The organism is Nonomuraea sp. NPDC050153, from assembly GCF_044460125.1.
Taxonomy (GTDB): domain Bacteria; phylum Actinomycetota; class Actinomycetes; order Streptosporangiales; family Streptosporangiaceae; genus Nonomuraea.
Genome location: NZ_JBITJQ010000034.1, coordinates 1 through 57,229, shown reverse-complemented (window position 1 = coordinate 57,229; position 57,229 = coordinate 1). Strand labels below are relative to the sequence as shown.

Here is a 57,229-nt window from a genome sequence, read left to right as displayed (position 1 = left end):
TGACCAGCGCGCGGAGGTAGGGCGAGCACCACACCACCTCGGGGGTCTCGGCGGCGGGCAGGCCCGCCAGCGACCGCCCGAACGCGGCGGCCTGCGCCCGGCCCAGGTCCGTCAGCGTGACCTCGTCGTCCCCGCGCTCGTAGACCAGCGGCGCGGACCCGGCCTCCCGGTGGGCGCGGTTGGCCTCGCTCTCTCCGTGCCGCACCGCCATGATCCGCGCCGGTCCCATCCCGCCATCTTGCCACGGAGCCGTTCGGCGAATTACGGTCAAGCCCGTTATATAGATCTGGGAGGTCGTACGTGCGCACCATCCTCGCAACGCTCCTCGTTGCCTTATCCCTCTCCGCTCCGGCCCAGGCCGAATCCGCCGCGGCCCCACCCACCGGGTGCGGTTTCCAGAGCCTCGGCACGCTCCCGCTGACCGGCGCCACCACCGCGGGCACGGCGCTGGACGCCCGCCACCCGCAGGGCCCGCGCGTCTACTCGGTCACCTCCAGCGCCTCCGGCCCGGCGCTGCTCGGGATCAGGGACGCCCGCGACGGCCGCCTGATCGGCGAGCGCCCGCTCCCGCTCGCGCTCGGCTCCTGGGCCGTCACCGTCGCCCCCGACCACTCGGTGTACGTCGGCAGCTACAACGCCACCGCCGGGGCGATGGGCCGCCTCTTCCGCTACACCCCGTCCACCGACCAGGTGAGCGAGCTCGGCATCCCGATCGCGACCGAGACGTTCGTCTGGACCGTGGCCGCGAGCCCGGACGGCTCGGCCGTCTACGGCGGCACCTCGCCCACGGGCAAGCTCTTCCGCTACGACACCGCGACCGGCGCCTACACCGACCTGGGCAGCCCCGTCCCGGGCGACCAGTACGTCAGGGACCTGGCCGTCGCCGGGGACGGCACCGTGTACGCCGGCGTCGGCGCGCGCAGCATGAAGGTCGCCGTGCTCACCCCCGGCGGCACGGTCGAGCGGGTCATCGACCCGCCCGTCGAGGGCAGCGGCTACGCCTACGACGTCGACGTGGCCGGCCGCTACCTGCTGGTCCGCTTCGTCACCTCCACGGGCGCCAACCCCATGGGCGTGTACGACCTGCGCAAGCGCGCGTGGAAGGACGTCGTGGAGGACGTCGACAGCCTCACCGTCGGCGGCGGCAGGCGCGGCCACGACCTCTACCTGTTCCAGCACGACGAGCTCGTGAAGTACGACCTCAGGACCCGAAGGATCACCAGGCTGGACTTCACCGGGTACGGCGAGGGCGCGGCCCGCCCGCTCGGCTGGCTCGGCCACACCCTCGTCGGCACCAGCTCCACCGGCCGCATCTGGCAGTTCGACCGCAGGACCGGCCAGGGCCGGCTGCTCGACGGCACGCTGACCGGCCAGCCCGTCTCCATCCGCTCCCTCGGCACGGGCCCCGACGGCCGCGTCTACGCGGGCGGCTTCTTCACCGGTGGCCTGGCCGCCTACGACCCCGCCACGGGCGAGGCGCAGAACTGGCCGGACGTCGGCCAGAGCGAGGGCATCGTCACCCACAAGGGCAAGCTCTACCTCGGCGTCTACCCCGGCGCCCGGATCTACGAGTTCGACGGGACCGCGCCCAGGCTCCTGCTCGACCTCGGCGGCCAGGAGCAAGACCGGCCCTTCGCGATGATCTCGGCGGGCGACCGGCTGGCGTTCGGCACGGTGCCCAAGGCCGGCACCCACGGCGGGGCGCTCGGCCTGCTCGACCCCGCCACCGGGCACACCGTGATCAGGAGGGACATCATCCCCGGTCACAGCATCATCGGCCTGGCCTATCGCGACGGGGTCGTGTACGGCGCCACCTCGGCCTTCGGCGGCACCAGCACTCCGCAGGGCGATGCCGTGGCGTTCGCGTACGACATCGCCACGGACTCGCTCAAGTGGCAGTCCACCCCCGTCCCCGGTGACCTGGCACTCGGCTCGATCGCCTTCGACGGCGCCGGGCGGCTGTGGGGGCTGACCCCGGACACCCTGTTCGAGCTGGACCCGGCCACCGGGCAGACCGTCAGGAGCGTGCGGCACCAGACCTACCCCTGGTCCAGCGCCACGCAGGTCTGGCTGGACACCAACCTCGTCTTCCACAAGGGCTTCCTGTGGGGCAAGGTGCAGGGCAAGGCGTACCGGATCGATCCGGGGACGATGGCGCTCGCGCTCATCGCCCGCCCGATCTCCAACCTGATCCTCGGCCCCGACGGCCACCTCTACCTGTCACGCTTCGAGAACTTCTCCACCTACCGCGTCTGCTGACGGGTCAGCCGGAACAGACGCGGCCCCTCGGCGAAGTAGACGTCCCCGGACCCGTGCACCGCGAGCTGGTGCACGGGTCCCTGCCGCAGCACGGTGTGCCGCCCGGTCCGCGGGTCGAGGGAGAAGACCTCCTTGCCGGCGTGCGCGCCGTACAGGACGTGGCCGCGCCGGTCGAACGCGAGCTGCCCGCTCGCGCTCGCGCTGTCCGACAGCGTGACGCGCCTGATCACCTTGCGCGCGGCCGGGCTGACCGCGAACACCTCGCCGCCCGCGATCCCCCACAGTCTGCCCCGGTCGTCGAACGTCAGCGCCGGGACGGCCGGCTTGCCCGGCGCTGGGACGATCTCCCACAGCAGCCGGTTCTGCTTCACCGACCACGCGAACAGCTTGGCCTCCGGCTGCGTCGGCGGCGTGGCCGACTGGCCGCTGTAGATGGACGTCCCGCCGTAGAGCACGCCGTCGCGGTAGGCGAGCGAGACGATGCTCTGGTCCTGGACGACGTTGCGCTGGGCGTGCTTGAGCGTCCCGGTCCGCGGATCCCACACGGCGAGCACGCCGCCGAGCTGGCCGAGGTCGGGCATGGTGCCCGCGGCGAGGTAGCGGCCGGCCGGCACCAGCGCCCGCGGCCTGATCTGCTTGTCGGCGGCGAAGTCGAACAGCCGCGCCGGGTTCGGCGCCGGGCCGGGTTCGGGGCTGGGCGAGTATTCGGTGCTGTTCCACGGCAGCGCCGGGTCGTAGGCGTAGACCCTGGCCTCGGGATAGGCGCCGATGTAGAGCTTGCCGTCGTAGGCGATCATGTCCTCGCTCTGGGAGAACGTGTGGAACTCGGTTCTCTTACCGGTCTTCGGGTCCAGGGCGGCGAAGCCGCCGTTGAGGAAGCCGCCGGCGTACATGCGACCGTCGGGGCCCTCAGCGAGCGCGGTCACGTCGATGGGCTCGCCCTTGACCGCCGTCTGCACGAACGACTTCGCGCCGGTCTGCGGGTTGTAGCGGAACATCAGCCCGCGCCACAGCAGGCCGACGACGCTCTTGCCCGGATAGTCCGGCAGGCCCAGCTCGGCCCAGCCGATCCCGCGCGTGTTGGCCACCCGGCCGGTGAAGGGCAGCCCGGTCGGCGTCGTGGCCTGGGTACGGGGGTCGTAGCGGACCAGCTCGCCGCTCTTGACCAGGTAGACCGTGCCGTCATCGGCCGGGGGCGAGACGTCCAGCCCGTGTACGGCGTCGAGCGCGCCGGTCCACTTGCCGGCGGCGATGTCCCAGACGTGCAGCGGGCCCGGGCTCGCGCCGCCGTAGCGGACGTAGAGGAAGCCGCCCGCCGCGTTGACGTCGTAGGCCCACTTGCCCGCCGGGTCGAGGCCGTCGGGCGTGGGGAGCTGCCTGGTCGCGCCCGAGGCGGCGTCGATCTCGAAGACCGCGGCCGGGGCCTCGGTGCCCGCGTAGATCTTGCCCGCGGCGTAGGTGACGCTGCGCACGTAGGCGTGGGCGGGCGAGAGCTTGCCGTAGTCGCGCACGCCGGTCGCGGGGTCGTAGGCGAACAGGCGGCCGCCCGGGGAGGTGCCGCCGTAGACGGTGGCGCCCTGGCCCGCGGCCACGGACCAGATGAAGTTCTCCGAGGGCAGGGGCCGGCCGAGGTCCCGCACGCCGCCCTGGTCCGTCCAGCGGTAGAGGCGGCCGTCGCCGTACGTGCCCGCGTACACGCTGCCGTCCCCGGTCGCCTCCACGGCCCAGGAGCCGCCCGCGCCCGGCAGGTCGTACCTGGCCACCTCGGCGCCGGTGGCGGGGTCGACGGCGTTGAGGTGGGCGGGGGTGCCCGAGGAGGCGCCCCACAGCACGGTCCGCCCGCCGGGGCCCGGCGCCACCGTGCCGCCGATCAGCAGCACGTCCTCCAGGGGGACGCCGAGATCCTCCAGGCGGGGCGCCGCCGCGGTCGCGGGGGCGGCGGCGCCGAGCACGGCGAGGGTGGCCGCCATGCCGCATGCCAGCATGCGCTTAATTAAGGTCATGGCCGAAACCTAAGATGAGCATGGTTTCGCCGTCAATGACCAATTACGGCCAAGGAACTAATGCGGCCCCTTGCGGGAGAGTCCTCCCGCGAGGGGCCGGTGCGACTAGATCCCGGACAGTTCGCGTTCGAGGCGCGAGCTCCACGGGCACCACACGTAGCCGGGCAGGAAGGCCCCCCCGGCCTCGCCCAGATGGTCTTCGACGTAGGGGATGGTCGCGTCGCAGACCTCGATCGCGTAGTCGAAGAAGTCGATCGTCTCGGACCGCAGGTGGTAGCTCCACCTCGGGTTGTAGTAGGCCGTGCGCGGCAGGATGCGCCCGAGAACGTGCGGCCTGTCCGCGGTGGTGCCGTTGATCAGGTCGCGGGCGTGCTGGATCTTGTCGGGGTCGGTGAGCTGGATGACGAACCGCTCTCCCGTGATGTCGGTGAACTCGAAGTAGGCCGCCGGAGCCGCCTGGACGGGCGCGGGGGCGGTCACGACGAGCATCGCGACTGCCGCGAGGACGGCTGCGATCTTGGCGGGGATGCTGCGCATTCGGGGGATGCACCTCCAGTACCGATGGGCCGTTTTCCACGGCCATGCATCACATACTGTAGTTGCTCCACCACTGAACGTAATGGCGACAGTTCAGTGGCCCTCACCTGCTGTGAGCACCTTCGCGAGGGCCTCGGCGATGTCGCCGGCCGCCTCCGGCGCGTCCATGAGCATGGCCTGGCGCACCCACACCACGGTCCTGGCGGCCTCCTCCGCGGCCGGGCAGGGCTCGGCGCGGGCGCCCTCGGCGGTGAGGGCGGCCATCGTGCCGAGCGGCGGGTAGCCGGCGTCGAGCGGCACCCCCTCCGCGGCCATGGCGGCCGGCACGAACTCCCGGTCCACGCCGGCGTCGAGGCGCAACATGACCAGGTGGCGCGAGTCCCGCGTGGTGCCCTCCGGCCGCGGCACCACGCTCACCCCGGGGACGTGGGCCAGCTCGCGCTCCAGGGCGGCGCAGAAGGCGTTCCTGCGGTCGATCTCCTCGTCGAGGCGGTCCAGCCAGGGCAGCAGGAGCGCCGCCTGGATCTCGGTCAGGCGCAGGTTCCAGCCGACGGACGGGTGGCCGTACCAGCGCCCGCCGGGCGCGCGGCCGACGTTGCAGGCCGACCAGACGCGGTCGTGCACGGCCTGGTCGCGGCAGACGATCAGGCCGCCCTCACCGGCGGTCATCGCCTTGCTCGCCTGGAAGCTGTAGACCCCCGCGTCGCCCAGGCCGCCCACGGGGCGGTCCCGGTACGTGGCGCCGTGCGCCTGGGCGGCGTCCTCGACGACCGCGAGGCCGTGGCGGGCTGCCAGATCGTTGAGCGGGTCCATGGCGGCGGGGCTGCCCGCCAGGTGCACGGGCATGATCGCCGCGGTCCGGCCGGTCACGGCGTCCTGCACGGCCCGCGGGGACAGGTGCAGATCCGCCGGGTCCACGTCGGCGATGACGGGGACGGCGCCGGCCAGCAGCACGGCGGTGGCCGAGGCCACGAACGTGTACGCCGGGACGATCACCTCGTCCCCCTTGCCCACGCCCAGGCCGCGGAGCGCGGCGAACAGGCCGAGCGTGGCGTTGCCCACCGCGACGCCGTACGGGACGCCGGAGCGGCGAGCGAACGCGCCGGTCAGGTCCGCCACCACGGAACCGCCCTGCGTGGCTCCCCACAGGCCGCTCTCGAGCACCTTGGTGACGAGCTCGCGCTGGGCGGGGTCGAGGGGCGGCGGCCAGGCGGGCCAGGGGGCCGAGCGGACCGGCGTGCCGCCGTGGATGGCGAGCGTCACGGGGAGACGTCCCTTCACGAGAGGCCGAGCAGGCGGGCCAGGTTGGCGCCCTGGACGAGGGCGCGGTCGGTGTCGGTGAGCGGGGCCAGGGCGACGCGGCCGTAGCCGGTGCGCAGGTCGAGGAAGCAGGCGTCCGACCCGAACAGCACCCGCTCGGCCCCCGCCAGGGCGGCCAGCCGGGCGATCCAGCGGCCGGTCATCCTCGAACCGCACGTCTCCAGGTACACGTTCGGGCGGTCGGCCACGAGCCGGGCCGCGCGGCCGAACCCGTACGACCAGAGCCCGGTGTGCCCCATGATCAGCGGCACGTGCGGATGCCGGGCGGCGACGGCGGCGAACTGGGCGGGGTCGCTCCAGGGCGAGTCCGTCTGGCCGTGCGCGAGGACCGGCAGCCCGAGCCGCCAGACCGGCTCGTACAGGGGGTCGTCCAGGCGGCACTGGTGCACGTCGGGGTGGAGCTTGACCCCCCACACGCCGTCGCGGGCGAGCGGGGTGCGGTGGTGCGGGTTGTAGACCTGCCAGACCCCGAACCTGCCGGGGAACCGTTCGGCGATCTCCATGGCCAGCTCGTTGCCGCGCACCGCGTCCGGGCCGACGGCGAGCAGGTGGCTGATGCCCATCGCGGTGACGCCGATCCGGTCCATCGCGACCAGGAGGTGTTCGGCGGTGGGGTGGGGGATGAGGAAGTCGGGCCAGGTGCCGACGTGGCCGTGCGCGTCGAGGATCACAGCAGCGCCTCCAGCGTCCCGGCGGCGATGCGCTCGACGTCCTCCGGGGGCAGGTCGAGGTGGTCGAGCAGGAAGCGGGGGCCGCAGTCGTCGGACACCGGCGCGCCCGTGCCGAACGCCAGCCGCCCCGCCCCGAACCGCGCCGCCAGCCACTCGACGCCGCCCTGGGTGTTGACGGTGCCGATCTCGGCCCGCACGTTCGGCGCCTCGGCCATCAGCTCGGCCAGCGCGCGCAGGCGGCGGTAGCCGGAGTTGAGCACGAGCACCGGCAGGCCGGGCAGGCGTTCGGCGAGGTGGTGGAGCTGGGCGGGCGAGGTCTCGTCGAGGTCGATCGCGACGGGGAGCCCGATCTCGGCCAGCCACCGCAGGGCCCACGGTCCCGTGAGGTCGAAACGGTGGCGTTCCGGGCAGAGCCTGATCATCCGTACGCCCCACGCCGCCACCTCCTCCGGCCCGTCCGGCTCCCCGGCCCCCGGAACAACAACGGGCACCACGACGGGCACGGGGATGAGCCGGGGGTCGTCGAGCGCGAGCAGCGCCTCGTTGCCCGCCTTCGGGTCGGAGTGGAGGCTGAGCGTGTGGGTGACGCAGGCCCGGTCGATGCCCAGCCGGCTCATCTCGTCCCGCGGGTCCGTCGGCAGGTCGTCGAACGGCACCGGGCCGATGAGCCGGTGGGCATCGATCACATATTTCGGCACAGACCGAAACCTAGCTAGATTACGGAGTGACGGTCAAGGCCGGGCAGCGCGGGTCGAGCCGGATCCTGGCCAGGTCCCGGCCCACGAGCGCCCACGCCCGCCAGGAGCCGGGCTCGAAGCGCAGCTGCGGGTTGGTGTACCACTCGTCGCCGAGCCCGGTGGCCAGCGGCTTGGCCTCGGCGCCCAGCTCGTAGGCGTTCCCGCCGCCGAAGAACGTGGACGCGAACACCTTGCCCCGGTGCACGGTCAGCTCGCCGTACCCGGAGAGCTTGCCCTGCCGCACCACCGTCCTGGTGGCCAGGTCCATGGCGATCCAGGTGCCCGAGTCGCGCTTGTAGACGCCGTACAGCAGCCCGCCGTGCGCCTTGACGTCCTGGAACGTACGGTGTCCCGGCACCGGGTCCACCTGCCAGAGCACCTTGCGGGCGCGCAGGTCGAAGGCGGCCACCGAGGCGGACGTCCGGACCGGCGGGGTGCCGCCCCCGCCGAGCACGTCGCCGCCCAGGTAGACGACGCCGCCGCGGGGGTCGACCGACAGGCTCATGAGGCTCTGGTCGGGGATGACGCCCTCGTAGACGTCGATGCGGCCGGTGCGGGGGTCGATCACGGACAGGGCGCCGTTCAGCTTGGCGCCGAGCGGGGCGCTGGCGACCACGAGCTTGCCGGTGGCGGGGTCGTACTCGATGTCCCAGGGGCGCTGCTGGCCGTGTCCCAGGTAGGCGACGCCGCGCACCCGGTCCGTACGCAGGTCGACGGAGACGATCTGCCCGCTCGGGTACATCGCGGCGTAGATCTTGTCGCCCTTCCGCACGAGGTCCTTCGGCTCGCCGGGCATCCGGAACCTGCGCTTCTCGCCCGTGCGCAGGTCACGCACCTCCATGGAGAAGTGGCCGCCGATGTAGACGGCGCGGTTCGGCACCAGGAGCATGCTCTGGGGGCGCTCCGGGCCGCTGGGCAGACCGGCGTCGATCAGGTCGACGAACTCGGACTCGCCCGTGCGCAGGTCCAGCCACCACATGCCGCCGCTGCCGGAGAAGCCGAGCATCGTGTCGTCGTCGAGCTGCTGCAGCCGCCTGGTCTCGTCGCCGGGCGACGGCGGTTCGGCGACCTTGGTGAAGGCGGTCTCGCCCGCGCGGTAGCGGTGGACGGCGCCGTCGGGCCGGGAGGTGGCGTAGACGGTGTCGTCCCCGCCCGTGGAGCCGGCCACGGTCAGCATGTCGATCGTGCCACCGGCCAGGGTCGCCCGGCGCTCGTCCGTGCCGTCCGAGCGGATGTCGATCAGCGTGTCACCGGCGGCGGCCAGCACCCGGTCGCCGTGCAGGGCGATGGCGCCGACGCCGGCCGGGGCGGCGGCCAGCTCCTTCACCGTGCCGTCCGCCCGGGTGATCCGGACGAGCCTGGCCTTGTCGAGCAGGCCCGCGTAGACGTAGGTGGCGTCCGCGGCGACCGCGCGCACGTACCGCTCGCCCTGGGCCAGCACGCCGAAGTCGCGCACCGCGCCCGTGGCCGGCACGTACTCCCGGACCCGGCCGTCCGGGTAGGTGCCCGCGTAGAGGGTGCCGTCGGGCGCGGCGGCCAGGCTCCAGACGAAGCCGCCGTTCTTCCCGAACGACGCCAGGCGCTCCACCGCGCCCGTGGCCGGGTCGAAGCTGTAGAGGTCGGGCACCGGGTAGGTGCCGACGTAGATCTTGCCGCCGGACACGGCCGTGGCCCACGCGCCCTCCGGCTCGCCGGCGGCCGGGCCGTCGGGCAGGGTCACGCTCCTGACGACCTTCCGGGTGGCCAGGTCGATGTCGGCGAGCACGGGCGGCTTCAGGCCGCGGGTCACCACGTAGGCGTGCCCGTCGAGCACGGTGGCGCCCACGATGGCGCCGGTGACCGACGCGGGGCCGAACCGCTCCACCGCCGGAGCGTCGCAGGACGCCGCCGCCCGGGCGAGCGGGCCGGTGAGGAGCGCGGGTAAGAGCGCCGACAGAATGACCAGGAGGGATCGGAGCATGGGCGCACCTCACGTTCATTGCTGAGCAATTATGGGCCAGACCGTAACTTTATAAGCACAGTTCGTCAATGGCATGATGTGCGGCATGGCGATTGAGGATGGGTCCGGAACTCCGTTCGACGCGTGGCGGCCGGTGGGCGGGCTGGAGGTGGCGCTGGATGTGGACGTGCTGTTCGGGGCCTACCCGGACCGCGACGGCCCGCCCGGCGCCCCGGAGCCGGTGCTGCGGCTGCTGGGCGAGCACCGGATCAGGGCGGCGGCGGTGGCGAGCCTGCGGTCCGCGCTGTTCGACGTGCGCTCGGGCAACGACGAGCTGATCGCGCAGGCGGGCCCGGAGGTCGTCCCCGTCGGGGCCGTGGACCTGCGCGACCCGATCGGCGCCTCGCGCGAGCTGGAGCGGCTGGCGGGCGAGGGCGTCGGGGCGGTCCGGCTGTTCCCCGACGAGCAGGGGGTCGAGGCGGGCTTCCCGTCCGTCAGGCACGTCGCGCGCCAGGCGGCGCGGCTCGGCCTGGTGGTGCTCACCGGCGGTGACGTGCGCAGGTTCTGGCAGCCCTTCGCGGGGCTCGGGGCCGGCGTGGTCTTCCTCGACACGCACTTCTACCACCTGGGCGACTTCCTGGTGGCGGCCGCGGACGAGCCCGGCTTCCACACCTCCACCCGCCTGCTCAACTCCCCCGACGCGCTGGAGCTCGCCGCCGCCGAACTCGGCGCCGACCGCCTCCTGTACGGCTCCCGCGCCCCCCACTACGAACCGCTCGTCCCCCTCCTGCGCCTGGCCACCAGCGGCCTGAAGCCGGAGGAGATCGCCGCCGTGGCGGGCGGCAACGCGCAGAGGCTCCTGAGGAGGCCGCAGTCATGATCATCGACGTGCACGCCCACTGGGGCCCGTGGTTCTTCACCATGGACGTGGCCGAGGCCAACCTCGCCACCATGGACCGCTACGGCATCGACCGGGCGATCGTGTCGGCCACCGAGGCCGTCATCTACGACGCCGCCGCCGGCAACCGCGCCCTGGCCGCCTACCTGGAGACGCAGGACCGCCTGCTCGGCTACGTCACGGTCAACCCGCGCCGGCTGCGCGAGGCGGAGGCGGACCTGGCGGCGTACCTGCCGGGCGGCCGGTTCGTCGGCGTGAAGATCCACACCGATTACACGGGTTCGCCGGTCGGCTCCGCGCGGCTGCGCGACGCGCTCACGCTGGTGGCCGCGACCGGACGGCCCGCGCTCGTGCACACCTGGGGCACCTCCGTGCTCGCCCTGGCGGAGGTCTGCCGGGACATCCCGGACCTGCGGGTGATCGCCGGGCACATGGGCGCCGACGGGTTCCGGTACGCCATCGAGGCCGCGAACGCCTGCGACCGCCTCTACCTGGAGCCCTGCTGGTCGCACTTCCCCGCCGGGCGCATCGCGGAGGTGGTCGCGGCCGTGGACCCGGCGCAGCTCCTGTTCGGCACGGACGCGACGCTGATCGACCCGTCGTCGGCGTTCGGGGCGGTCGCGGCGGCGGGTCTCACCGGCGCGACGGCCGAGCGGATCGCCTGGCGCAACGCCGCGGCGCTCTTCGCTCTGGACATTACGGCCTAGCCCGTTATAGCGTGCGGCCCAAACTTCACCAAGGGAGCCCGCGCATGATCCCCCGCCGTCGTTTCCTCCAGGCGGCCGCCGCGACCACGGCGGCCGCCACGTTCACGGCCACGCCAGCCCGCGCCTCCACTCACGGGAAAGCCCAGCCCGAGGGCACGGTCACCGACATGGGGCCGGCGAGCGTGGCCAGCCCGCTGGGCAACGGGGAGTTCGTCGGCGGGGTGCTCTACGCCGGCTCACGCGGCCTGTCACCCAACGTCGTCGGCGCGTTCGACCTCGCCCAGGATTCGGTCACGACCCATTTCGACATTCCCACCGGCGTGGGCATCTGGGCGATGTGCAAGGTCGGCACCGACATCTACGTCGGCACCCACGCGAGATCCGACCTGTACAAGATCGACACCATCGCCGGCCAGGTCACCAAGGTCGCCGAATACCCCGACCACTACATCTGGACCATGGCCTCCTCCCCCGACGGCAAGGTCTACCTGGGCACGTCGGAGCCCGGCCGCGTCTGGGAGTACGACCCGGCCACCGGCACGAGCCGCGACCTGGGCCAGCCCGCCCCCGGCGAGGCGTACGTCCGCAGCATCCAGGCCGACGACGCCTACGTCTACGCCGGGATCGGCGCCAACGCCCACCTGATCGCGATCGACCGCAGGACCGGCGAGAAGCGCGACCTCCTGCCCTCCGCCGTGGCCGACCGCGACTGGGTCTCCAGCATGGGGATGTCGGAGACCCACCTGGCCGGCGGCATGAACTCGCTGGCCGAGCTGGTCGTGCTGGAGAAGGCCGCGCCGCAGAATTACAAGGTCGTCAAGGCCACCGCCGCCGGCGAGAAGTACATCGTCGCGGTCCTGATCCACGACGGGTACGTCTACTTCGCCGGCCGCCCCTCCGGCACGTTCTACCGCTACCACCTGGCCACGGAGAAGCTGGAGGTGCTCGGCGTCCCCTACTTCGAGGCCCTGACCCACCGCATCCTGGCCCACAAGGGCCGGATCTACGGCATCCAGGACAGCGCGGTCTTCGTCTACGACCCGGCGACCGGGTCGCTCGACTACGTCAACCTCGTGCAGCGCGGCTTCAAGGCGGCTCCCGAGGAACCGATGTCCGTGCACTCCGACGGGCGGCGCGTCTACGTCGGCGGCAAGGGCGGCGCGGACGTCCACGACCTCGCGACCGGCAAGGTGACCCGGCTGGGCATCTCGGGCGAGCCGAAGACGCTGCTCACCGTCGGCGACACCACGTACCTGGGCGTCTACACCCAGGCGGCCCTGTACGCGCACCGTCGCGGGAAGGCCGAGGCCGAGCTGATCGCCCGCACGGGCAACCAGCAGGACCGCCCGCGCGACCTCGCCTACGACGTCACGACGGGCCTGATCGTCATGCCGACCCAGCCGGAGCCCGGCCACATGAACGGCGCGCTCTCCCTGTACTCGCCCAGGACCGGCACGTACGAGACGTACCGGCCGGCGGTGGAGCGCCAGACCGTCTACTCGGTCGTCGCCCGGCAGGGCGTCGCCTACCTGGGCACCCTGATCCAGGAGGGCCTCGGCCTGCCGCCGGTCACGACGACCGCCCGCCTGGCCGCGTTCGACCTGCGCACGCGCAAGCTGCTCTGGCAGCTGGAGCCGGTCCCCGGCGCCCGCATGATCTCCTCGCTCGCCCTCGGCGCGAACGGCACCCTGTACGGCATGGCGAGCGGGGGCGAGGTGTTCGAGTTCGACCCGCGGCACAGGAAGGTCACCAGGACGATCAAGGTCGGGGCGAAGGGCGGCGAGCTGTTCGTCACCGGCCGGGTGGCGTACTGCACGGACGGCGGCTCGATCTACAAGATCGACCTGGTCGCGTTCACCGCGAAGCCCATCGTGGAGGGGCTGGCCGGGCAGTGGTTCGGCGGGGAGCCCAAGCTGGCGCTCGACCCCTCCCGCCGGGCCCTGTACGCGGTGCGCGCCCGCAACCTCGTCCGGGTGGCCATCGCGGGCCGCTGATCAACCGAACGCGGCGAGCACCACGGCCCGCTCCTCCTCCGGGAGGGACGGGCCGTACGGGTCGTGGGCGTGCGTCCCGGGCACGCGGCCCTCGGCGGCGGCCAGCCAGAGCATGCGCTGCACGTAGCCCTCCATGGGCTCGGTGAACGTGGCCCGCGCCAGCCGGTCCAGCCGCCCGGACGCCTCCTCGAACACGCGCAGCTCCTTGCCCGCGAACGCCTCCAGGACGGCGGCGGTCACCCCGACGCCCGCCGCGGCGATGCCGACCAGGGCCGCCTCGGCGCCCCACAGCAGGGACGGGCCGAACATGCGGTCCTCCCCCGTGATCGCCAGCCTGCCGGCCTCCCTGGTCAGCGCGATGGCCCGCTGGCAGCCCATCGCGTCCGACAGCAAGGCCGTCTTCAGCCCCGCGACGCCGGGATGCGCCAGGAGCTCGCGCAGCGTGCCGGCGGGGCACGGGCGGGTGTAGAGGTCGAAGGCGATCATCGGCAGCCGGGCCGCCCGCCACACCTGCTCGTGCAGCGCCACCCGGTCGCCGTCGGACGGGAAGACGAGCACGCCGTCGGCGCCCAGCTCGGCCGCCACCCGCGCCTGCGCCGCCGGATCCTCCGCTCCGCCGCCCACGCCGACCAGCACCGGAACGCCCAGAGCGACCGCGCGCTCGATGACGCCGGCGCGGACGTCCGGGTCGAGGTACGGGCCGCGACCCGTGTGGGCGAGCACGGCCAGGCCGGTGACGCCGTCGAGCACCAGGCCGGAGAGGTAGCGGGAGACCACGTCGAGGTCCACCTCGCCGGACGCGGTCATGGGGGTGGCCGCGGCGGCGATCAGCGCGCCGCCGAGACGGTCTCGAAGGTTTCGTGCAGCGATGTCCACCCGCACGACCCTATTTCAGGCCGGTCATCGCGATGCTGTTGACCAGGTACCGCTGCAGCAGGAAGAACACCAGCAGGCACGGCAGCACCGACACGGCCGCCGAGGACATGAGCATCGACAACTGCAGCTCCTCGGTCCGCAGCGTGGTCAGCCCGACGGTCAGCGTGCGGGTGGCGTCGCTCTGGCCGACGACCAGCGGCCACAGGAAGTCGTTCCAGTGCCACAGGAACACGAACACGCCGAGCGTCGCCAGGATCGGCTTGGTCAGCGGCACCACGATCGTCCAGTAGACCCGCCACTCGGAGGCCCCGTCGACCTTGGCCGCGTCGAACAGCTCGTCCGGCAGCCCCAGGATGAACTGCCGCATCAGGAAGACGGCCTGCGAGTTCGCCAGCGTGGGCACGATCAGGCCCCAGAACGTGTCCACCCCGCCCAGGCTGTTGACCAGCACGAACGTGGGGATGAGCGTGGCCTGGAACGGCACCATCATGGTGGCGAGGAACGTCCAGAACATGGCCTCGCGGCCGGGGAAGCGCTTCTTGGCGAACGCGTACCCGGCCATGGACGAGGTGAGCAGGATGATCACCACGGAGACCAGGGCGTAGACCAGCGAGTTGATCGTCCACGTGACGAACCCGGACGACTCCAGCACGCGCGTGATGTTGTCGAGCGTGAGCGAGTCCGGCCACCGCACCGGCACGGTCGGCCGGCCCGCCGGCGACAGCGCCACGATGAACATCGCCACGAACGGGCTGACGGTCAGCACCGACAGCACCGCGAGCAGCGCGGCCAGCGGCCACTTGCCCCGCCACCACCGGCGGCGGGCGGAGCGGGCCGCCCGCACCTCGGTGATGGGCCGGGACGCGGTGATCGTCAAGAGTTCCCCCGATCCAGGAACCGGCGCTGGACCAGCGACACGATCAGCACGATCGCGAACAGCACCATGCCCCACGTGGCGGCGTAGCCGAAGTCGAACGACCGGAAGCCGTGGTCGTAGATGCCGAAGATGAGCGTGTAGGTGGCCCTGGCCGGGCCGCCGCCCGTCATCACGTACACGGTGTCGAAGGTCTGGAACGCGCTGATCGTCTCGATCACCACGACGAAGAAGATCGTGGGCTTGAGCAGCGGCAGCGTGATCCTGCGGAACCGCTGCCACGTGCTCGCCCCGTCCACCCTGGCCGCCTCAAGATAGGAGGACGGGATCGACTTCAGCCCGGCCAGCAGGATCAGCATCGAGTAGCCGAAGCCCTTCCACACCGACACCACGGCCAGCGCGGGCAGGACCACGGCCGTCTGCTCCAGGAACGCCACCGGGCCGAGGTCCGCCTTGGCCAGCAGGCCGTTGATCAGCCCGTCAAACTCGTAGATCCAGCGCCAGATGATGCCCGCCAGCACGAAGCTGGTGACGTACGGCAGGAACAGCATGCCGCGGAACAGCCCGCGCATGAAGACCACCTGATTGAGCAGCAGCGCCGTGCCGAGCGCCACGAGCAGCGTGAGCGGCACGTAGATCGCCACGTACACGAGCGTGACCCGCAGGCTCAACCAGAAGTTCACGTCGTCGAGCAGCCGGGCGTAGTTGTCCGCGCCGATGAACTCCCAGTCGCCGCCGATGTTCCAGTTCGTCAGGCTCATCCCCGCCGCGCCCAGCGACGGGAAGATCCGGAAGATCAGGAAGAGCACGAGCACGGGCAGCACGAACAGCAGGCCGGTGACCGGGTCACGCAGGCGTTGACGCACCAGGTGTTTCCTTTCTGGCGGGTGTGCGGGCTCAGCCGGTGCCGAGCAGCTGGTCGGCCTCCTTGGCGGCCGCGTCGAGCGCGGTCTTGGCGTCCTCCTTGCCGAGCAGCGCCGCCTGGATGTGCGGCGCCAGCACGCCCATCACCTGACGGGCCTTGGGGTGGGTGTCGCCGGGGAAGGCGAACTGCAGGGACTTGGCGAACTCCTTGGCCGTCGCCGACTGGTCGGGCACGGTCACGTCCGTGCGGGCGGGGAAGAAGCCCGACTCCTTGGCCAGCCCGGCGGACACCTCGGGCGAGGCCAGGTAGGTGGCGAGCTTCTTGGCGGCGTCCTTGTTCTCGGTGTGCTTGGCCAGCACAAGGGCGCCGGGGATGCCGAACGCGACCCGCTTGGTCCCTTCGAGCGGCAGGCCGATGCCGACGTTGTCGGCGCCGATGGCCGTGCCGAGCTGGTCGGCCATGCCGGCGGTGGCCGCGTGGTACATGGCGGTCTTGCCGGCGGCCAGCGGGCCGCCCTCGACGTCGTTTGTCTTGCTCGCGGTGTTCTCCGGCAGGCCGCCCGCGGCCTTCAGGTCGAGCAGGAACTGCAGGCTGGCCACGCCCTCCTGGCCGTTGAAGGCGACGCTCTTGCCGTCGGCGGCGAAGACCGAGCCGCCGTTGGCCCACAGGATCGGGTAGAAGCTCTGGTTCAGGCTGACGCCGGGCTTGCCCGGGTAGTCCAGCACGGCGACCTTCTTGGCGGCCAGCTTGGGCGCGGCCTCCTTCAGCTCCGCCAGCGTCTCCGGCACCTTCTCGACGCCCGCGTCGGCGAACAGCTTCTTGTTGTAGATGGGCGCGGTGATCGTCTGGTAGATCGGGACGCCGTACAGCTTGCCGTTGACGGTCAGGGCGGCCAGGGAGCTGGGCAGGTAGGAGGACTTGGCCGGGGCGACGATGTCGTCCACCGGCTCGACCGTGCCCTGCTGGGCGTACTGGGGGATCTGGTCGGGACCGAGCACCACCAGGTCGAAGCCCTTCTTCGAGACCAGTGCGGTGGTGACCTTCTCCTGGCGGCCCTCCCAGGGCTGCTGGTCGATCTTGACGTCGATCGTGGGGTTCGCGGCCTCGAAGTCCTTCTCCACCTTGCCCCAGAACGCCAGGTTCTTGGCCTGGTCCCCGATGACGGGATACATCCAAAGGGTCACGGTGCTCTTGTCCGAGCCGCTGCTGGATCCGCACCCGGCGGCCGCGAGGCTCAGGGCGGCCGCGAGGCCGACTGCCGCTGCCTTCTTCATCGGCGGCTTCCTTTCGCTAATACCGGTCCTGACCGAAACCTAGTGAGCGCATCTTGGCCGGGTCAATCCCTGATACATGAACGTAACTACGGTCGAGCCCGAAATTTCGTCATTTCGTGGGCGATCAGGTCGACGTGCGCGGGGGTGTAGTTCTCGTTCCAGTCGATGACCAGCAGCGTACGGTCCACCATGCGCTCGGCCTGCGGGCAGGGGTTGGGCCGGTAGTCGTCGAGCGGGTAACGGGATGTGCCGTAAATGGCAGCCTCCCACACGGGCGCCCTGTTCAGCGGCTGGGCGAGGTAACCGGCCCGCGCGGGGATCCCGGCCGCGGCCAGGTGCGCGGCCAGCTCGGGCGCGTCGCCGTCGGGGCACACGACCGGGAACAGCCACCAGGCGTGGCCGTCCGGGCGCGGCAGGCGTACCCCTGGGAGGCCCTTCAGGGCGTCCAGGAGCCGCCCGGCGGTGCGGCGGCGGGCCGCGAGAACACCGGGCAGCTTGGCGAACTGAGCGCGGGCCACGGCGGCCTGGAGCTCGGTCATGCGGTAGTTGAGCCCGAAGGCGGCGTGCGACCGGCCCGCCGCGCGGTCCCAGCCCTTGTCCGAGAAGAGCCGCATCCGCCTGGCCAGCTCGTCGTCGTCGGTGATCGTCACGCCGCCGTCGCCGCAGGTGATGTGCTTCCACTGCTGCAGGCTGAGGCAGCCGACCTCGCCCACCGTGCCCGCGAGCCCGCCGCCGGGCAGCTCGGTCAGCCAGGCCTGCGCGCAGTCCTCGATGAGCGTCAGGCCGTGCTCGTCGGCGAGCGCGCGCAGCTCGCCGACCCTGGCCGGCGCGCCGAACAGATGGACCGCCATGATCGCCCTCGTACGGGGGCCGATGAGCGCGGCCACCGAGTCCGGATCGAGATTGCCGTCGGAGGGATCCACATCGGCGAAGACAGGGACGGCGTTCTGCGCCAAGATGGGGGCCACGGTCCCGAAATCCGTGATCGGCGTCGTGATGACCTCGTCTCCGGGGTCCGGCGCGGCCGCGACGACCGACAGGTGGAGGGCCGCGGTGCCGGAGCTGCAGGTGATCGCGTGGCGGGTGCCGTAGACGCGGGCGATCTCGCGCTCCAGCGCCCGCGCCTCGGTCCCCCAGACGGAGTTGAGCATGCCCGAGCGGATCACCCGCTCGGCGGCGGCCACCTCCTCGTCGCCGAGCGTACGGCCGTCCGCTTCCGCCATGGACGGGAACTTCACCGGGCACCTCACAGGATATGATTGCGGTCTTGACCGAAAATAGCGAGAGGGAGGCGTGGGTGGGAATCGTCATCGGGGTCGTCGGCCCGCACGACCTGGTCGACGACGTCGCGGCCGTCTGCGAGGAGCAGCCGGGCGTCAGCACGCTGCGCCTCGACTACGACCACGAGTCTCAGGCGCCCACGATCGTCGAGGCGCACGCCGCCTCCGTCGAGGGGTGGTTGTTCACCGGCATAGTGCCCTACATGCTCTCGCGCGACGCCGAGGCGCTCACCCGTCCTGCGGCGTTCGTCGACTACTCGGGCGCGACGCTGCTCAGCGCCCTCGTACGCCTCCAGCACGAGGGCCAGGACATCACCCGGCTGTCGATCGACACGCTGTCGGCCGCCGACGTCCAGGCCACGTTCGCCGAGGCCGGGCTGCCCACCGCCGACCTGCGCACGCTCCCGTACCGGCCGGAGATGACCTCCAAGAAGGCCGTCACCTTCCACCGGAAGGGGCCCGCGCACGCGGTGATCACCTGCCTCAGCTCCGTGCACGAGGCCCTGCGCGACGAGCGCCCCGTGCTGCGCCTGGTGCCCTCGGTCCATTCGGTACGGGTGGCGCTGCGCCAGCTCATGCTGACCGCCGAGGGCCAGGCGCAGGAGGACGCCCAGATCGCGATCGGGCTCGTCGAGGTGGCCAACGAGGAGGGCCTGCTGCGCGAGGCCACGGCACTCGGCGGCACCCTGGCGGCCTTCCGCGGCGGCACGCACCTGCTGGTGACGACCCGCGGCCCGCTCCACGACGCCACGGGCGGCTTCACCGCGCTGCCCATGCTGGCGCGATTGGCCGGCCAGAACGACGTCGTACGCGTCGGCTTCGGCCTGGGCCGCAGCGCCGCGGAGGCCGAGAGCCTGGCCCGCCGCGCCCTGGCCAGGGCCCGCCGGATCGGCGACGTCGCCGCGGTCCTGTCGCTGCGGGCGGACACGGACATCGTCCTGGAGTCGGTCACCCCGGCGCCCACGGGGACGCAGAACCTGCCGGTCATCGCCCGCCGCGTCGGCCTGTCGGTGCCCACGCTGGAGAGGCTCCTGGAGGCGCGGACGGCGGCGGGGGACGAGCCGCTGACGACCCGCGAGATCGCCGACCGCCTGGGCGTCCAGCAGCGCACGGCCCGCCGCATGCTGCACCGGCTGGAGCTCGCGGGCCTGGCGCAGCGCACGGGCAACCTCACCAGCGGCTCCAGCGGCCGCCCCCTGACCCTCTACCGCCTGACCCTCTGACCCCCGCACCCCGGGCGCAGGGGTGGTGGGTGTGGGGGTGGCGGGGAGGAGGGGCATGGGGTCAGGAGAGCCAGCGGTCGAGCCCGGCCGAGACGAAGTCGTCGTCCCGGAGCCACGGATAAGCGCCCCAGATCCGATCGATCTCCGCAAGCTGCCCCGGCGAAAGCTCCTCCTCCGGGTCGAGGCACCACCGCCCCGCCAGCAGTCCCTGCCGCCGCAGCACCTCATGAATGCCCGGGATGCACCCGTGGAACCCGTTGGCCGAGTCGAAGATGGCCGCGTTGGCGTCCGTGAGGTGCCCGTCCAACGTGAGCAGCCGCCGTACCGCCGCGTCGTCGCCGCCCCGGGCGAGCTTGGCCTCCTCCAGCAGTTCCACGGCCCGCCGCACCCACACCGCCCACTGCCCGAGCAGCCCGCCGACGAACTCGACCTCCACCTCGCGCCCGTCCACGACCACCCGGTGCGACGTGATGAGGTCGGCCAGGATGTGGTCGTCGTTGCCCGTGTAGAGCGCCACCTCCCCGGCCCGCCCCGCCCGTACGACTCCGTGCAGCACGTCCAGCGTGCGATACCGGTCGAAGGGGGCGACCTTGATGCCCACCACGGACTCCACGGCGGCCAGCCGCGTCCAGAAATCGCGGGACAGGGTGCGCCCGCCCACCGCGGGCTGCAGGTAGAAGCCGATCACCGGCAGCACCTCGCCCACCGCCCTGGCCCGGTCGATGAGCGCGTTCTCGTCGAGCTCCCGGTGCGGGCTGAGCAGCACCATGTGATACCCGAGCGACCGGGCCAGCTCCGCCTCGGCCACCGCCTGGGCGGTGGGCCCGGTCGCCCCGGCCACCAGCACCACCTCGCGCTCGACCTCCTTGGCGGTGCGGGCCGCCAGTTCGAGCACGGGCGGCAGCAGGCCGGTGCCGTGGATGGCGAACTGCGTCGTGTGCACGCCCACCGCCAGCCCGCCCGCGCCCGCCTCGACGTAGTAGCGGGTCAGCGCCCGCTGGCGGCGCTCGTCCAGCTTCCTGTCCTCGGTGAGCGCGAGCGGGTGCGCCGGGATCACCAGGCCGCGCCTGAACAGGTCGCGAACGGACGTCTGCGCCTGTGGAGCCGTGCTGAGCACGTGAGGTCCCCCTTGGTCGTCGATGTGGCCTGCGGAGTGGCGTGCAGGGTGGCGGGCAGAGCAGTGGGCAGAGCGGCGGGCAGGGCGTCGGGCAGGGTGCCGGAGCCGGTCAGAAGCGGCCGTCACGGCGTTCGAACTTGGTGGGTTTGCCGAGCAGCGGCCCGCCGCCGGTCACCCACCGCGCCGTGTGCTCGATGAGCTCGGCGGGCGTGAGCTCGGGATAGCCGAACAGGCGGTGGCAGCGGCCCGCGTTCGACAGCAGCGCGGTCGGCGCCTCCTCCCCCGTGAACACGGGCTCCTTGCCCAGCGCCGCGCCGAGGTCCTGGGCGATCCGGCGCACCGAGAGCAGCTCGGGCCCGGTCACGTTGAGGAGGTACGGCGGCGTGGAGGCCAGGGCCAGCGACCTGAGCGTGACCTCGTTCGCGTAGCCCTGCCAGACCACGTTCACCTGGCCCGTCGACAGGTCGACGGGCTCGCCGGCGAGGACCTTCTGGGCCAGGTCGACGAGCACGCCGTAGCGCAGCTCGACCGCGTAGTTGAGGCGGACGAGCGACATCGGCGTGCCGTACGTCTCGGAGAAGTGCGTGAGCACCCGCTCGCGGCCCAGGCAGCTCATGGCGTAGTCGCCCACGGGTCCCGTCGGGGAGTCCTCCGTGCTGCCGCCGCTCGTGACGGGGACGAGCGGGTAGACGTTCCCGGTGGACAGGGCGGCGATCCGGCTGTGCCGGAAGCGGTCGGCGACCCTCCCGGGCAGGTACGCGTTGGTGAACCAGGTGGCGTGCTCGCGCCCCTGCGTCCCGAACTTGGCGCCGACCAGGAAGACCACGTTCGGCGCGTCGGGCAGGTCGCGCAGCGCCCGCTCGTCGGCCGCGTCGGCGGCCACCACCGTCGCGCCGTCCTCGGCCAGCGACTCGGCAAGCCCCGGCTCGGAGAAGCGCGAGACCGCGATGATCCGCCGGTCCCCGTTCGTGGCGTTGAGCGCCAGCCGCACCAGGCTCGGCCCCAGCTTGCCACCGGCGCCCAGGATCAGGATGTCGCCGTCGAGCCCCCTGAGATCGTCCACCAGCCCGGCGCCGGGCCGCGCCAGCCGCTCCTCGAGTTCCGCTGTCGTGCGCACGCGGGCATCTCCTCCGTCTGTTATTTACGGTCCAGACCGTAACTGGCACAGACTTCGGCTGTCAACGGGTACGCACAATGGGTCAGGCGACCTCACGGGCTGTGACCAGCACGTCGAGGATCGCCCTGGTCTGCTCCCACGGCACCGGGCTGGGCGCGCCGCGCACCATGGAGAGGAACGCGTCGATGGTCCCCTCGTACCCGAGCCCCTTGACCGGGTCGTCGCCGCTCTCGATCGCGATCGACTCGGAGCCGTCGCGCGTGTGCACGGTGACGGTGTAGTCCTCGCCCTCGGAGACGCCGATGATCTCCACCGTGCCCGTGACGCCGCTCCCCCACCGCAGGGCCAGCACGCCGGTGTCCTCGGAGCGCAGGCCCTGGTAGTGCCGCTTGGCCCCGGCGGCGCCCACCAGGCGCACGTCCGGCCCCAGCAGGGCGACGAGCAGCTCGACGCCGTGGATGCCCATGGTCACCATGGTCCCGCCACCCTCGCCGGGCGTGTCCTGCCAGGCGTTGTAGCCGTCGGCCCACAACCCCACGTCGTGCCGTACGGTGGCCCGCACGGCCAGCACCTCGCCGGGATCCACCCGCACCCCGGCGAACGCGGGGGCGAACCGCAGCACCGAGCTCGACAGCACCCGCTCGCCGATCGCCAGCCGGTCGAGCGCGTCGAGCTGCGCCCGGCTGGCGGCGGCCGGTTTGTTCACGAAGCAGGGCGCGCCGGTCTCCAGGACCCGCTCCAGCGCCTCGGGCACCTGCGGGTTGGGCACGGTCAGCACCACGCCGTCGGGCCCGGTGGCCAGCGCCTCGCCGAGGCTGCCGGTCACCTTCGCCGCCGGGTGCTCGTCGGTGAAGCGCCGCAGCCGCTCGGGGTCCTGCTCCCACACCACCAGCTCCGCGTGGCGGGTCAGGGTGCGGGCGTCGGTGTACGGGTGGCTGGTCGCCAGCCCGGCGAGGACAATACGCACGACGGGATCTCCCTAAAGTTCGTCCACCTCGGCGTACGCGCGCCCGCCCGACAGCTTCGCGTACCCGGGGCCACGGTCGAAGAAGCGGCCGCCCGGAGGGCGCAGGCGGGCGCGGAGCTCGGCGGTGCCCTGTTCGTCGATGCGGTCGCCGTCCAGCACCACGCCGTAGTCCCCCAGCGCGCCCGCGATCGACACCTTCCCGTCCCGGACGTCGGCCGCCACCGCCCGGGGGTCGCGGTCGTAGGGGGAGCCCCAGCCTCCGCCTCCGGTCGTACGGATGCGGATCATCTCACCGGCCTGCACCGGATGGTCGTCGACCAGCCCCTCCATCTCCTTGCCCGCGATCTCCACGCGGAACGGCCGCCCCGCGAGGCCGCCGTTCACGCCCCAGCAGGACAGGATCGAGCGGTCGGCGATCGACATGTACGAGGCGTCCCTGAGCATCCTGATGTGCTTGTCGTAGCCCAGCCCGCCCCTGAACATGCCGGGCCCGCCGGAGTCGCAGGCCAGCGCCAGCCGCTCGACCCGGAACGGCCAGCGCGCCTCGGCGAACTCCACCGGGATGTTGCGCGAGTCGGGCACCACGTGGATGGTGTCCTCGCCGTCGGCGTACCAGCGGCCGCCCGAGCCGCCGCCCAGGACCTCGCGCATCAGGTACGGCTGGTCGTCGGCGTCCGTCCCGTACACGCCGGTGTAGCGGATGGTCTCCTGGTCGGCGGGCATGCGGCCGCCCGTGGCCTTGGCCAGCACGCCGGCGAGCACGCCGAGCAGGCGCAGGATGACGAACGTGCGGGCGTTCGTGGGGGCCGGGAAGACCGGGGTGAGCAGGGTGCCCTTCTCCGGGAAGATCATCTTGATGAGGGGCACGACGCCCTCGTTGACGTCCAGCTCGGCCATCCGCTCGGGCGTGTCGGCCAGGTTGCGCAGGATCGGGGCCAGCCACTTCTTCAGGAAGACGCCGTCGGCGTAGTCGCCCGCGTGGTTGATCGGCCCCTTGGCCTGCGGCGACGTGCCGGTGAAGTCGATCGTCAGCGGAGATTCCTCCGCGTGGTCGACCGTCAAAGTGATCCGCTGGGCGTGCAGGCGGGGCTCGTCCACGCCGTCGTGCTCGGCGTAGTCCTCCCACACGTACGTCCCCTCGGGGATCTTGGCCAGCAGCTCCCTGCGGAACGTCTCGGTGGTCTTGGAGATGATCGCGTCGAAGCACTCCTCGACGGCCTGCCGGCCGTACCGGTCGAACAGCTCGCCCAGCCGCCGGGCCCCCATCAGGCAGGCCGAGCACTCGGCGTCGAGGTCGCCGGCCAGCGAGTCGGGCATGCGGGAGTTGCGGGTCATGATGCGCAGCGCGGCCTCGTTGGGGACGCCCTGGTCCCACAGCTTGATCGGCGGCACCATCAGGCCCTCTTCGAACACCGACCGGGCGTGCGAGGGCATGGAGCCGGGCACGGACCCGCCGATGTCGTCGTGGTGGCCGAACGCCTGCACGAACGCCACGACAGCGCCCTCGTGGAAGACGGGCACGGTCACGCACAGGTCGGGCAGGTGACCGATGCCGCCCTCGGAGAGGTAGACGTCGTTGTGGAAGTACACGTCGCCGGGCTTCATCGTCTCGACCGGGAAGTCGCGCACCACCGGCTGGACGAGCGCGCTGTAGGAGCGGCCGGTGAGCTTGCGCAGCCGTACGTCGTGGATGCCCGCGCGGAAGTCGTGAGCGTCGCGGATCATCGGCGAGCGGGCCGTGCGCGCGATGGCCGTCTCGACCTCCTTCTCGACGGAGGCCAGCGTGCCCTCGACGATCTCCACCAAGATCGGATCAGTCACGCCGTACCTCCACATTTCCATACTCGTCCACCTGCGCGGTGAAGCCCGGGTGGATCGGGATCGTCGAGCCGTACTCCTCGATCACGGCCGGCCCGGCGACCGTGGCGCCGGGACCCAGGGCGGAGCGCTGGTGGATCGCGGTGTCGCGGGTCTCGTCGAAATGCACCGGACGCACCGAGGGGGCGCCCTCGCCGCCCTTGTCCAGGCGGCGGACGGCCGGGCGGGTGATGGGGCCGATGCCGGAGACGCGCAGGTTCACCCATTCGACGCCGTGTCGGGGATCGTCCCGGTACGCGTACCCGTACAGCTTCTCGTGGGCCGCGTGGAAGCGGTCGATCACCTCGGCCTGCCAGTCCTCGTCGATCTCGCCCGCCGGGGCCGGCACGCGCACCTCGTACGCCTGGCCGTAGTAGCGCAGGTCGGCGCTGCGCAGGTAGACCGGGTCGTCGAAGCCCTCGCGGTCGAGCGCCTCCCCCGCCTGATGCTCCAGGTCGTGGAAGATCTCGACCGCCTTGCCGAGCGAGAGCTCGCGGGTGACGTACGTGCGGACGTAGTCGTTCTTGACGTCCACCGTCAGCAGCCCGAACGCTGAAACGTTCCCAGGGTCGCGCGGGACGATCACGGACGGCAGGCCGAGGATGTCGATCAGCCGGCACGCCAGCAGCGGCCCGGACCCGCCGAAGGTCACCAGCGGGAAGTCCCGCACGTCCAGCCCGCGCTTGACGGTGAGCTGCCTGATCGCGTTGCTCTGGTTGAACGCGCTGATCTCCAGGATGCCCGTCGCCGTGCGCTCGGGGGTGAGGCCGAGCTTGTCGGCCAGCGCCTCGATGCCCCCGCGCGCGGCGTCGGCGTCCAGCGGGATCTCACCGCCGAGCAGGTGGGGCGGGATCCGGCCGAGGAACACGTGCGCGTCCGTGACCGTCACCTCCGTCCCGCCCTTGCCGTAGCAGATGGGGCCGGGGTCGGCGCCCGCGGACCTGGGGCCGACCTTGAGCGTGCCCTCGGGCGAGATCCACGCGATCGAGCCGCCGCCCGCGCCGACGGTGATGATGTCGATCATCGGGATCTTGCACGGGTAGCGGCCCACGGAGCCCTCGGTGGTGATCGAGGGCTCGCCGTCGATCACCACGGCCACGTCGGTCGAGGTGCCGCCGCCGTCCAGCGTGATCACCGACGGGTGCCCCGCAGTGGAGGCGATGAGCGCCGCGCCGAGCGCGCCCGCCGCCGGGCCCGACAGGACGGTGGTGATCGGCTGGTTGACGACCTCGCGGGCCGACAGGATGCCGCCGTTGGACTTCATGACCGAGAACGGCTTGCCGAGGCGGTTGGACAGGCTCGCGATGTAGCCGCGCATGGCGGGCTTGACGGCGGCGTCCACCAGCGTGGTGACCGAGCGCTCGTACTCGCGGTACTCGCGCAGCACGTCGCTCGACAGCGAGATCACCGCCTCCGGGTGCTCGCGCCAGAGCACCTCGCGCATGCGGCGCTCGTGCTCGGGGTTGGCGTAGGAGTGCAGGAAGCAGACCCCGATCGCGGTGACGCCCTTGGCCCGGAACCAGCGGGCCACCTCCACGGCCTGCTCCTCCGAGAACGGCCACACTTCCTGGCCCAGGTGGTCGAGCCGCCCCCCGACGGTCTTCACCAGGTGCACGGGAACGATCCTGGGCGGTTTGACCCAGAAGTAGGAGTTGCCGTAGCCGTCGGGCACGCTCTGCCTGGCGATCTCCAGGACGAACTCGAAACCCTCGGTCGTGATGAACCCGAGGTTGGAGATCCGGTCCTCGAGCAGTTGGTTCGTGGCCACCGTGGTGCCGTGGACGATCGACCCGATGTCGAGCGCGCCGAGCTTCTCGATGCCCGCCACGAACCCGTCCGCCGGGTTGGCGGGCGTCGAGGGGGTCTTGGTGGTGCGGATCTCACCGGTCTCCTCGTCCACCGCGACCACGTCGGTGAACGTTCCTCCGGTGTCCACTCCGATACGAACGCTATGCATGGCTCCTCAGCTCGACCCCTCCCGTGTTCGGCTCGCGGGTGACCACAGTTCCTCCTGCGAACTCCAGAGGAGAAATGTCCCACGAGGTCATGGAACAAGCCAAGCCACTAAGCTGGCCCCCCGTGACTGAACTGTCTGCCTTGTCTGCCGTGCCGTCTGGCGCCCGGGATGCCGTACTCAAGTTCTACTTCGGCCCCATGGACTGCGGGAAGTCCACGTTGGCGCTCCAGATGAACTACAACCACGGACGTCAGGGCAGGCGCGGCCTGGTGCTGACCAAACACGACCGCTCCGGCGGCCCCAAGGTCACCAGCCGGATCGGGCTCGGGTTGGAGGCCATCGAGGTGGAGGACTCCCTCGATCTCGTGAGCCTGGTCACCGCCCACGACCGCATCGACTACCTCATCTGCGACGAGGCCTGCTTCTACACCGTCCAGCAGATCGAGCAGCTCGCGGACCTGGTGGACGACCATGGCGTGGACGTCTACGCGTTCGGGCTGGCCTCGGACTTCCGGTCGGTGATGTTCCCGGCGGCGCAGCGGCTGTTCGAGCTGGCGGACGAGGTGTGCCGGCTGCAGGTCGAGGTGCTGTGCTGGTGCGGGCGTCCCGGGCAGCTCAACGCCAGGGTGGTGGGCGGGAGCATGGCGCGTACGGGCGAGCAGGTCGTGATCGGCGACACCGACGCCTCGCCGGTGCGTTACCAGGTGCTCTGCCGCCGCCACCACCGCTCCGGCCGGCTCGGCGAGGACGAGAACCAGGCCGTCCTCACAGCAGGCGGTCCAGCAGGTCCCTGAACAGCCGCCGGTCCTCCTCCGGCAGGGCGGCGAGGAACTCCTCCTCCGCCACGCCCACGGCGCGGGTGGCCGCCTCCAGGACCTCGCGCCCGTGGCCGGTCAGCTCCACCATGTTCTTGCGCCGGTCGCCGGGATGCGGCCGGCGCCCGACGAGTTTCTTCCGCTCCAGCCCGTCCAGCAGCGCGACCATCGTCGTGCGGTCGATGCCCAGCCGCTGGGCGGCCTCCAGCTGGGAGAGCGGCTCCGGCGTGCGGAGCGCCGACAGCACGCCGAACTCACGCCCGTCGATCTCGTACGGCTCCAGCGCCGGCCCCGTCAGCTCCCCCAGGCGCAGGTTGGCGTGCTTGAGCAGGTAACCGAGGCGACGTCGCGACACGTCTCGATTGTCACACGACGCCGTGCCCTCCGTCGTCACGCCTATCCGGCGGCCAGCTCCTCCAGGCGGTAGGGGAGGTACGCCGAGTCGTCCACGAGCGCCGAGGCGCCGCGCCACCACCCGAACCACTCCCCGCTGCGCCACATCCAGTCCACGCGCTCGATGGCGGCCACCACGTCGCCGACCGTCTCCCACCGCTCGCCGAGCTGGTCCCGGGTGGCGCCGTGCCGCACCGCCCAGGCGCGCAGGACGCCCACGGCGGCCGGCGGGACCTCGCGGGCGTACGGGTCGGGGTCCTCGCCGGGCAGCCGGTGCGGCCCCAGCCCGGCCGCGACCCCCCAGCTCCACTGGGCCTCGGCGGGCCGGGAGTAGCGCAGGGAGTGGAAGTCGAGGTTCGACCCGAGATCGTCGTCGGGCCGGCGGGTGACGACCGCGTCGAGCCGCCCGCCCGGGTCGAAGTGGACGACCAGCCGCTGCCCCGGCTTCGCCCCGGGCGGGAGCCGGAAGCGGTCCTCGGCCTGCCACGAGTTGAGGTCGACCTCGGCGACGGGCCTGCCCCACATCTGGTCGGCGGCGTCGTCGGAGATCCAGGCGGCCAGCATCTCGAGCGCGGTCAGATCGGTCCACGGCTCGATCGCGACCGCCGTACGCACCACCTCGTCGGGGGCGGGCAGCTTGCCGCCCCTGGACCGGCCCCACCACTCCTCGCCCAGCTCGCGCGTGCCGACGAGCAGCGCGGCGATGGCGGCCAGCTCGGCCGAGCGCCGGGTGAGCGCGGCTCCGAGCGCCAGCTCCAGCGCCCGCTCGGTCCGCTCGTCCCCGAACACCGGGCGCGCTTCGGCCATCAGGGTCTCGGCTGTGGGGCGCTCGTCGCCCAGCAGGTTGCGAACGACTCGTCTGGCCTCGGTTCTTGCGTCTTCCGCGTGTGCCTGCCGCATACCAGCCACGCTACGCCTGGAGATCCTTTTCCGCGAGAGTCCTTATGGGCGCCGGGAGGCTCGTCCGAGCAGCCAGCCCACCGCCACGCCCGTGAGCGCGATGCCCGCCCCCATCCCGAACGACGCCAGCATCACCCAGGGCCGCGTCTGCGTGCGCTCCTTGGGGGGCCGCGCGTAGACGGAGCCGCCCACCGGGCTCACCGCGCCCACCTGCTCCGGGCCCACCTGCTCCGGGCCCACCTGCTCCGGGCCCACCTGATCCGCCACGGCCACCTGGGCAGGCAGCTCAGCACCGGCCGGCGCGCGCAGGTGATCCTCGACCGCCGAGAAGAACTCCCCCGCCGTCCGCTTGGCCACCGAGCCGAGCATGCGCTGCCCGACCCCGCCGATCATCCCCCCGATCACCGCGTCGGCGTCGTAGTCGACCCGGGTCCCGCCCTCGACCTCGCTCAGCCGTACCAGGACGGTGGCGTCCACCGTCCCCGGCGCCCCCTGCCCCCGAGCCTTGAGCGTGAAGCTCTCGGGCGCCAGCGGGTCGGCCAGCGCCACCTCTCCCTGATAGACGCCCTTGATGGACGCGACGCCCGCGTTCACGGTCATCCGGTACGTGTCCGGCCCGGTCTCCTCCAGGCGCTCGCACCCCGGGATGGTGCGCACCAGCACCGCCGGATCCTGGAGCGCGGCCCACACCCGGTCCCTCTGAACGCCGATCACGGCACTACCCGCCACCTTCATGCCGCCACTCTAAGCAGCCGGGACCCCGTGGATAAGGGCAACACCTGCCAGAGGAAGCACGCGCCTTGCGGATCATGCCTGGCAAGATGGGGCCCCATGCGCGCGTTGAAGATCATGTCCCGTCCGGCCGCCGTCGCCTGCGTGCTGGCCCTCGTCGCCGCGTGCACCCCCGCAGGGACCGCGAGCGTCCGCCGGCCCGGCACCACCGCCTCCCCCTCCCCGAGCACGTCCACATCCGTGAGGCCCAAGGCCACCCGGCACGGCCCGCCGGGCGAGCAACCGCGCAGGGGCGAGGTGCGCCCGGTCGAGCGCACCGGCGACCTGCCGCCCGTGATCAGCTCGATCCCCACCAGGCGCAAGGTCGTCTTCCTGACCATCGACGACGGCTGGGAGCAGGACCCGGGCTTCGTCAGGCAGGTACGCGACCGGCACATCCCCATCACCGCCTTCGCCATGCGCGACGCCGTGGAGGCCAAGGGCACCCCGGACCCGGCCGGCGGCCCAGGGAAATATGTAGGTGCCGGTAAATGGGGATATTTCCGGCAGCTCCGCAACGCCGGCGTCGCCATCGAGAACCACACCCTCACCCACCCCAACCTCCGCCTGCTCTCCCAGGACGCCCAGCGCCGCGAGATCTGCGACTCCTCCCAGGTCATCAGGAAGCAGGTGGGCGCCAGGCCCACGCTGTTCAGGCCGCCGTTCGGCAACTACGACACCAGCACGCTCAGGGCGGCCAAGAGCTGCGGCATCGACGCGGTCCTCCTGTGGACGGCCACCGTCCAGCCGGGCGGCAAGATCGCCTACCAGGTGCCCGACAAGCGCCTGCGCCCGGGCGACATCCTGCTCCTGCACTTCCGCCCCAACCTGGCCAGGGACTTCCGCATCCTGGTCGACAAGATCAGGCGTCGCGGATACGAGCTGGGCAACCTCCAGGCGTACCTGGCCGCCATGACCGTCGACCGGTAGGCGTACTCCCGGATCACCCTGGCGGCGGACGCGCCGGGCCCCGCCCGCGCGGGATTCTCGATGCGGAAACAACCAACGGGGAGCGATGTGAGCAAGGTCGCATCGCGTTGCTCTACGAGTTGTAGTACTACTTCAGGTAGATGAACTACAGGCTGTAGAGCTCAGGGAGTCGGCGGGGAGATGGACGCACTTGACCTGGCACGGTGGCAGTTCGGGGTCACCACCGTGTACCACTTTCTGTTCGTGCCCCTGACCATCGGTCTGGGGATCTTCGTGGCGGGCCTGCAGACGGCCTGGCACCGCACGGGCAAGGAGCACTACCTGAAGCTCACGAAGTTCTTCGGGAAGCTGTTCCTGATCAACTTCGCCATGGGCGTGGTCACCGGCATCGTGCAGGAGTTCCAGTTCGGGATGAACTGGAGCGAGTACTCCACGTTCGTCGGCGACGTCTTCGGCGCGCCGCTGGCCATGGAGGCGCTGCTGGCGTTCTTCATGGAGTCCACGTTCCTGGGCCTGTGGATCTTCGGCTGGGAGCGGCTGCCGAAGAAGGTGCATCTGGCGTGCATCTGGGCGGCCGCCATCGGGTCCAACTTGTCGGCATATTTCATCCTCGCGGCCAACGCCTGGATGAAACACCCCGTGGGCTACGAGGTCGTTGACGGCAAGGCCAGGATGACCGACCTGTGGGCCGTGCTGACCAACTCCACGGCGGTGGCGCAGGTGCCCCACGTGATCGGGTCGGCGTTCATCGTGGCGGGCGGTTTCGTGCTGGCCGTGAGCGGCTACTGGCTGCTCAGGACGCGCGCCCCGATGTGGCGCGGCGCCGCCCGCGCCGCCCTCGTCATGACGGCCCTCGCCGGCGTCGTCGTGGCGGGCACAGGCGACATGTCGGCCAGGCTGATGTACGAGCAGCAGCCCATGAAGCTGGCCTCCGCCGAAGGGCTGGAGCGCGACACGGCCGGCGCGGCGTTCTCCGTGGTCCCCGGCATCGAGATCCCCAAGCTCCTCAGCTTCCTGTCCGACCACGACCCCGAGGCCACCGTCCAGGGCACAGAGGACCTGCAGCGCCGCTTCGAGCAGCAGTTCGGCCCCGGCGACTACCGGCCGGACCAGGCGGTCGTGTTCTGGTCGTTCCGGGTGATGATGGGGTTCGGGATGGCCACGGTGGGCCTGTCGGTGCTGGGCCTCTGGCTGACCCGGCGCCGGCGCGAGTTCCCGAGGTGGCTGTCGCGGGCGCTGCTGCTGGCGCTGCCGCTGCCGCTGGTCGCGGTGATCTCCGGGTGGCTGCTGAGCGAGATCGGCCGCCAGCCGTGGACGGTCGCGGGCGAGTTGCTCACCGCCTCCAGCGTGTCGCCGGGCGTGAGCCTGGCCGAGGTGGCCACGTCCCTGACGATCTTCACGCTCCTGTACGGCGCGCTCGCCATAGCCGAGGTCGTCCTGCTGGCCAGGCATGTCCGCAAGGGCGTCGAGGAGCAGGCGCCCACCCCCGCCGCCACCGAGCGGCGCGAGCCGTCGCTGATGTACTGAGGGAGCAGACAATGATCGAGTTGTGGTTCGTCATCATCGCCTTCCTCTGGACCGGCTACTTCGTGCTGGAGGGCTTCGACTTCGGCGTCGGGATGCTGGCGCCGCTCGTGAGCCGTAACCCCGGCGAGCAGCGGCAGAGCCTGCAGACCATCGGCCCGGTGTGGGACGGCAACGAGGTGTGGCTGATCACCGCCGTCGGCGCCATGTTCGCCGCGTTCCCCGCCTGGTACGCGGGCGTGTTCAGCTCCTTCTACCTGCCGGTGACGCTCGTCCTGGTCGGCCTGATCGTGCGCGGCGTCGGCCTGGAGTGGCGCGGCAAGGTGACCGACCCGCGCTGGTGCGACCTGGGCATCGTGGTGGGCAGCGCGCTCCCGGCGTTCCTGTGGGGGGCGGTCTTCGCCGACCTGCTGTTCGACAGCGTGCCGGCCGCCCTGCTGGGGGGCGCGTTCTCGCTGGCGGTCTGCGTCCTGCACGGCGCCGTCTTCCTGGCGCTCAAGACCACGGGCCCGGTACGCCGCCGCGCCCGCGTCGCGGCGATGGCCGCCAGCGGCGTGGCCATCCCGGTGGCCGTGGCCGCCCTGTCGGGCCTGGGCACGTTCCCCGCGCTGGCCGCCATGGCGGCGCTGGCGGCGGCCACGGCGCTCATCTGGCGCCGCCGCGAGGGCTGGGCCTTCGCGGCGACGGCCGGGGCGATCGTGCTGTCGACCCTGGCGGTCTTCATGGAGCTCCGCCTGCGCCCGTTCCCCGGCCTGACGCTGGCGGAGGCGGCCTCCGGCCCGTACACGCTGACCATGCTGAGCTGGATCGGCCTGATCGCGCTCCCGTTCGTGCTGGTCTACCAGGGCTGGACGTACTGGGTGTTCCGCGAGCGGGTCCGGGTGGAGGGCACCCTCCTCACGCACGGCTAGGCGACCGGAGGAGCGCCGAGGTAGAGGCGGCCGAGGCGGGGGTCGCCGGCCAGCTCGCGGGCGGGGCCGGAGATGTGGACGCGGCCGAGGTCGAGAACGCACCCGACGTCGGCCATCTCCAGCGCCCTGCGCGCGTTCTGCTCCACCAGCAGCACGGCGACGCCGGTCCGCCGCATCAGGTCGATCTGGTCGAAGACCACCTGCGTGTTGCGCGGGTCGAGCCCCATCGACGGCTCGTCCAGCAGCACGACGGACGGCTCCAGCATGAGAGCCCGCGCGAACTCCACCTGCTTCTGCTGCCCGCCCGACAGCAGCCCGGCCATGCTCCCCCACCGCTCGCCCACCACGGGGAACAGCTCCTTGACCACCTCGATCCTGGCCTGGAGCCTGGCGGAGTCGCGCACGGTGAAGCCGCCGAGCCGCACGTTCTCGGCCACGGTCATCTCGCGGAACACGCTGTGCCCCTGCAGCACGTGGGCCAGCCCGAGCCCGAGCAGCCGCTGCGGCGACAGGCCCGTCACGTCCTGACCGGCCAGCAGGACCCGCCCGGACCGGGGCGGGAGCAGCCCGCTGGCGACCTTGAGCGCGGTGGACTTGCCCGCGCCGTTGGGCCCCACCAGGCAGACGACCTCACCGGCGCGCACGGGGACGGACAGGCCGCGCAGCACCGGCGCCGCCCTGCCGTACCCGGCCTCGACGTCCTCCAGCGACAGAACGGTCTCAGACACCGAGGTACGCCTCCAGCACGCGCGGGTCGTCCCGCACCTCGGCGGGCGGCCCGGACGCGATGGGCGCTCCCCGGTCGAAGACGATCACGTGGTCGCACATGCCCATCACCATGTCCATGTTGTGCTCGACGACGAGGAACGTGCGGCCCTCGGCGTTGAGGTCGCGTACGAGCGAGACGATCCGGTCGATCAGCGCCGGGTTGACCCCGCCCGCCGGCTCGTCCAGCAGCACCAGCTCGGGCTCGGCCATGAGGACGGCGGCCAGCTCCAGCAGCTTCTGCTGGCCGTAGGACAGGTCGCGGGCCTCGGCGTCCTCCAGGTGCTCGATGCCCATGCGCCGCAGCCAGTGCCGGGCCCGCTCGACCTCGCCCCGGTCCCGCAGCCCGGCCAGCAGCTCGCGCAGGCGGGTGCGGCGGACGGCGACCAGCATGTTCTCCAGCACGGTCAGGCGCGGGAAGACGCGGCAGAGCTGGAAGGTGCGCCCGATCCCGGCGTGCGCGACGCGGTGCGGCGAGTGGCGGGTGATGTCGCGGTCGCGGTAGAGCACCCGGCCGGAGTCCGGCTTGATCATGCCGGTGACGATGTTGAAGAACGTGGTCTTGCCGGAGCCGTTGGGCCCGATCAGGCCGTTGATCCCGCCCTCCCGCAGCTCGACGCTCGCGCCGTCCACGGCGAGCACCCCGCCGAACGACTTGGTCAGTGCCTCGGTGCGCAACGAGGTCGCTGTGTCACTCATCCGGCCACTCCCTGGAGCCGCTGTTCGGCCGTCTCGTCCGGGATGGAGGGCCCGGCGCGCCTCCTGGTGAGCCGGGCGAGGATGCCGTCCGGCATGAACAGCACCACCAGCACGAGCACCAGGCCCGTCGCGGTCAGGTGGATCTGCGTCTCGCCCAGCGCGATCAGGAAGTACTCCCCCGCCGGGGCCACGATGAGCGCCCCGAGCAGCGGCCCGAACAGGTGCCTGACCCCGCCGAGCAGGCTCATCAGCACCATGTACGACCCGATGAGGATGGAGAAGACGAAGATCGGGTCGAGGCTGCCGAACCAGACCGCGTAGAGCCCGCCGGCCAGCGAGACGAAGAGGGCGGACAGGGCGAATGCCGTCACCTTGTACGCTCCCGTCGGCACTCCCAGGGACTCGGCCTTGTCCTCGTCCTCCCTGATCGCCCGCAGGCCGGCGCCGAACCGGGAGCGCGAGACGTACCACCAGGACAGCAGCGCGAGCCCGAGCAGCGCCAGGAACAGGTAGAAGAACACGATGTGCGTCTGCCCCCGGTGCAGGTCGGGGAAGGGCGAGGGGACCTGCAGCCCGGTGGAGCCGCCGGTGAGCGAGCGCCAGCCCTGCACGACGAGGTTCATCATCGACACGAGCGCGATCGACACGATCACGAACGACGCGCCGCGCACCCGCACGGCCGCGACGCCGACGAACACGGCGAACGCCGTCACGATCACGGCCGACACCACCAGGGCCAGGACCCACGGCACGCCCAGGCGCACGACGAGCAGGCCCGTCCCGTACGCGCCGAGGCCGAAGAACGCCGAGTGGCCGAGGGAGACGTATCCGGTGAAACCGCCCAGCAGATTCCAGGACGTGGACATGGCCGCGTACATGACGGTCAGCGCGCCCGCGTACACGAGGTAGTAGTTGGGGACCAGCCACGGGTAGGCCAGCGCCAGGCAGGCGAGCAGCAGCGGGATCCCTCTAGAAGCGATGCGCAAGCCGGCCTCCGAAGAACCCCTGGGGGCGCGCGAGCAGCGTCAGGAAGAGGAAGACGTAGAACATCATCGTGGCCCAGGTGGCGTCCACGGTCACCAGCACGAGGCCCTCGACCACGCCGAGCATGACGGCCGCCAGCGCCGCGCCGATCACGCTCCCCAGCCCGCCGACCACGATGATGGCCATGAGCTTGCCGATCCACACCCAGTGCGAGGCGGGGAAGAACGGCGTGATCAGCGCCAGCACGGTCCCGCCGACGGCCGCGGTGGCCAGGCCCACGCCGAAGCCGTAGCCGGCGACCCGCTCGGTCCGGATGCCGACCAGCCGGGCCGCCTCCCGGTGCTGGATGGTGGCCCGCAGCGCCTGCCCGAACCGGCTCTTGACCAGCACCGCGAACAGCACCGCGAGGGTGACCGCCGCGACCAGGAAGGCGATGATCCGGTCGTACGGCAGGTGCACGCCGCCGATCGTCAGCGACTTCGTCGCGTACTCCATGCTGACCGACTTGTAGGACCCGGTGTAGATCGTCCCGAGCAGTCCTTCGATGGTCAGCGCGATCCCGAACGTCAGCAGCACCGACATCATCGCCAGGTTGTCGGCGGCCAGCCGTGCGACGAGCAGCCGCTGCACCGCCACGCCCAGCACGAAGAAGAGCGGCACGGTGACGGGCAGCGCCAGGAACGGGTCCACGCCGAGCGTCGTGTGCACGGTGTAGGTCAGGTAGGCGGCCAGGAACAGGAACGCCGGGTGCGCCACCATGACCACCCGCATCACCCCGAAGTACAGCGACAGACCGGAGGCCAGCAGCGCGTAGAGGCCGCCGGTCAGCACGCCCAGGGCCAGCCCTTGCAGGAGCAGACTCACCATTCCTTCTTCGGGTAGACGAGGTCGGCCGTCTTGGCCTGGTCGGGGAGCACGATCTCGACCTTTCCGTCGACGTACTGCTGGATCATGTGCGCCTGCTCGGGCCTGCCCTGGTCGTCGAAGGAGAGCTTTCCGACGACCGTGTCGAACGTGCCCTGCCTGATGTGGTCGGCCAGTTTGTCCTGGCACTCCTTGGTGGCGTCGACGCACTTGACCGCGTTCACGGCCGCCTCGACGACCTGGCCGACGGTGAAGCCGTTGGCGGTGTCCTCGTTCGCCTCGCCGTTGAACATCTCCTTGTGTCGTTTGATCATCTCCTGGTTGCCGGTGAAGGTGGCCGTGGCCGACCAGCCGACCGGCGAGATGATGTTCTCGGCCGCCCCCTTCACCGCGGCGGCGAACTCCGGCTCCGTCGGCCCGGTCGAGAACGCCGCCAGCTTGGGCTGCACCTTCAGCTCCTGCAGCGCGCGCACCAGGCCCACGGAGTCCTCGAACTGCGTGCCGCCCACCACGATGTCCGGCTTGGCCGCGGCGATCTTGGCGGCGATGGGCGAGAACTCGGTGGTCTCGGGCGGGTAGACCTCGTCCACGACCGTCTTGATCCCGGCCGCGGCCAGCTTGTCCCTCAGCCCGTACGCGGTGCCCTGGGCGAACGGGTCGTCCAGGCTCGCGTACGCCGCCGTCTTCGGCCGCTTGTCGGCCGGCAGCTTGAGCAGGTACTCGGCGAGATAGTTGTAGTGGTCGCTCGCGATCGCCGGCGCCGCGTAGAACAGCCGCTTGAAGCCCTGCTCGAAGACCTCCTTGGCGGCCCCGGCCGGCTCGACGAACAGCATGTTGTACGACTCCGCGACCTTCGCCGCGGGGATCACCAGCCGCGACGAGAACGGCCCGAAGACCAGGTTGACCTTGTCCTGGGTGATGAGTGACTCGTAGTCGGAGCTGACCCGGTTGGGGTCGGAGGCGTCGTCGCGGAAGATCAGCTCGACCTTCCTGCCCAGCAGGCCGCCCTTGGCGTTCACCCGGTCGGCCCAGACCTGGTAGCCGTCCTTGATGCCGTTGCCGGGCTCGGCGAAGTCGCCGGTGAGCGGGAGGGAGATGCCGATCTTGACCGGCCCCTGCTGTCCCGTGGGCTGGGCCGCCCCGGGCTCGTCGGTCTTGGCGCAGGCGGTCAGGGCCAAGGCGCAGATCGTCGTGATCGTCAGGCTCTTGTGAACTCTTGCCATCGAGGAGACCCCCGTCAGAAGAGGTGCCGCGAAAGCGCTTACGGAAGCGCTTTCGGTTACGATTACACGGGATTCAGCCCCGGACAAGGGGGGTTCGCAGCCATGGCCGACCGACCTTATCCGCCCCGCCTCGTCGACGTGGCCAAGGCCGCGGGGGTCTCACTGGCGACCGCCTCCCGGGCCCTGACGGGCAGCACCGGGGTCAGCGCCGAGGTCGCCGCCCACGTCCAGGCGGTCGCGTCCCAGGTGGGCTACGTGCCCAACAGCCACGCTCGGGCCCTGGCCGGCGGGCAGGCGTCCATGGTCGGGCTGATCGTGCACGACGTCGGCGACCCCTACTTCGGCGAGATCGCCAGGGGCGTGCTGCGCGAGACCGAGAGCCGCGGCTACATGGCGCTCATCAGCCAGACCGAGCGCGACCCGCGCGCCGAGCTGGCCAGGATCCGGGCGTTGCGCGCCCACCGCGTGACCTCGATCGTGCTGGCCGGATCCGGCTACGTCGAGGCGGGGACCGAGGCCGACATCGCCGCCGAGGTGCGCTCGTTCACGGCGGCGGGCGGCCGGGTGGCCGTCATCGGCCGCCACCACCTGCCGGTGGACGCCGTGCTGCCCGACAACGCGGGCGGCGGCTCCACTCTCATGCACCACCTGCTCGACCTGGGCCACCGCCGGCTCGGCGTGCTCGGCGGCCCGGCCAACCTGACCACGGTGGAGGACCGGCTGGCCGGGCTGCGGGCGGCGCTGGCCGCGGCCGGGCTCGACTGGCGCTCGTTCCCCGTGGTGCACGGCGACTTCACCAGGGAGGGCGGCGCGGCGGCCGCGGCCCGGCTGATGCGGGCCCACCCCGATCTGACGGCGGTGGTCGCGCTGAACGACCCGATGGCGGTGGGCGCGCTGTCGTGGCTGCTCAACAACGGGCGCAAGGTGCCGGGGGAGATCTCGGTGGCCGGGTTCGACGACGTGCCGGTGGCGCGCGACGTCTATCCGGCGCTCACGACGATCCGGCTGCCCATGGTCGGCATGGGCAAGCAAGCGCTTGAGCTAGTTCTCAAGCCGCCCGCCTCGCGCCCGCGCCGCCGCCGCACCTCGCACGAGCTGGTCGTACGCGCCTCCACGGCCCCACCGCCGCCTTGACAGCGCTGCACCGAGCCCCTTGACAGCCTGATCCACCGGGTTACGATCCGCTCGAAGGTCAACGAAAGCGCTTTCGGAAGCGCTTACGGAAGCACACCCGGCGAGAGGATCGATCCCGGATGTCAGCCTTTCGCACTCTCGTCCTGACGGCCATGCTCGCGCTGGCCGTACCGATCCCCGCGCAGGCCGCCACCGCCACCGCCGGCACCACCACCGGCACCACCGCCGCTGCCACGGCAGCGCCGGACTGCGGCCCCGGCCGCGCCAAGGTGAGGCACGTCGACGACGGGCGCAACTGGGCGCCCGTGACGCCCGCCAAGTGGCGGTTCCCCGGTGACCAGGTCATTCTCGCCGAGGCCGGCGTCGCCCGGCCGGGCCCGCGGCGGCCCTTCGAGTACGCGGTGCTGAAGACGGGCCCCGAGTTCGGCTCGGTGCGGATCGACGCCCAGGTCCGCCTGGACACCCCGACCAGCGTCAGCAACCGCGACGTGATCATCGTGTTCGGCTACCGGTCGGACACGGAGTTCTACTACGTCCATCTCTCGCAGGACAACACCATCTACCCGCACAACGGGATCTTCGTCGTCAACAACGCCGACCGCCTGCGCATCGACGACCAGTGGAACGGCCAGGTGGGCGCGCCGCCCGCGGTCACCGACGCGGAGTGGCACCGCGTCCGCGTGACCCACTGCGTGGAGACCGGCCGCATCGAGGTCTACATGGACGGCGCCACCACGCCGCTGATCACGGCCACCGACCGCACGTTCGCGTCGGGCCGGGTCGGCTTCGGCTCGTTCGACAACATCGGCAGGATGCGCGACATGACCGTCAAGGGCGCCCCGGCCTGCGACAGCGCCGACCAATAGCCCCCCGACTCCCCCTGGTGGTGAGCAGGTATGCCGAAAACCCTCCGGTGCCTGATCGCCGTGGTGCTGGCGACCGCGTTGTGCGCGCCGCCGGCAGCCGCGCAGGCCGATCCGACCCCCGTCGACGACCCCATTCCCGAGAAGCCCGCCGCCTCGGGGCTGACGCTGACGCTGGAGGAGTTCGCCTCGTTCCCGAAGAGCGAGCCGATTCCCGAACCGACCGACGCGCGCCTGGTCCGCTGGGCCAGGATCAACTACCTGGGCGAGGTCCCCGACGGCTCGCGCCGCCTGTTCGTCAACGACCTCAACGGCAAGCTCTACTTCCTGGACAAGGGCCGGCCACGCGAATACCTCGACGTCGGCGCCGCCTTCGCCCCCGATTTCGTCTCCGGGCGCGGCCTGGGCAGCGGGTTCGGCTTCGCCGCCTTCCACCCCGAGTTCGCCAGGAACGGCAAGTTCTACACCGTCCACACCGAGTGGGGCGCCGCGCTGACCACGAAGACCCCCGACCTGACGCCGCAGCCCGGCACCAGGTTCCACGGCGTCATCACCGAGTGGACGGCCACCGACCCGAAGGCGAACGTCTTCTCCGGCACCCGCAGGGAGGTGCTGCGGCTCGGGTTCAGCGGCCAGATCCACGGCATCCAGCAGATCGACTTCAACCCGACGGCCCGCAGGGGCGACAAGGACTACGGCCTGCTGTATGTCGCCGCGGGAGACGGCGGGCGCGGCTCGTCCAGCGACGACCCGCAGAACCTGGCCATCCCGCAGGGCAAGATCCTCAGGATCGACCCGGCCGGCACGAACGGCGCCAACGGCAGGTACGGCATCCCCGCCGCGAACCCGTTCGCCGGCCAGGCCGGCAGGCTCGGCGAGATCTACGCGTACGGCATGCGCGACCCGCACCGCTTCAGCTGGGACCCGCAGGCCGGCAACCGGCTGTTCCTCGGCCACATCGGCGAGCACGCCATCGAGGCCGTCTACGACATCGGCGCCGGCGACAACCTGGGCTGGAGCGAGCGCGAGGGTTCGTTCGCGTACAGCAAGACCGACCGCTGCCACCTCTACACGCTGCCGGACGACGACGCCCAGTACGGCTACACGTACCCGGTGGCCGCCTACGACCACGACCCGCCGCCTGGGCACCCCTGCACCGCCGACAGCGGCCACGCGATCACCGGCGGGTTCGTCTACCGCGGGCAGCGGCTGCCGCTGCTGTACGGCAAGTACCTGTTCGGCGACATCGTGGACGGCCAGGTCTTCTTCACCGTCGCCGCCGAGATGGACGAGCGCAGCGGCCGCCGGGCCACGATCCACAAGCCCCGGCTGGTGGACGCGTCCGGCAGGCAGCTGACCATGCAGGACCTGGCCGGGAGCACCCGCGTGGACCTGCGCTTCGGCCGGGACGGCGCGGGCGAGCTCTACGTGCTGTCCAAGGCGAACGGCAAGATCTGGAAGGTCACCAAGGCCGGCTGGACCGCGCCGGACGTGCTGCCGACCCTGCGCGATCACCTCGTGGCCGCGTACGACTTCGAGCACCCGCTGCCCGGCGACCCGGCCCAGGAGCAGGACCAGGGCCTGTCGGGCACGAACATCACGCTGGTCAACGGCGGCACCGCCATGCGCGTGGCCGACAAGGCCTACCGGGGCAGCACGTACGCGCTGCAGACCCGCCAGGTCGACCCGGCCGCGACCGGCAACGACGACTGGAAGGCCGGCGTCTACGGCGCGGACGGCGTGCCGACGCTGCGCGCGTTCAACGCCGTCAAGGGCGTCACCGTCATGGGCTGGTTCAAGATGCTGGGCGACGGCCCGGCGCCCAACTCCAACACCGCGGACCCGGCCGACTCCTTCAACGCGATCGGCCTGGCCGGGGTGCTCAGCGGCAACTCCCAGGGGCACGACGTCCGGGCCCTGCTGGAGCTCATCACGGTGAACGGCGAGCTGCGGGTCGTGGCGCTCGCCCGGCGCGTGGACGGCGGCGCCTCCCAGACGTTCGCCGCGAACAAGCCCTGGCAGGAGGTGCTGCCGCGCGACCAGTGGGTGTTCCTCGCCGCGACGTACGACTTCGACACGGCGACGATGAAGCTCTACCGCAACGGCCGCCCGCTCGACGGGTTCTACTCGGTGACCGGCGACCCGTGGGGCGTCCAAGGAGACCCCGAGCCGGACCTCACCTCGGCGACCGACCCCCGAGGCATCAAGATCGGCGGCAGCTACCCCCAGAACACCAGGGAGCAGAACCCCTGCGACTGCCGGATGGACGGCCTGATGTTCCTGGACAGGGTCGCGGCCGCGGCCGAGGTCCGGGCCCAGTACGAGCTGGCCAGGGCCCGCTAGCCGACGGTCTTCATCTGCTTCGTACGGTGATCGGTGAGATGGAGGTCGCCGCCGAGCCGCTCCTTGAGCACGTCGAGCACCTTGCGGCTGGACAGGACGGTCCAGAGGTTGCCGACCAGATGGGGGTTGTACTCGGGGGCGGCGTCCATCCAGGCGTCCTTGCCCGCCTGCGTCTTGAACGTCGTGACGAAGAACTCGCCATCGGGGGTCCTGCAGTAGCCGGTGCGGATCTCGGCGGCGTTGACCTGCATCTTCGGCTTGCAGCCGACCTTGGCCGAGAGCTGCTCGACGGTGAGGGGGGCGGCGCTGCCCTGCTTTCCGGCTGCTGCGACATAGCCGCCGCCGCTCCCTGAGGAGCAGCCGGCGACCAGTCCGGCCAGCAGCGCGAAAGCGGCCAGACGTGGGAGTGTCGTCATGTGCGAAGGTACGCGGGCCCACCCGCCCCGGTTCACCCCATACCGATTGGTTACTTCGGCGGCGCCGGCGTCTGGGAGACCCTGTGGTCCATCAGGTGCAGGTCGCCGCTGAGCGGCTCCTTCAGCTGCTCCAGCACCGGGAGCGGGCCCAGGACGGTCCACTGCGGGCCGACCAGGTGCGGGTTGTACTCCGGTGCCCGGTCCATCCACTCGTCCTTGAGCTTCTCGCTGGCGAACGTGTTGACGAAGAACTGGCCCGCCTTGGTCTTGCAGTAGCCGGTGCGGAGGTCGGAGGCCTCGACCTGCATCTTCGGCTTGCAGCCGACCTTGGCGGAGAGTTGTTCGACGGTGAGGATTGCCGCTGGTTTCTGCGTTTCGCCCGCTGCGACGTAGTCGCCCCAGCCCCCTGAGGAGCATCCGGCGACCAGTCCGGCCAGCAGCGCGAAAGCGGCCAGACGTGGAAATGTCGTCATGTGCGGAGGTACGCATCCCCTATCGCCCCGGTTCACCCTGAATTCGCCTAAAACCGGAGCGATTCCATCAGCGCAGGATGACGCAGCCCTGATCGCGCAGCCGGCGCAGCACCTCGGGCTCCCCATCGAGCTTGTTCCACCGCAGGTCGAGCTTGTCCAGCGGGGGCAGGCTCGCGGGCAGCTCGCGCAGCCGGTTGTTGCGCAGGTCGAGGTGCCGCAGACCGGGCGGCAGGCGGTCCGGCAGCTCGCTGATGTGGTTGTTGCGCAGGTCGAGCACGCGCAGCTCGCCCAGCTCGGCGATGGACGCGGGCAGCCGGGTCAGCCGGTTGCCCTGCGCGTGCAGCTCCCGCAGCCTGCCCAGGCCGCCGATGGCGCCGGGCAGCGACTCCAGCCGGTTGCCGTAGAGCCGCAGCTCCACCAGCGCGGCCATCCGCCCCAGCGACTCGGGCAGCCGGGTGAGCCGGTTGTCGGTGAGGTTGAGGTACGCCAGCCGGTCCAGCCGCCCGATCGCCTCCGGCACCTCGGTGAACAGGTTGTCGCTCAGGTAGAGGTAGTCGGTCAGGTCCAGGTCGCCCAGCTCGGGCGGGACGGAGGTGAGCCGGTTGTGCCCCAGGTCCAGCATGCGCAGCCGGGTCAGCCCGCCGATCGCGGCCGGGACCTCGGTGAGCGCGTTCTCGGCGAGGTTGAGGGATTCGAGGCCGGTCAGCTTCCAGAGCGAGCCGGGCACGCCGGTCAGCCCGTTGCCGCCGGCGGCGAGGTGCCGCAGGGAGGGGCTCAGCCGGTCGGGGATCGCGCCGACGCGGTTGCCGTACAGGAAGAGCACCTCCAGGTGCGGCGGGCAACCCGGGAAGGACGTCAGCTCGTTGCCGTCCAGGTGCAGCGCGCGCAGCGCGGTGAGCCCCGACAGGTCGGGCAGCGAGCGCAGCCGGTTGCCGTCGAGCCTGAGCTCCTCCAGCGCGGAGAGCCCGGCCACCCAGGCGGGAACCTCGGTGAGGTCGTTCCAGGCCAGGTCGATCAGGCGGACGTCGCCGGGGACGGCGGGGAACGAGGTCAGGCCGGAGCCGGGCGCGCGCATCCAGGGATCATCGCACGGCGGCGCGCAGGTCGAAGAGCTCGGACGGGGAGATGGGCATGCGGTCGATCTCGATGCCCTCGGCGTCCTCGACGGCCGCGGCGATGACCGCTGAGACGGGGATCACGCCGGCCTCGCCCGCGCCCTTGACGCCGAGCGGGTTGAGCGGCGAGGGCGTCTCCAGGTGGGCGGTCTCGACGCGGGGGATCTCGGTGGCGTACGGCATGAGGAAGTCCATGAAGGAGGCGTTGACGAGCTGGCCGTGCGAGTCGTACACCATCCGCTCGTAGAGCGCCCCGCCGATGCCCTGCGCCACTCCCCCGTGGATCTGGCCCTCCACGATCATGGGGTTGATCAGCCGGCCGCAGTCGTGCACGACCGCGTAGCGCACCACCTTGATCTCGGCCGTGTCCGGGTCGGTCTCGACGATCGCCGCGTGCATGCCCGACGCGAACGTGGACCTGATCGGCGAGTAGTAGTCGCGCCCCTCCAGCCCCGGCTCCTCGCCCTCGGCGACCGGCGGCCGGTCCGGGGAGGCGGTGCCGGCGAACTGGGTGGCCTTGGCGGTCTCGTCGTCGAAGGCGTAGCGCAGCGGGTTGGCCAGCACCGCCACCGTGGACAGCGGGACGGACGCGGTCGGCGTGCCGGCCACGTGCACCATCCCGTCGGTGATCTCCAGGTCGGCCGGGTCGGCCTCCAGCGCGTCGGCGGCGATGCGCAGCGCCTTCTCGCGTACTTTCCTGCAGGCCAGCGCGATGGCGTTGCCGCTGACGACGGCCGCCCGCGAGGCGAACGTGCCCACGGCGTAGCCGAACCTGCGGGTGTCGCCGGTGACCACGCTCACCCGCTCGATGGGCACGCCCAGCTCGGTGGCGGCGATCTGCGCGAACGCCGTCTCGTGCCCCTGCCCCTGCGAGGTGAGCCCGGTGGACACGTGCACCCGCCCGTCGGAGGTCACCTGCACGTGCCCGCCCTCGTACGGCCCCACGCCGGTGCCCTCCACGTAGCACCCGACGCCGATGCCCCTGCCGGGCCGCGCCTCGAAGGAGTCCCAGCCGATCAGCTCCTTGATCATGCGGAGCATCTCGGGGTAGTTCCCGCTGTCGTAGATCAGCGGCCGGCCGTCCTGGAACGTCATCCCCTGGTCGTACGGGAACTCGTCGGGCCCGATGAAGTTGACCTCGCGCACGTCGGTGCGGTCCTTGCCCAGGTAGCGGGCGATCTTGTCCATGGTCCGCTCCATGCAGAACACGCCCTGCGGCCTGCCGGCCCCCCGGTAGGGCGTGACCTGCACGGTGTTGGTGTAGACGGCGGAGAACTCGACCCGGTACGCCCCGATCTTGTACGGCCCCAGAAGCTGCGTCGAGGTGATGATCGGCACGATGATCCCGTAGGGCGTGTAGGCGCCGTGGTCGTGCAGGATCGTCACGTCCAGGCCGAGCACGCGGCCGTCGTCGTCGAAGCCGACCCGTACGTACTGCACCTGCCCGCGCTCGTGGGCCGAGGAGATGAAGTGCTCCCTGCGGTCCTCCGTCCACTTGATCTCGCGCCCGAGCGTCATGGCCGCCCACGGCACCAGCACCTCCTCGGGCCACGGGTGCACGATCTTCACCCCGAAGCCGCCGCCCACGTCGGGCGCGATCACCTCGACCTGCGGGAGCGGCAGTTCGAGCGCGGCGGCGACGGCCATGCGGACGCTGGTGGAGGTCTGGGTGCTGGAGTAGACGCGCAGGTCCCGGCCGTCCCACCGGGCGTACACGCCGCGCCCCTCCAGGGGCATGCTGGCGCTGCGCTCGATGTCGAGCCGGAAGGCCAGCGTGTGCGGCGCGGCCTCGATCGCCTCCCGCGCGCCGCGCCCGTCCGTGCCCGCGACCTCCTGGACGAGGTGCGCGCCGACGTTCCCCGGCACGTCCTCGTGCACGAGCTGGGCGCCCTGCACGGCCTCCTCCAGGCCGACGACCGGCTTGAGCAGCTCGTAGCCGACCTCGATGAGCGCGCAGGCGTCCTCGGCGGCGTACCTGTCCTCGGCCACGACCATGACCACCGGCTCGCCGACATGCCTGACGATCTCCCTGGCCAGCGGGTACGCGGTGCGCCCGTGCGTGAGCGCCGGGTGCGGGATCAGCAGCGGCAGCGGCCGGCCGACCCGTTCGGGCAGGTCCTCCCAGGTGTAGATGGCGACGAGCCCTTCGACGTCGAGCGCGGGGTCCACGTCGATGTCGCGGATGCGGGCGTGCGCGTGCGGCGAGCGCACGAACGCGACGGCCAGCGCGTCGCGCCCGAGGTCGTCGAGGTAGCGGCCCCGGCCGGTGAGCAGCCTGGGGTCCTCCCGCCGCTGCACGGGCTCCCCGAACAACCTCGTCGTCATGCTTCCTCCGCCAGCAGCTCGGCGGCCCGGTGGACGGCCTTGACGATGTTCTGGTAGCCGGTGCACCGGCACAGGTTGCCGGAGATGCCCTCCAGCACCTCGTCGTCCGTGGGGGCCGGGTTGTCCCGCAGCAGGGCGGTCACCGTGCACAGGAACCCCGGCGTGCAGAACCCGCACTGCAGCCCATGACACTCGGCGAACGCCCGCTGCACTGCCGACATCTCATCCGGGGCGCCCAGCCCCTCGACGGTGGTGATCTCGGAGCCGTCCACGCTGACCGCGAACGTCAGGCACGACCGGATCGGCTCCCCGTCCAGCAGCACGGTGCAGCAGCCGCAGACGCCGTGCTCGCAGCCGACGTGGGTGCCGGTCAGGCCGAGGTCGTGGCGCAGGCAGTCGGACAGCAGGCGGCGGGCGGGCACGCCGACCCGCCTGGCGGTGCCGTTCACGACGAGCGTGATCTCATGTTCCACGGGCGCCTGCCTCCCTGGTCGCGTTCCGTACGGCCCGCTCGGCCAGCACGCCCACGAGGTGGCGGCGGTAGGCGGCCGAGGCGTGGATGTCGCCCTCGGGTTCGACCCGGTCCCGTACGATCCGCGCCGCGTCCGCCGGGCTCTCCGTCACGTCCACGACGACCGGCACGGGGCCGACGCCGATGCAGGCGACCCTGGCGGCCTCCACGCGGCCGTCCTCGTCGAGCGTGACGACCGCGCAGACCCCGGCCAGGGCGTAGTCGCCGTGGCGCCGGGCCACCTCTTCGAAGGCCGTCCCGGTACGCGGACCCAATGCCGGGAAATATGCCGACACGGCCAGCTCTCCCGGCTGGACCGCCGACTCCATGGGCCCGACGAAGAACTCCTCGGCGCCCACGTCGCGTACCGGCCCCTGCCAGCGGGCCACCTGGACGGAGCCGCCCAGGACGGCCAGCACGGCGGGCAGCTCGGCGGCCGGGTCGGCGTGCACGAGGCTGCCCACCACCGTCCCCCGGTTCCTGATCACCGGATGGGCGACCAGCCTCAGCGCCCGGCTCAGCAGCGGGTGCGCCCCGGCCCGCTCCGCCCGCGCGTGCCGGACCGTCGCCCCGACCCGGACGCCCTCCCGCGTCGTCTCCATGGCTTCCAGCCCCTGGACGCGGTTGATGTCGACGAGATGCTCGGGGGCGGCCAGCCGCATGTTGAGCATGGGGATCAGGCTCTGTCCTCCGGCCAGCACCTTCCCCGGCACCTCCGCGAGCGTCCGGAGCGCCTCGCCGAGATCGCGGGGCGCGTGGTACTCGAACGGCGGCGGTTTCACCCGGCCTCGCTCCCGGCCGGGCGGGCGGGCCGTCCGGCGATGGCCCGCAGCAGGTGGTATCCGCCCAGCACCACGATGGTGCCGAGCGCGATCCCCTCAAGGGAGAAGTCGCCGCCGATGAAGTGGCTCACAGGTCCGATGGCCAGGATGATGCCCGCGCCGATCGGAACCATGTTGACGGGGTCGGAGAAGTCGACGCGGTTCTCGATCCAGATCTTGGCGCCGAGCAGGCCGATCATCCCGTACAGGATGACGGTGACCCCGCCCAGCACGCCGCCCGGGGTCGCGGCGACCAGCGCGCCGAACTTGGGGCAGAGCCCGAACAGGATGGCGATGATCGCGGCGATGTAGTAGGCGGCGGTCGAGTAGACCTTGGTGGCCGCCATGACGCCGATGTTCTCGGCGTACGTGGTGGTGGGCGAGCCGCCGACCGCGCTGGCGACCATGGTGCCCACGCCGTCGGCCGCCACCGCCCGGCCCACGTACGGGTCCACGTCCGCCCCGGTCATCTCGCCGACGGCCTTGACGTGCCCGATGTTCTCGGCGATGAGCGCGATGACGGCGGGCAGCACCAGCAGCACGGCGGAGGTCTTGAAGTCGGGGGCGTGGAAGTCCGGCACCCCGAACCAGGGCGCCGAGGCCACGGAGTCGAAGTTCACCCGGTCGTGCGGGAAGGCCGTGGCCACGCAGTACGTCCCCTCGGCCGGGCAGCTCGCGCCCGCCGCGTCCCGCAGGTTGGCGCCGGGCAGCGCGGACGTGACGGGGCCCGCGGCCTTGTCCAGCACCCACGACAGCACGAACCCCGCGATCAGCCCGACCAGCACCCCGATCCGGCCGACGAACCCCTTGAAGAGCACGATCACCAGGAACGTGACCAGCATGGTGACGAGCGCGACCCAGTGGTCCTGTGGCCAGTAGACGTCCGCCACCACATACGCCAGCCCGAACCCGATCAGCATGACGACCGCCCCCGTGACCACGGGCGGGAAGACGCGGTGGATGATCTGCACGCCGAGGAAGTGGATGGCCAGCCCGGCCAGCGCCAGCACGAACCCGGCGACCAGGATCGCGCCGGTCACGATCGCGTCCGCGCCCGCCGTGTCACCGCCCCAGGCGGCCCTGATGGCCAGCACCCCGCCGACGAAGGACGCGCTGGTGCCGAGGTAGCTGGGCACCCTGCCCTTCACGATCAGCAGGAACAGGATCGTCGCGACGCCTGACATCATCACGGCGACGTTCGGGTCCAGCCCCATCACCAGGGGGAAGACGAACGTCGCGCCGAACATCGCGATCACGTGCTGCGCCCCGAAGCCCACCATCCTGGGCCAGCTCAGCCGCTCGTCGGGCCTGACCACCTCTCCGGGCGCCAGGTGCTTGCCGTCACCGTGTTTGGTCCATCCCGAAACCATGAGAGCCCCTCTTGTGCTGGGGTTGCCGAGCTGCGCTCGGAGCCTGGGCCGGCGACACGTTCCGTTGCGGGCACATTAGGCCCGCCGTCACGCTCCTACACGGGCATGATCTGCCAAATCTACGCGGAGGGCCAGTGAAAACCTCGCGCACAAGAGATCTGTTTCGCTGTTAGGCCGGTCCGGTGCGGCGGGCGGCTACTCCACCCGGATGGAGAACCCCTCGCCGCTGACCACCTGTCCCGAACGGATCTTGGCGCGCTTGCGCAGCTCCACCTCGCCGTCCACCAGCACCATGCCCTCGGCGACCAGGTGCTTGGCCATGCCGCCCGTCTCCGTGATCCCGCAGTATTTCAGCAGGTCGCACAGCGGGATGTACTCGGAACGCAGTTCGAAATCCACAACCCCAACCCTAGATGCCGCGCATCCGCAGCACGTGCAGGGCCAGGGTCAGGTTGAGGCGCAGGTGCGGGTCGTCGGTGAAGTTGCCCAGCAGGCGCTCCAGCTTCCCGATCCGGTAGCGCAGCGTGTTGTAGTGGAAGTGCAGGCGCCGCGCCGTCTCGGCCACGTTCAGGTTGGTCTCCAGGAGCACCTGCAGGGTGCGGCGGAGGTCGGCGTTCTCGGCGTCGGCGTCGGCGGCCAGCGGGCCGAGCGTCTCGCGGACGAAGGCGTGCAGCTCGTCGGTGTCGTTGACCAGGGACAGCAGCCGATAGACGCCGAGCTGGTCGAAGTGGGCGACCGCTCCGGGCCCGTGCAGCTGGCGGCCGACACGGGCCGCCTTCAGCGCCTGCGAGTACGCCTCCGGCAGCGTCTCCGCCCCCGGGCTGGGCCGGGACGTGCCGGTCGAGAACGTCGCGGGCGGCACGTCGGCGAAGGCCGAGGCCGCGTCCTTCGCGACCCGGGTCGCGTCGATCGAGGCGTCCACCACGGCCACCACCTCGTGCGAGAACCCCGCCACCGCCCCGCGCGGGTCGTGCCGGCGCATCGCCGCCGTCCAGCACGCCACCAGCCGGTCCTGCGCGCTGCGCTCGTCGCCGTCCGGGTCCAGCTCGGCCACCAGCACGGTCACCGGGCGCGCCAGGTCCCACCCGAACGCCCGCGCCCTGGCCGTCACGCGCTCCGCCGAGCCCGCCCGGCCGGTGAGGACGTCGCGCAGGAAGTCGGCGCGGTACTTGCTCTCGACGGCGTTGACCGCCTCCTGCCGGGTGACGACCAGCGCGGCCACGGTGGCGGCGCGTTCGAGGATGCCGACGTCGCTGTCGCGGATCGCCCCGGACGGGCTGTAGGCGACGATCCTCCCGTGGTGATGGCCCCCGGCCAGCACGGGCACCGAGGCGAACGACCGTGCCCGCCCCGAGGCGGGCGTACGGGGCGGCCCCTCCTGGGAGATCGACTCGCGCAGGACGGCCACGTGCTCGGCGGGCCCGGCGGTGGCCAGCGTGCGGCCCGAGCCGTCCACGGCCGCCACCGACACGTCGAGCAGCTGGGCCACCTCGGCGGCCACCTCGTTGAGCCCGCCGCCGGCCAGCACCACCTGCACCAGCGCCCGGTGCGCCTCCTCGGCGCGGGCGAGCACGGCGGCCTGGCGGTTGAGGATGTCGGTCAGCACCTGGTTGAGGATGTCGTCGAACCCGACGTCGTTCGGCAGCAGGATGAGCGGGAAACCCAGCCGGTCGGCCTGCTCGACCATCTCGTCGGGCAGCTCGTCCACGTACCGGCCGAGCTTGATCGCCAGCGCCGACAGGCCGCGCTCGTCCAGGTCGGCGACCAGCCGGCCGAGCGACTGCGGCGTGTTGCGCAGCGGGTAGCCGGTGGTCAGCAGCAGCTCGTGCGGCTTGACCCAGGCCAGGATGTCGGGCACTTCCATCACGTTCAGCCGCTGGACGATGCGGCCCAGCCCGCTCTCCCCCGCGATCAGCCGGGCCTCGGCGAGGGTGGAGACGCCGAGCACCTCTCCGACGGAAACGCCGTGAATGATCGTCCCGGTGCTGGCGAGACGGACGGGGGGCTCCATGTGGTCGATTGTGACCCCAGAAGCCGTCTGTCAGGAAGAGCCAACCTTCCCGCTGACTGTTGGCAAATTTCTCCGTACGGAGGGTTGCCGGAGCGCTTTACGGTCAGGTCCAAGGTCGGATGGGAGGTTCGGTGACCGTCAGTACTCATGCGAGGCGTACCCGCATCCACGTCACGGGCGCGGCCAGCACGGCGGTGCGCCCCGTCCTGGAGTCGCCGCGCCGCCCCGCCCGGGTGCTCGCCGCGTTCCCGGCGGGCGTGTATCTCGAGGTCAGGACCGAGCTGGAGCCTTCGGTGATCGCCGTCATCACGGGCACGGCCACGCGCCTGCCCAACTCCGTGCTGCTGGCCGGCCCGCTGCCGAGCGTCACGGTGGGTGATGACGCCTCGGTGGGCGACCGCAACATCGAGCTGGGGCCGCTGAGCCTGGGCGTGCGCCGCTGGTGGGACCCCGCCCCGCCGCTCGGGCGGATCGATCGGGCCCGGCTCGCACACGCGGCCGCCCGCTTCGGCGACCCGCCGCAACCGGGGCTGGTCAAGAACGGCGCCGTCGAGCTGCTGGCGGACAGTTGCGCGAAGGGCTGGCTGCTGGGCGCCGTGACGGCGGCCGAGCAGCTCATGGGCCTGGGGCCCGGCCTCACGCCGAGCGGCGACGACGTTCTCGCGGGCCTGCTGGTGACGCTGCGGCACCTGGGCGCGGCGGCCGGGGCGGAGCGCGCGGTCTGGCTGGCCGACTGGCTGGCGGCGACGGTGACGTTCGACGCGAGGACGCGTACGACGCCCATTTCGGCCACGCTCCTGCACTGCGCGGCCAGGGGCGAGGCCAGCCCCGAGGTGACCGCCGTGCTGCGCGGCGTCACGGGCGCGCAGGCCCTCGAACCGGCCCTGCGCCGCCTCCACCGCCTCGGCCACACCTCGGGCTCCGACCTGGCCCAGGGCGTCGCCATCGGCGTGACCGCCGTCCTCGCGCTGAGCGGGCCCCGATGACCGCCGACAAGGTGCTGGTACGGAAGGGCGCGTACGTCGACTCCATCTCCCTGATGCGCATAAGTCGGGCGCTGACCGAAATGCCGGGCACAGAGGCCGCCATGGTCGCCATGGCCACCGAGCTGAACCTCGGCATCCTCCGCGACCTGGGCTTCACCGTCCCGCCGGCCGGCCCCGGCGACCTCCTGATCGCCGTACGCGCCCGCGACGCCGCCGCGGCCGTCGAGGAGGCCGACCGGCAGCTCGCGACCTTCCGCCGCCCCGAGGGGAACCCGGCCGACCAGCCCCCGCTGACCACCCGCTCGGCCGCCAGAGCCCCGGCCGACCTGGTGCTGGTCTCCACCCCGGGCGAGCACGCCTTCGCCGAGGCGCTGGACGCCGTCCAGGCCGGGCTCCCCGTCATGATCTTCAGCGACGGGGTCCCCGTGGCCCAGGAACGGCGGCTCAAGGAGCTCGCGGAGGCCGCGGGCGTCCTCGTGATGGGCCCCGACTGCGGCACCGCCGTGATCGGCGGCGTCGGCCTGGGCTTCGCGAACGTCCTCAGCCCCGGCCCCGTCGGCGTGGTGGCCGCGTCCGGCACCGGGGCCCAGCAGGTGACGTCCCTGCTCGACTGGGCCGGCACCGGCGTCAGCCACGTGCTCGGCGTGGGCGGCAGGGACCTGTCGGCCGAGGTGGGCGGCCTGTCCACGCTGCGGGCCCTGCGCCTGCTCGACGAGGACCCGGCCACCGAGCTGATCGTGCTCGTCTCCAAGCCGCCCTCCCCCGAGGTGGCGCGGACCGTACGGGACGCCGTGGAGCGGCTGCGCACGCCGGTGGTGCCCGCGCTGCTCCCCGAGCCCGACCTGACGGAGGCGACCGAGCAGGTGCTGCGCGCGCTCGGCCGGCCCGTGCCCGAGTGGCCGTCCTGGCCCGCGTGGTCGGGCAAGCAGAGCCGGGCCAAGACGATCAAGGGCGTCTATTCCGGCGGGACGCTCAGCGCCGAGGCCGCGCTGGTCGCCGGGACGGGCGACTTCGTCGACTACGGGGACGACGCCTACACCAGGGGCCGGGCGCATCCCATGATCGACCCGACCCTGCGCGTCGAGGCGCTGGCCCGCGCCCACGAGACGGACCTGGTGCTCATGGACGTCGTGCTCGGCCACGGCGCCGACCCCGACCCGGCCGCCTCGCTCGCGCACGCCGTCGCCCGCACGCCCGCCACCGTCGTGATCGCGCTCGTCGGCACCGAGGGCGACCCCCAGGACCTGCACCGCCAGGCCGCCGCCTTCCGCGAGGCGGGCGCGGCCGTGTTCACCTCCAACGCCCAGGCCGCCCGGCACGCCAGGAGCCTCCTTTGAGCCTGCTCTCCGTCCCGTCCCGCGTCATCACGGTGGGCGCCGACCTGCTCGACGAGGCGCTCAGGGCGCAGGCCGTCGAGACGACGCCGGTGTCCTGGCGCCCGCCGCTGCCCGGCACCGCCGAGGCCCTGGACGTGGTGCTCGCCGACCCGCGCCGGCAGGCCGCCAACGAGCTGGCCGTCAGCAGGCTGACCTCCGCCCGCCCGCATCTGGTGGGGGTGCGGCGGGCCTCGGAGGTGCTGGCGGCGGGCACGTTCCTGCACGCGGGCCCGCCCATCACCTGGGAGCGCGCGTCGGGCCCGATGCGCGGCGCGCTGATCGGCGCGATGCTGCTGGAGGGCCTGGCGGGCGACGAGCAGGAGGCCGGGCGGCGGCTGGCGGCGGGCGAGATCGCGCTGCGGCCGTGCCACGAGCACGCCGCCGTCGGCCCGATGGCGGGCGTGGTGAGCCCGTCGATGTGGCTGTTCGAGGTGCGCGACGACGAGCACGGCGGCACCGCGTACTGCTCGCTGAACGAGGGCCTGGGCAAGGTGCTGCGGTACGGCGCCTACGGGCCCGAGGTGCTGGAGCGGCTGCGCTGGATGGACACGGTGCTCGGCCCCGCCCTGGCGGCGACCTTGGAGCGTGTGGGGCCGCTCGACCTGCGCTCGCTGATGGCGCAGGCGCTGCAGATGGGCGACGAGCTGCACAACCGCAACCGCGCCGCCACCTCGCTCCTGCTGCGCGAGCTGGCCCCGGCCGTGGTCGAGGCCGCCCCGGGCGTCGCCGCGGAGGTGCTGCGCTTCATCAACGGCAACGACCACTTCTTCCTGAACGCCGCCATGGCCGCCGCCAAGGTCAGCACCGACGCCGCCCGCGACGTGCCCGGCTCGTCCATGGTCGTCGCCATGGCCAGGAACGGCACCGACTTCGGCGTCCAGGTCTCGGGGCTGGGCGGGCGCTGGTTCACGGGGCCGGCCGGGGTGCCCGACGGGCTCTACCTGGGCACGTACGGGCCGGACGACGCGAACCCGGACATCGGCGACTCCACGATCACGGAGACGTCGGGGCTGGGCGGGTTCGCGATGGCGGCGTCGCCGGCCATCGTGCGGTTCGTGGGCGGCGAGGTGTCCGACGCGGTGCGGGCCACCCGTTCCATGTACGAGATCACGCTCGCCGAGCACCCCGCCTACCAGATTCCCGGGCTCGGCTTCCGCGGCACGCCGGTCGGCATCGATGTGACTCTCGTGGCGAGAACGGGCCTGCTCCCCGTGGTCAACACCGGCATCGCGGGCCGTGTCGCAGGAACCGGTCAAGTAGGAGCAGGGCTGGTCAAACCCCCTGTAGAGGCATTCACCACGGCATTGATCGCATTGGCGGAGCAAGCCATCTGAATGGCGACATATCCGCAGGTCAAAACCTTTGTAAGGATGCTTCAGCTTCCCTTGCGCATGGCCCGCCGATATCGTAACGAACCACTTTAAATTGCTCGTAGCGCGGGATGGGGGCGGGAACATGGCAGCCGACCGCTTGCTCAGCGGCCCCGGCGCGGAAGGAGGCGCCCCGGGCGGCGCCCCGCAGAGCCAGGGCCGTCTGATCGGCCGGCGTTACCGGCTCATGTCGCCTGTCGGCAGGGGCGGCATGGGGATGGTGTGGCACGCCCACGACGTCCTGCTCGACCGGGACGTGGCGGTCAAGGAGCTGATCCTCCCCTACGGGCTCGACACCGCGGGCCGGCAGGTGGCCCACCGGCGCGTGCTGCGCGAGGCCAGGTCGGCCGCGCGGCTGACGCATCCCGGCATCGTCACCGTGCACGACGTGGTCGAGGAGGACGGCCGCCCGTGGATCGTGATGGAACTGGTCCGCGCGTGGTCCCTGGAGCAGGCCGTACGCCAGAGCGGGCCGCTGCCGGTGCTGCAGGCGGCCGAGATCGGCATCCGGGTGCTGGACGCGGTCAGGCACGCGCACGCCGCCGGGATCCTGCACCGCGACATCAAGCCGGGCAACGTGCTGCTGACCCAGGACCGGGTGGTGCTGACCGACTTCGGCATCGCGGCCATCGAGGGCGACGTGACGATCACGCAGACGGGCCTGCTCATGGGGTCGCCCGCGTACATCCCGCCGGAGCGCCTGTCCGGGCAGCCGATCACGCAGGCGGCCGACCTGTGGTCGTTCGGCGCGACGCTGTACGCCGCCGTCGAGGGGCGGCCGCCGTACGAGGGGCCCGATCCGGTGGCGGTGCTCGGCTCGGTGCTCACGCAGGAGCCGATCGAGCCCCAGCGGGCCGGTTCGCTGGGGCCGGTGATCGAGGGCCTGCTGCGCAAGGACCCGGCCCAGCGGCTGACCTCCGACCAGGTCATCGAGATGATGGAGGCGGTGCTGCGCGCGCACGGCTCCGTCCGGCCGCGCCCGGCCGCGCCGCTGCCCGCCCCCGGGCCCACCCCGGATGACGGACCGGCCTCCGGGCTGCTGGAGTCCCCGTCGGGGCCGATGCCCTCGCGGATCGTGGAGACGCCCTCGGGGCCGATCCGCGTGCCGTACGACCCGCTGACCAGCCCGTCCGGCGGCCACTCGATGCCGTACGACGGCCTGACGAGCCCCTCGGGCAACCACCGGACCGACCAGCTGGTGCCGCCGCCACCCGAGTTCGGCGGCCCTCCGGGGGCCCGGCGTCCCTTCGGCGCGCCCTCGGGCCCGCACCGGGTCACCGGGAACCTCGGCGACGACTCCGGCCCGCAGCCGGCGCCGATCCTGCCGCTGACCACGGACAGCCGCACGTCCGCCGCCACCCCGTGGCCGCTGGCCTCGGCCGAGGACCTGCGCGAGCAGTCGCGCGACCTGTCCCGCGACCTCGGCCACCACCGCCTGGCCACGCTGCCCAGCGCGGCGCCGCGCACCGGCAAGAGCCGGCGCAGGCCCGACGAGGACGACGGGACGTGGGTGCGCCGCGGGCGGCCGACGCCGCTCACGATCATCAGCGCGCTCGTGGCGGTGGCCGCCGTCGTGGGCGTCGTGATGGTGCTCATGCCGGGCGGATCGCCGTCCCAGGTGACCGCCGTCACGCAGGCCGCGACGTCCGCGCCCGTCGAACCCCGGAACGCCGAGCCCTCGGCGATACCCTCGGGCTACACCGAGCACGGCACGGCCGGGTTCGCCGCCGCCGTGCCCGCGGGCTGGAAACCGGCGGCGTCGGGCGGGGTGACCACGTTCAGCGGGCCGAAGGACTCCGGCATGCGGATCATGGTGCAGAAGGTGAGCCCGCAGACCGACGGAGGGCTGTCCGAGCTGAGCCGCCAGGAGGCCAAGGGCGGCGTGGAGGGCTACATCCAGGTGCAGCTCCAGGGCGTCGACTACCGCGGCTGGCAGGCCGCCGACTGGGAGTACACCTACACCACGGGCAGCGGCGTCCCCATGCACGCGCTCACCCGGTACGTCTCGATCGACGACATCACCGCGTTCAAGATCACGTTCGACCTGCCCGAGCTCAAGTGGGACGAGCAGGCGGACACCCGCAAGGTGTTCCTGGACACGTTCCGGCGGGGCGGCTGACGTATTGCACCATTCATTCCAAAACAGGTAATGTGCCCGCCATGGGCCGACCGAGGAAGTTCGAGGAGGAACGCGCCGTCGAGGCCGCCATGCGCGCGTTCTGGACCGCGGGCTACGAGGCCACCTCGACGCAGGACCTGTGCGCGGCCACCGGGCTCGGGCGCAGCAGCATCTACAACACCTTCGCCAGCAAGCACGACCTGTTCGCGAAGGCGCTGCGGCTCTACATGGACCAGCGCAACGCCACGCTCGCCGAGACGCTGGACGCCGACCTGCCGCTCAAGGAGAAGATCAGGACCGTCCTGTGGTGGGCCGTCGACCTCGACCCCGAGGAGCCGCCCGGCTGCCTGGTGGTCAACTCGATGACCGAGCTCGCCCCGCACGACCCCGAGATCGCCGAGTTGCTGCGGCGCGACAACGAGAGGCGGCGCGAGATGGTGCGGGCCGCCATCGAGACCGGCCGCGCGCGGGGCGAGCTCGACCCGGACAGGGACCCGCTCGCCCTGGCGCACTTCGTGTTCGCCGCCGTCAGCGGCCTGCGCGTCGCCGCGCGGGGCGGGACGGACCGGGACGGGCTCGAGTCGATCGCGGAAACCGCGCTGGGCGTCTTCTGACCTTCTCACGCCCTCATTTTGAACCGACCGATCCAAAGTCGGGTCGGGAGCAGACGAGGTGATGATGTCTGACGGTAGGGCCCAGGGCCTTTCTTCCGCCGGTTTCCCGGTCGGCTGTGCTTTCCCTGGTG

At 71.9% G+C, this 57,229-nt stretch carries 51 protein-coding genes (1 of these 51 cut by a window edge); 17 read left to right on the top strand and 34 right to left on the bottom strand.

The features are described 5' to 3' along the window. Nucleotides 1-229, bottom strand: the 5' portion of a protein-coding gene (locus ACIBQ1_RS49370) for a histidine phosphatase family protein (RefSeq protein WP_397288763.1). 431 nt of this gene lie to the left of the window's left edge; only the first 229 of its 660 coding nucleotides appear in the window; the start codon lies at nt 227-229; its stop codon lies off the left edge, out of view. Between the two features lie 71 nt (nt 230-300). Here ACIBQ1_RS49370 and ACIBQ1_RS49365 point away from each other — a divergent pair, with 71 nt between their 5' ends. Further along, nucleotides 301-2,259, top strand: coding sequence for a hypothetical protein (locus ACIBQ1_RS49365; protein WP_397288762.1), 1,959 nt, complete (start codon nt 301-303; stop codon nt 2,257-2,259). Here ACIBQ1_RS49365 and ACIBQ1_RS49360 read toward each other — a convergent pair. The 6 genes from ACIBQ1_RS49360 to ACIBQ1_RS49335 form a co-directional block, all read right to left on the bottom strand. Then, complete coding sequence (locus tag ACIBQ1_RS49360; protein ID WP_397288761.1) at nt 2,244-4,262, bottom strand: hypothetical protein; 2,019 nt, start codon at nt 4,260-4,262, stop codon at nt 2,244-2,246. The two genes, ACIBQ1_RS49365 and ACIBQ1_RS49360, sit on opposite strands and share 16 nt — an antisense overlap. Before the next feature lie 105 nt (nt 4,263-4,367). Further along, the gene (locus ACIBQ1_RS49355; protein WP_397288760.1) at nt 4,368-4,799 is read right to left on the bottom strand and encodes a calmodulin-binding protein; all 432 of its coding nucleotides are present in this window, start codon (nt 4,797-4,799) and stop codon (nt 4,368-4,370) included. A 93-nt stretch (nt 4,800-4,892) separates the two neighbouring features. Next, the gene (locus tag ACIBQ1_RS49350) at nt 4,893-6,062 is read right to left on the bottom strand and encodes a DegT/DnrJ/EryC1/StrS family aminotransferase (protein WP_397288759.1); all 1,170 of its coding nucleotides are present in this window, start codon (nt 6,060-6,062) and stop codon (nt 4,893-4,895) included. Between the two features lie 14 nt (nt 6,063-6,076). Then, entirely contained in the window at nt 6,077-6,790 is a 714-nt protein-coding gene (locus ACIBQ1_RS49345; RefSeq protein WP_397288758.1) for an amidohydrolase family protein, read from the bottom strand. Continuing rightward, the gene (locus ACIBQ1_RS49340; protein WP_397288757.1) at nt 6,787-7,488 is read right to left on the bottom strand and encodes an amidohydrolase family protein; all 702 of its coding nucleotides are present in this window, start codon (nt 7,486-7,488) and stop codon (nt 6,787-6,789) included. The genes ACIBQ1_RS49345 and ACIBQ1_RS49340 overlap by 4 nt, the downstream gene beginning before the upstream one ends. Before the next feature lie 19 nt (nt 7,489-7,507). Further along, entirely contained in the window at nt 7,508-9,487 is a 1,980-nt protein-coding gene (locus ACIBQ1_RS49335) for a hypothetical protein (RefSeq protein ID WP_397288756.1), read from the bottom strand. 85 nt (nt 9,488-9,572) lie between these two features. Between ACIBQ1_RS49335 and ACIBQ1_RS49330 the strand changes: the two genes are divergently transcribed. From ACIBQ1_RS49330 to ACIBQ1_RS49320, 3 genes are read left to right on the top strand one after another with little or no spacing between them, the layout of a single operon-like run. Beyond that, entirely contained in the window at nt 9,573-10,346 is a 774-nt protein-coding gene (locus ACIBQ1_RS49330; RefSeq protein ID WP_397288755.1) for an amidohydrolase family protein, read from the top strand. Further along, a complete protein-coding gene (locus ACIBQ1_RS49325; RefSeq protein WP_397288754.1) occupies nt 10,343-11,071 on the top strand; it encodes an amidohydrolase family protein in 729 nt (242 codons plus the stop codon). Before ACIBQ1_RS49330 ends, ACIBQ1_RS49325 begins: the two co-directional genes overlap by 4 nt. A 44-nt stretch (nt 11,072-11,115) precedes the next feature. Then, nucleotides 11,116-13,065, top strand: a complete 1,950-nt coding sequence (locus ACIBQ1_RS49320) for a hypothetical protein (protein ID WP_397288752.1) — start codon at nt 11,116-11,118, stop codon at nt 13,063-13,065. Here ACIBQ1_RS49320 and ACIBQ1_RS49315 read toward each other — a convergent pair whose 3' ends face one another. From ACIBQ1_RS49315 to ACIBQ1_RS49295, 5 genes are all read right to left on the bottom strand, one after another. After that, nucleotides 13,066-13,941 carry a dihydrodipicolinate synthase family protein gene (locus ACIBQ1_RS49315; RefSeq protein ID WP_397288750.1) on the bottom strand — a complete coding sequence of 292 codons (876 nt, stop codon included), beginning with the start codon at nt 13,939-13,941 and terminating at the stop codon, nt 13,066-13,068. A gap of 10 nt (nt 13,942-13,951) precedes the next feature. After that, nucleotides 13,952-14,818: a carbohydrate ABC transporter permease gene (locus ACIBQ1_RS49310; protein WP_397288748.1), complete on the bottom strand. Its 867-nt coding sequence runs from the start codon at nt 14,816-14,818 to the stop codon at nt 13,952-13,954. Then, nucleotides 14,815-15,681, bottom strand: coding sequence for a carbohydrate ABC transporter permease (locus ACIBQ1_RS49305; RefSeq protein ID WP_397288746.1), 867 nt, complete (start codon nt 15,679-15,681; stop codon nt 14,815-14,817). Before ACIBQ1_RS49305 ends, ACIBQ1_RS49310 begins: the two co-directional genes overlap by 4 nt. 31 nt (nt 15,682-15,712) lie before the next feature. Further along, nucleotides 15,713-16,954: an ABC transporter substrate-binding protein gene (locus tag ACIBQ1_RS49300; RefSeq protein ID WP_397288744.1), complete on the bottom strand. Its 1,242-nt coding sequence runs from the start codon at nt 16,952-16,954 to the stop codon at nt 15,713-15,715. A gap of 86 nt (nt 16,955-17,040) precedes the next feature. Beyond that, nucleotides 17,041-18,192, bottom strand: coding sequence for a DegT/DnrJ/EryC1/StrS family aminotransferase (locus ACIBQ1_RS49295; protein WP_397288742.1), 1,152 nt, complete (start codon nt 18,190-18,192; stop codon nt 17,041-17,043). A 29-nt stretch (nt 18,193-18,221) separates the two neighbouring features. On the opposite strand from ACIBQ1_RS49295, the gene ACIBQ1_RS49290 reads away from it, so the two are divergent. Next, nucleotides 18,222-19,457 (top strand): hypothetical protein, encoded by a 1,236-nt coding sequence (locus tag ACIBQ1_RS49290; RefSeq protein ID WP_397288740.1) that lies wholly within the window; start codon nt 18,222-18,224, stop codon nt 19,455-19,457. A 61-nt stretch (nt 19,458-19,518) separates the two neighbouring features. On the opposite strand, the gene ACIBQ1_RS49285 is transcribed toward ACIBQ1_RS49290, so the two are convergent. From ACIBQ1_RS49285 to ACIBQ1_RS49265, 5 genes are all read right to left on the bottom strand, one after another. Further along, nucleotides 19,519-20,574 carry a dihydrodipicolinate synthase family protein gene (locus ACIBQ1_RS49285; RefSeq protein WP_355367404.1) on the bottom strand — a complete coding sequence of 352 codons (1,056 nt, stop codon included), beginning with the start codon at nt 20,572-20,574 and terminating at the stop codon, nt 19,519-19,521. A gap of 109 nt (nt 20,575-20,683) precedes the next feature. Next, nucleotides 20,684-21,691, bottom strand: coding sequence for an NAD-dependent epimerase/dehydratase family protein (locus ACIBQ1_RS49280; RefSeq protein ID WP_397288738.1), 1,008 nt, complete (start codon nt 21,689-21,691; stop codon nt 20,684-20,686). Nucleotides 21,692-21,773: 82 nt separating this feature from the next. After that, nucleotides 21,774-22,658: a Gfo/Idh/MocA family protein gene (locus ACIBQ1_RS49275; protein WP_397288736.1), complete on the bottom strand. Its 885-nt coding sequence runs from the start codon at nt 22,656-22,658 to the stop codon at nt 21,774-21,776. A 12-nt stretch (nt 22,659-22,670) separates the two neighbouring features. Further along, complete coding sequence (locus tag ACIBQ1_RS49270; protein ID WP_397288734.1) at nt 22,671-24,479, bottom strand: hydantoinase B/oxoprolinase family protein; 1,809 nt, start codon at nt 24,477-24,479, stop codon at nt 22,671-22,673. Then, nucleotides 24,472-26,472 (bottom strand): hydantoinase/oxoprolinase family protein, encoded by a 2,001-nt coding sequence (locus ACIBQ1_RS49265; RefSeq protein ID WP_397288732.1) that lies wholly within the window; start codon nt 26,470-26,472, stop codon nt 24,472-24,474. The genes ACIBQ1_RS49270 and ACIBQ1_RS49265 overlap by 8 nt, the downstream gene beginning before the upstream one ends. Nucleotides 26,473-26,621: 149 nt before the next feature. On the opposite strand from ACIBQ1_RS49265, the gene ACIBQ1_RS49260 reads away from it, so the two are divergent. After that, nucleotides 26,622-27,266, top strand: a complete 645-nt coding sequence (locus ACIBQ1_RS49260; RefSeq protein WP_397288729.1) for a thymidine kinase — start codon at nt 26,622-26,624, stop codon at nt 27,264-27,266. Here the strand turns inward: ACIBQ1_RS49260 and ACIBQ1_RS49255 are convergent. Genes ACIBQ1_RS49255 through ACIBQ1_RS49245 form a run of 3 tightly spaced genes read right to left on the bottom strand, consistent with a single transcriptional unit; the run spans nt 27,238 to nt 29,294 of the window. Then, a complete protein-coding gene (locus tag ACIBQ1_RS49255; protein WP_397288727.1) occupies nt 27,238-27,642 on the bottom strand; it encodes a MarR family winged helix-turn-helix transcriptional regulator in 405 nt (134 codons plus the stop codon). The genes ACIBQ1_RS49260 and ACIBQ1_RS49255 overlap by 29 nt on opposite strands. 41 nt (nt 27,643-27,683) lie before the next feature. Continuing rightward, a complete protein-coding gene (locus ACIBQ1_RS49250) occupies nt 27,684-28,580 on the bottom strand; it encodes a hypothetical protein (protein WP_397288725.1) in 897 nt (298 codons plus the stop codon). 42 nt (nt 28,581-28,622) lie between these two features. Continuing rightward, nucleotides 28,623-29,294, bottom strand: a complete 672-nt coding sequence (locus tag ACIBQ1_RS49245) for a carbon monoxide dehydrogenase subunit G (protein ID WP_397288723.1) — start codon at nt 29,292-29,294, stop codon at nt 28,623-28,625. A gap of 117 nt (nt 29,295-29,411) precedes the next feature. On the opposite strand from ACIBQ1_RS49245, the gene ACIBQ1_RS49240 reads away from it, so the two are divergent. The 3 genes from ACIBQ1_RS49240 to cydB all read left to right on the top strand — a co-directional run bounded on the left by ACIBQ1_RS49240 (nt 29,412) and on the right by cydB (nt 32,716). Beyond that, nucleotides 29,412-30,281 (top strand): polysaccharide deacetylase family protein, encoded by an 870-nt coding sequence (locus ACIBQ1_RS49240; protein WP_397288721.1) that lies wholly within the window; start codon nt 29,412-29,414, stop codon nt 30,279-30,281. Nucleotides 30,282-30,461: 180 nt separating this feature from the next. Then, nucleotides 30,462-31,808 carry a cytochrome ubiquinol oxidase subunit I gene (locus ACIBQ1_RS49235; RefSeq protein WP_397288719.1) on the top strand — a complete coding sequence of 449 codons (1,347 nt, stop codon included), beginning with the start codon at nt 30,462-30,464 and terminating at the stop codon, nt 31,806-31,808. An 11-nt stretch (nt 31,809-31,819) separates the two neighbouring features. Next, nucleotides 31,820-32,716, top strand: a complete 897-nt coding sequence (cydB, locus tag ACIBQ1_RS49230; RefSeq protein ID WP_397288717.1) for a cytochrome d ubiquinol oxidase subunit II — start codon at nt 31,820-31,822, stop codon at nt 32,714-32,716. On the opposite strand, the gene ACIBQ1_RS49225 is transcribed toward cydB, so the two are convergent. The 5 genes from ACIBQ1_RS49225 to ACIBQ1_RS49205 are packed head-to-tail and all read right to left on the bottom strand — an operon-like array spanning nt 32,713 to nt 37,251. Then, a complete protein-coding gene (locus tag ACIBQ1_RS49225; RefSeq protein ID WP_397288715.1) occupies nt 32,713-33,444 on the bottom strand; it encodes an ABC transporter ATP-binding protein in 732 nt (243 codons plus the stop codon). The genes cydB and ACIBQ1_RS49225 overlap by 4 nt on opposite strands. Next, nucleotides 33,437-34,180 carry an ABC transporter ATP-binding protein gene (locus ACIBQ1_RS49220; protein WP_397288713.1) on the bottom strand — a complete coding sequence of 248 codons (744 nt, stop codon included), beginning with the start codon at nt 34,178-34,180 and terminating at the stop codon, nt 33,437-33,439. The genes ACIBQ1_RS49225 and ACIBQ1_RS49220 overlap by 8 nt, the downstream gene beginning before the upstream one ends. Then, the gene (locus ACIBQ1_RS49215; protein WP_397288712.1) at nt 34,177-35,166 is read right to left on the bottom strand and encodes a branched-chain amino acid ABC transporter permease; all 990 of its coding nucleotides are present in this window, start codon (nt 35,164-35,166) and stop codon (nt 34,177-34,179) included. The genes ACIBQ1_RS49220 and ACIBQ1_RS49215 overlap by 4 nt, the downstream gene beginning before the upstream one ends. Continuing rightward, on the bottom strand, nt 35,150-36,031 hold the full coding sequence (locus tag ACIBQ1_RS49210; RefSeq protein WP_397288710.1) for a branched-chain amino acid ABC transporter permease: 882 nt from the start codon (nt 36,029-36,031) through the stop codon (nt 35,150-35,152). Before ACIBQ1_RS49210 ends, ACIBQ1_RS49215 begins: the two co-directional genes overlap by 17 nt. Beyond that, entirely contained in the window at nt 36,025-37,251 is a 1,227-nt protein-coding gene (locus ACIBQ1_RS49205; protein ID WP_397288708.1) for an amino acid ABC transporter substrate-binding protein, read from the bottom strand. Before ACIBQ1_RS49205 ends, ACIBQ1_RS49210 begins: the two co-directional genes overlap by 7 nt. Before the next feature lie 102 nt (nt 37,252-37,353). Here ACIBQ1_RS49205 and ACIBQ1_RS49200 point away from each other — a divergent pair, with 102 nt between their 5' ends. From ACIBQ1_RS49200 to ACIBQ1_RS49190, 3 genes are all read left to right on the top strand, one after another. Continuing rightward, complete coding sequence (locus tag ACIBQ1_RS49200; RefSeq protein WP_397288706.1) at nt 37,354-38,385, top strand: LacI family DNA-binding transcriptional regulator; 1,032 nt, start codon at nt 37,354-37,356, stop codon at nt 38,383-38,385. Between the two features lie 119 nt (nt 38,386-38,504). Beyond that, complete coding sequence (locus ACIBQ1_RS49195; RefSeq protein WP_397288704.1) at nt 38,505-39,251, top strand: hypothetical protein; 747 nt, start codon at nt 38,505-38,507, stop codon at nt 39,249-39,251. A 30-nt stretch (nt 39,252-39,281) separates the two neighbouring features. Further along, nucleotides 39,282-41,591, top strand: a complete 2,310-nt coding sequence (locus ACIBQ1_RS49190; RefSeq protein ID WP_397288701.1) for a PQQ-dependent sugar dehydrogenase — start codon at nt 39,282-39,284, stop codon at nt 41,589-41,591. Here the strand turns inward: ACIBQ1_RS49190 and ACIBQ1_RS49185 are convergent. From ACIBQ1_RS49185 to ACIBQ1_RS49145, 9 genes are all read right to left on the bottom strand, one after another. Further along, nucleotides 41,588-42,007, bottom strand: coding sequence for a hypothetical protein (locus ACIBQ1_RS49185; protein ID WP_397288699.1), 420 nt, complete (start codon nt 42,005-42,007; stop codon nt 41,588-41,590). The two genes, ACIBQ1_RS49190 and ACIBQ1_RS49185, sit on opposite strands and share 4 nt — an antisense overlap. A 50-nt stretch (nt 42,008-42,057) precedes the next feature. After that, on the bottom strand, nt 42,058-42,480 hold the full coding sequence (locus tag ACIBQ1_RS49180; RefSeq protein WP_350722606.1) for a hypothetical protein: 423 nt from the start codon (nt 42,478-42,480) through the stop codon (nt 42,058-42,060). A 67-nt stretch (nt 42,481-42,547) separates the two neighbouring features. Continuing rightward, the gene (locus ACIBQ1_RS49175) at nt 42,548-43,555 is read right to left on the bottom strand and encodes a leucine-rich repeat domain-containing protein (protein WP_397288697.1); all 1,008 of its coding nucleotides are present in this window, start codon (nt 43,553-43,555) and stop codon (nt 42,548-42,550) included. 7 nt (nt 43,556-43,562) lie between these two features. Beyond that, a complete protein-coding gene (gene cutA / locus ACIBQ1_RS49170; protein WP_397288695.1) occupies nt 43,563-45,920 on the bottom strand; it encodes an aerobic carbon-monoxide dehydrogenase large subunit in 2,358 nt (785 codons plus the stop codon). Continuing rightward, nucleotides 45,917-46,393, bottom strand: a complete 477-nt coding sequence (locus ACIBQ1_RS49165) for a (2Fe-2S)-binding protein (protein WP_397288693.1) — start codon at nt 46,391-46,393, stop codon at nt 45,917-45,919. Before ACIBQ1_RS49165 ends, cutA begins: the two co-directional genes overlap by 4 nt. Next, the gene (locus ACIBQ1_RS49160; RefSeq protein WP_397288692.1) at nt 46,383-47,213 is read right to left on the bottom strand and encodes an FAD binding domain-containing protein; all 831 of its coding nucleotides are present in this window, start codon (nt 47,211-47,213) and stop codon (nt 46,383-46,385) included. Before ACIBQ1_RS49160 ends, ACIBQ1_RS49165 begins: the two co-directional genes overlap by 11 nt. Then, complete coding sequence (locus ACIBQ1_RS49155) at nt 47,210-48,622, bottom strand: uracil-xanthine permease family protein (protein WP_397288690.1); 1,413 nt, start codon at nt 48,620-48,622, stop codon at nt 47,210-47,212. Before ACIBQ1_RS49155 ends, ACIBQ1_RS49160 begins: the two co-directional genes overlap by 4 nt. A gap of 195 nt (nt 48,623-48,817) precedes the next feature. Next, entirely contained in the window at nt 48,818-49,021 is a 204-nt protein-coding gene (locus ACIBQ1_RS49150) for an RNA-binding S4 domain-containing protein (protein ID WP_355367490.1), read from the bottom strand. A gap of 10 nt (nt 49,022-49,031) precedes the next feature. Next, nucleotides 49,032-50,633 (bottom strand): PucR family transcriptional regulator ligand-binding domain-containing protein, encoded by a 1,602-nt coding sequence (locus tag ACIBQ1_RS49145; RefSeq protein ID WP_397288688.1) that lies wholly within the window; start codon nt 50,631-50,633, stop codon nt 49,032-49,034. A 131-nt stretch (nt 50,634-50,764) separates the two neighbouring features. Between ACIBQ1_RS49145 and ACIBQ1_RS49140 the strand changes: the two genes are divergently transcribed. The 5 genes from ACIBQ1_RS49140 (at nt 50,765) to ACIBQ1_RS49120 (ending at nt 57,098) form a co-directional block, all read left to right on the top strand. Further along, the gene (locus tag ACIBQ1_RS49140) at nt 50,765-51,619 is read left to right on the top strand and encodes a DUF2877 domain-containing protein (protein WP_397288686.1); all 855 of its coding nucleotides are present in this window, start codon (nt 50,765-50,767) and stop codon (nt 51,617-51,619) included. Then, nucleotides 51,616-52,956: an FdrA family protein gene (locus tag ACIBQ1_RS49135; protein ID WP_397288684.1), complete on the top strand. Its 1,341-nt coding sequence runs from the start codon at nt 51,616-51,618 to the stop codon at nt 52,954-52,956. The genes ACIBQ1_RS49140 and ACIBQ1_RS49135 overlap by 4 nt, the downstream gene beginning before the upstream one ends. Next, on the top strand, nt 52,953-54,329 hold the full coding sequence (locus tag ACIBQ1_RS49130) for a DUF1116 domain-containing protein (RefSeq protein WP_397288682.1): 1,377 nt from the start codon (nt 52,953-52,955) through the stop codon (nt 54,327-54,329). The genes ACIBQ1_RS49135 and ACIBQ1_RS49130 overlap by 4 nt, the downstream gene beginning before the upstream one ends. 121 nt (nt 54,330-54,450) lie before the next feature. After that, nucleotides 54,451-56,484: a serine/threonine-protein kinase gene (locus tag ACIBQ1_RS49125; protein WP_397288680.1), complete on the top strand. Its 2,034-nt coding sequence runs from the start codon at nt 54,451-54,453 to the stop codon at nt 56,482-56,484. Nucleotides 56,485-56,525: 41 nt separating this feature from the next. Further along, nucleotides 56,526-57,098 (top strand): TetR/AcrR family transcriptional regulator, encoded by a 573-nt coding sequence (locus ACIBQ1_RS49120; protein WP_397288678.1) that lies wholly within the window; start codon nt 56,526-56,528, stop codon nt 57,096-57,098. The last annotated feature ends 131 nt before the right edge of the window (nt 57,099-57,229 follow it).

Coding starts and splice junctions, on each gene's coding strand:
- ACIBQ1_RS49240 (WP_397288721.1), top strand. CDS start 29,412: ATGCGCGCGTTGAAGATCATGTCCCGTCCGGCCGCCGTCGCCTGCGTG.
- ACIBQ1_RS49145 (WP_397288688.1), bottom strand. CDS start 50,633: ATGGAGCCCCCCGTCCGTCTCGCCAGCACCGGGACGATCATTCACGGC.
- ACIBQ1_RS49120 (WP_397288678.1), top strand. CDS start 56,526: ATGGGCCGACCGAGGAAGTTCGAGGAGGAACGCGCCGTCGAGGCCGCC.
- ACIBQ1_RS49220 (WP_397288713.1), bottom strand. CDS start 34,180: ATGAGTGACACAGCGACCTCGTTGCGCACCGAGGCACTGACCAAGTCG.
- ACIBQ1_RS49320 (WP_397288752.1), top strand. CDS start 11,116: ATGATCCCCCGCCGTCGTTTCCTCCAGGCGGCCGCCGCGACCACGGCG.
- ACIBQ1_RS49205 (WP_397288708.1), bottom strand. CDS start 37,251: ATGGCAAGAGTTCACAAGAGCCTGACGATCACGACGATCTGCGCCTTG.
- ACIBQ1_RS49325 (WP_397288754.1), top strand. CDS start 10,343: ATGATCATCGACGTGCACGCCCACTGGGGCCCGTGGTTCTTCACCATG.
- ACIBQ1_RS49235 (WP_397288719.1), top strand. CDS start 30,462: ATGGACGCACTTGACCTGGCACGGTGGCAGTTCGGGGTCACCACCGTG.
- ACIBQ1_RS49155 (WP_397288690.1), bottom strand. CDS start 48,622: ATGGTTTCGGGATGGACCAAACACGGTGACGGCAAGCACCTGGCGCCC.
- ACIBQ1_RS49185 (WP_397288699.1), bottom strand. CDS start 42,007: ATGACGACACTCCCACGTCTGGCCGCTTTCGCGCTGCTGGCCGGACTG.
- ACIBQ1_RS49355 (WP_397288760.1), bottom strand. CDS start 4,799: ATGCGCAGCATCCCCGCCAAGATCGCAGCCGTCCTCGCGGCAGTCGCG.
- cutA (WP_397288695.1), bottom strand. CDS start 45,920: ATGACGACGAGGTTGTTCGGGGAGCCCGTGCAGCGGCGGGAGGACCCC.
- ACIBQ1_RS49330 (WP_397288755.1), top strand. CDS start 9,573: ATGGCGATTGAGGATGGGTCCGGAACTCCGTTCGACGCGTGGCGGCCG.
- ACIBQ1_RS49335 (WP_397288756.1), bottom strand. CDS start 9,487: ATGCTCCGATCCCTCCTGGTCATTCTGTCGGCGCTCTTACCCGCGCTC.
- cydB (WP_397288717.1), top strand. CDS start 31,820: ATGATCGAGTTGTGGTTCGTCATCATCGCCTTCCTCTGGACCGGCTAC.
- ACIBQ1_RS49180 (WP_350722606.1), bottom strand. CDS start 42,480: ATGACGACATTTCCACGTCTGGCCGCTTTCGCGCTGCTGGCCGGACTG.
- ACIBQ1_RS49265 (WP_397288732.1), bottom strand. CDS start 26,472: ATGCATAGCGTTCGTATCGGAGTGGACACCGGAGGAACGTTCACCGAC.
- ACIBQ1_RS49135 (WP_397288684.1), top strand. CDS start 51,616: ATGACCGCCGACAAGGTGCTGGTACGGAAGGGCGCGTACGTCGACTCC.
- ACIBQ1_RS49250 (WP_397288725.1), bottom strand. CDS start 28,580: ATGCGGCAGGCACACGCGGAAGACGCAAGAACCGAGGCCAGACGAGTC.
- ACIBQ1_RS49360 (WP_397288761.1), bottom strand. CDS start 4,262: ATGACCTTAATTAAGCGCATGCTGGCATGCGGCATGGCGGCCACCCTC.
- ACIBQ1_RS49210 (WP_397288710.1), bottom strand. CDS start 36,031: ATGGTGAGTCTGCTCCTGCAAGGGCTGGCCCTGGGCGTGCTGACCGGC.
- ACIBQ1_RS49190 (WP_397288701.1), top strand. CDS start 39,282: ATGCCGAAAACCCTCCGGTGCCTGATCGCCGTGGTGCTGGCGACCGCG.
- ACIBQ1_RS49125 (WP_397288680.1), top strand. CDS start 54,451: ATGGCAGCCGACCGCTTGCTCAGCGGCCCCGGCGCGGAAGGAGGCGCC.
- ACIBQ1_RS49175 (WP_397288697.1), bottom strand. CDS start 43,555: ATGCGCGCGCCCGGCTCCGGCCTGACCTCGTTCCCCGCCGTCCCCGGC.
- ACIBQ1_RS49195 (WP_397288704.1), top strand. CDS start 38,505: ATGTCAGCCTTTCGCACTCTCGTCCTGACGGCCATGCTCGCGCTGGCC.
- ACIBQ1_RS49300 (WP_397288744.1), bottom strand. CDS start 16,954: ATGAAGAAGGCAGCGGCAGTCGGCCTCGCGGCCGCCCTGAGCCTCGCG.
- ACIBQ1_RS49200 (WP_397288706.1), top strand. CDS start 37,354: ATGGCCGACCGACCTTATCCGCCCCGCCTCGTCGACGTGGCCAAGGCC.